The organism is Bacteroides sp. 1_1_14 (genome assembly GCF_000162515.1).
Lineage (GTDB): Bacteria > Bacteroidota > Bacteroidia > Bacteroidales > Bacteroidaceae > Bacteroides > Bacteroides thetaiotaomicron.
In genome coordinates this window covers 109,366-167,036 of sequence record NZ_GG774710.1, presented here as the reverse complement: position 1 = coordinate 167,036, position 57,671 = coordinate 109,366, and the positions used below count along the sequence as shown (strand labels likewise).

The following is a 57,671-nucleotide window of genomic DNA, read 5'->3' as shown; positions in this document are numbered from 1 at the left end:
AAAGAAGGCGAACTACCCATTGAGGTATTGAACGGACATCCCGGTTACATCAATCTGCTGGATGCATTCAACAGTTGGCAGTTAGTAAAAGAACTGAAAGAAGCTACCGGACTTCCGGCTGCCGCATCATTCAAACACGTCAGCCCGGCAGGTGCTGCTGTTGCTGTAGAAATGAGTGACACACTGAAGAAAATCTATTTTGTGGATGATGTAAAACTGTCTCCACTGGCAACAGCCTATGCACGCGCACGCGGTGCCGACCGTATGTCTTCTTACGGAGACTTCATCGCATTGTCCGATACTTGTGATGAAGAGACTGCACGCATTATCAACCGTGAAGTATCCGATGGTGTGATTGCACCGGATTACACTCCCGAAGCTCTGGAAATCCTGAAAAATAAAAGAAAAGGAACTTACAATGTGATCAAGATAGATCCGGCTTACCGCCCGGCTCCTATCGAACACAAAGATGTTTTCGGAGTGACTTTTGAGCAAGGCAGAAACGAACTGAAAATAGACGAAAGTCTTTTGAAAGAGTTACCTACACAAAACAAGGAAATTCCGGCTGAAGCCAAACGTGACCTAATCATTTCTTTAATCACCTTAAAATATACACAATCCAATTCCGTATGTTATGCAAAGGACGGACAGGCGATTGGTATCGGTGCAGGACAGCAGTCACGTATTCACTGCACGCGCCTTGCAGGAAATAAAGCAGATATCTGGTATCTCCGCCAACATCCGAAAGTAATGAATCTGCCCTGGATTGAAAAAATCCGCCGTGCAGATCGTGATAATACTATCGACGTTTATATTTCAGAAGATCATGATGACGTATTGGCAGACGGTGTTTGGCAACAGTTTTTTACAGAAAAGCCGGAAGTACTGACCCGCGAAGAGAAACGTGCATGGCTGGATACAATGACTGGCGTAGCTTTGGGCTCTGACGCATTCTTCCCCTTCGGAGACAATATCGAACGTGCACACAAAAGCGGTGTAAGCTATATCGCACAACCGGGAGGTTCAGTACGAGATGATCATGTTATCGGTACATGCGACAAGTACAATATGGCAATGGCATTCACAGGCATTCGCTTGTTCCATCATTAAAACATATCAATCCCCTTTATAATAGAAACTAATCCGTTTCTCCATTATAAAGGGGATTCTTATGTTTTAAGACCTGCTCAGAAAAATAAGGGTATCTTTTAAAGCATCAACTCCACAACCAACAAAAATATTTTAGTATAATTCATCCTCATCTACATTCTCTGAAATAGTGAAATCAAACCAAGACAAGTCCGTCTTATTTATTACCCACTTGCTATAATTCTTATAAGCCTTCACTACTGACGATTTTTCTTTCGGATATCTCCATGCCGGGTCGCTTGCTGAAGTACGAGGAAAATCTAATGCCCAACAAGACATATCTTCCATCCGATAATAAATATTTCGTGATGCATCAGAACAGTCATCCGCAGTTTGAAGCAAGTTTGTATCCATCTTCGAAGTCGGAGCAAAGTCTGTTAAATGAATTTCATGAGAACGGTTGTTCACAAATATAAATGGATTGAATTTCATCATTGAAACATTGTCAACCGGAATAGTCAGCGGAATAGTGATTTCAACTTCCGCTGCTGAAACAAAACTCGTCCCCTTTTCTGTATTTACAAAACCATTTATATTAGGAAAGAGTCTGCTTACATCTTCCCAAATCACAAAAGTCGCCTTTGAATTACCACTTTCGAAAGTCGCTCCCATCACCTTTGCAGCATCAATATAACTTTCTGCCAATGGAAGTTCAATGCCAAAACCGATCTTTGTATAAGCGGCAGCCCCTTTGGCTATTGGTTTAAAACGCAATTTAATGCTTGTAATCTTGTTTTCCGTATTCTTTCCCAAACCGTATGCATAATTTACTACAAAGTCATTCAGGTCATAATCACCGGCATTAGGCCACTGGTCTTCGAAAGCCAATGTACCATGAATAGATTCAGTTACAACTACTTCTTCTTCAACCGGAATATCCTCTCCCGGTTCAATTGCTTTTTCAGGAGTAGCAGTCACTTTCAACATTACATCATTAAAATCATAATCTGATTGATTATCGCCAAAAGGACGGATATCAAATCCGGTCACACAACAATTATAACCATCTAACTGACGAGTTACAGCCTGAGATTTTCCCCATTTATTCAATACCGGAGTAGAGTAATACATTCCAGAGACGTCACCATTAACAACAGGATTCGTTTTATTTTTAAAAGAATACGCATTCTTCGTTGTTACATCCGTACCATCCTTCTTATAACCGGCACGTGCTACAACAAAACCTATCCGTGTCCCTTTTGGGAAAATCTCAGTATACTCCTTTCCATTCCAATAAAGTAACTGAACTTTCAAACCCGACGGACACTGCAGCTGGTTAGTATTAGGCAACAACATAGTCATCCGAAGATGATCAATGTCATTTGGACTATTCAGTTCTTCCTCTTTATAATTATAATACATCAATGAATTATAAACAGTCTGATTAGCGACATAGAAACCACCATCACCGACATAAGTCACCCAAACTCTGGCTCCATTTTCATCAACGACCCGTAAATCCGAGTTTTTATCCAAATCTGCTTTCTGAACATTCTGCCTCTCTGGGTACCAACTATCAATCTGATTAATCAAAGCAGGAGATAGTTGCTCTTTAGAGACCAAAGAACACCCACCCTGCAGCGGAATACCATCCCTACTTATTTCAACATTCTTATAAGGGATATACAATTGATACAGACCACTGATCGGTCCGGAAAATGAAGGAATCTCAATCGAAAAAGCACGCGAGACAGCCATATGAGGAAAACTGACTCCTTGAAAATCCAATGAAACAAAATCCTGAACATCCGCTTCCTTCACCTGACCATAACCAGCAGTGAGAGGAGCCACATAAATTTTGGAAACATTATTTCCTATCACCACTTCAGCTTTCAACTTACCTGAAGCATCCGTATATCCGACAAAGACCGGATCAATAGAAATAACTCCTTCGCCCGTGTAAGGCTGACTCATAAACACACCGAATTTCACACCGGCCTGTGATTTTCCATCACCATCGACAGCAGTAATAAATATACTCCTTTGCGTTTTCAACAAGAAATCCGTAGATAAACCGAGTTGAGTATCCTCAGGCGTTCCTTCATCCGGATTCTACAAATTTTTCTCTTCTACACATGAAGCAAGAACCATGCCGATAACTCCAAAAGAAAAATACTTTAAGCTTCTCATATTCATATAGTATATGTGTCTGTTTTGATCTCTGCAAAGATAATACATTATTTAAAAACAACTTTAATAAAAGTTACATTTCTTGTAGAAAAAAAAGCGAGAGAACATCCCCATTTATAATGAGAATAAAGCAATTATTCCACTATAAATGGGGATTTCCTATTTCTCCGAGACCCTTTATCTTTGCACCATCACATTAAAATAGAATCAAAGATGAATAAAATTGGAGTATTTTACGGTTCCACTACCGGAACAACAGAAGACCTTGCCCGTCGGATTGCAGAGAAACTAGATGTTCCTTCCGCACATATTTATGATGTATCCAAACTCACTGAAGCTTTGGTCGGTGAATATGATGTACTGGTACTAGGCAGTTCCACATGGGGAGCCGGTGAATTACAGGATGACTGGTACGACGGAATTAAAATTTTAAAGAAATGCGATCTGTCTCACAAATATGTAGCCTTGTTCGGTTGTGGTGATTCCGATTCTTACAGCGATACTTTCTGTGATGCTATCGGTATTCTTTTTGAAGAGCTGAAAGATACCCGCTGCAAATTCTGTGGAGTAGTAGACACATCTGGTTATACATTCGATTCTTCTATCGCTGTCGTTAATGGCAAGTTCGTAGGTCTTCCACTCGACGAAGTCAATGAAGACGGTCAGACAGATGAACGTATCAGTGCATGGGTTGAACAAGTAAAACAAGAAATCAGCTAATCTTTATCTCCATATAAAATAACAGTTTACATCATGGCTACCGAAAGAATCATTCCCGGAGAAATCCGGATTTTCCTCAACCACATTTATGAGTTCAAGAAAGGCGTACGCAACATGGTACTCTATACGATGAGCAGAGAGCACGAAGAGTTTGCCATCCGCCGGCTGAAAAATCAGAAGATCAGTTATATGATACAAGAAGTAGGTACTAACAAGATTAATCTGTTTTTCGGTAAACCCGAATGTATGGAAGCCATGCGACATATCATCATTCGCCCTTTGAATCAACTGTCTGCCGAAGAGGACTTCATTTTGGGAGCCATGCTGGGATACGACCTTTGCCAACAATGCAAACGGTATTGTAATAAAAAAGAAGGTATAAAGATAGCCGTCTAAAGAATAACTTTTGCATTGTTAGCTTTGTTTTGTATGTAGTTTGTCTTGAGTAGAATCGTTTCAAAAAAAACAGGTTTTCATAAAAACATTTTCCAGTGGAAACTTGTTCTAATAAGAAACGATTCTCTATAATAACAAACTAACAACAAACAGTATGCTGACACACCAACAAGAACCATCCAAAGCCTACATACTTGCGGGCATTTTCACTCTCTCCTTACGACTGATCGTCGGCTGGACTTATTTCTCAGCTTTTTGGCGCAGACTCGTTCTTGAAAACAAACTCATTCCGGATGGAACCGGATACATTGGAGAAAAATTCAATCATTTTCTTCCCAATTCCATTGGCATCAAACCGATTATTGAATACTTGGTCAGCACACCGGATTTACTGTGGTGGGCAATGGTTATTTTCACATTAGTAGAAGGCATCGTCGGGTTACTCTATATGCTCGGTTTCTTCACACGATTAATGAGTATCGGCGTATTCAGTCTGGCATTCGGCATTCTTTTAGGCTCCGGCTGGCTGGGTACTACCTGCCTCGACGAATGGCAAATCGGCATCTTGGGAGTGTCAGCCGGATTCACCATTTTCCTGTCCGGTGGTGGTAAATATTCTTTGGATTATCTGTTATTGCCTAAACTTTCCAAGAACAAATGGCTCATATGGCTTACTTCCGGCGAACTTCCACTATCCATCAAGCAATTTAGTAAAGTCGCAATAAGCGGTGCTGTACTGCTTTTCATACTTACCTTATATACCAACCAAGTCTTTCATAATGGCGTTTGGGGACCTCTACACAACAAATCGGTCAAACCGAAACTGGAAATTTCCAACGCAAAGATTCAAGAGGATATCCTGACGTTCAAAGTATACCGGATAGAAGGAGCCGACGTGTACGGTTCCTTCCTGATCGGCATAACACTAAAAGACGAGAATGGAAAAACAATACTTCAAAAGAACGGAGAAGAGCTAGCCCGCTTCCCACTTACCCGAATAAAAAATGACTATGTAGCCAAAGTAGCTCCGGGAAAACACAGCCTCATCATTCCTTTAGGAAGTAAAGCAACTCTTACAATCAGAAGTGATGTTTTTATGGACCTGCCCAAAGGTGACTACGAACTAATTCTGACAGATATAAGTGGCATAACCTGGAAAGAGAAAGTAGTCATTAGTTAGATACCATTCTTTTATTATGGGCGAAAAAGATTGATAAGCAATTATACAATCATCCTCGATTCTTTAAAATTATCTCATTCAAAGAATAAAACGAACAATAGAGAACAACCGATTCAAAGATTAATTATCTTTGTCCCAACAAGAACTAAACACGTTAATAACATGAGAAACAAATATCTACTAAGTCTGCTCGCCGCTTTAGGCTTTTCCGGATGTGGCAATAATAACGAGATCTGGGACGAACCTTGTTATTATGGTCCCGGTCCCGACTGGACTCCTGACATTATAATAAGCAGTCAAGTACAAAATGAAGAAAAAGAAACTATTAATGGTATTCGCGTAGTATCCAGTTATATGAATCAAGAAGATTCATTAATTACAGATACTGCCTATACCGAGTCACGTGAAATAGAGCATTATACGGTAGGCGGTATAGCAATCAATACATTTAAATTCGAAGAGTATCCTCCCAAAAAATCTGAAATGTACCTTGAGTATACAGATGTAGACGGCGAAAAGAATGGCGCATACCAGACAAAAAAGATTAGAATACAAGACCTTGGAAAAGAGGGAAAAGTCACTTTATTTAAAGAGGAGAAAAAAGAAGAAGAATGAAACGTATCATCCCCCTTACTCCCCGCCGATGGCTGGCTTTAGAAATATTTCGCCGGATGAAACACGAAAGAGTGGAAGAACATCCGCTCAGACAGCTTTTTTGGGAATGCACCTTACGATGTAATGTACGTTGCCGCCATTGTGGCAGTGACTGCAAGTCCTCTCCCGCTACTCCGGATATGCCTCTGCAGGATTTTCTAAAAGTACTGGACAGTATAGCAACACATACCAATCCGCACGATGTATTCGTCATTATCTCCGGTGGAGAGCCAACCGTACGTGAAGATTTGGAAACTTGCGGTAAAGAAATATCCCGACGGGGATACCCGTGGGGCATGGTATGCAACGGCCTGTGTCTCACACGCGAACGGCTTCACAACCTGATCCGCAGCGGTATGCGTAGTATATCCATCAGCCTGGACGGACTGAAGGATGTACACAACTGGATGCGACGACATCCCGAAAGTTTCGATTGTGCCGTAAATGCCATACGGGAAATCACAGCTATCCCCGAACTGACATTCGACGTCATTACCTGTGTCACCCGCCGTAGCCTGCCACAGTTGTCGGCTATGAAAGAGTTACTTATCAGTCTCGGAGTCAAACGATGGAGAGTATCTACCATCTTTCCGGTAGGACGAGCCGCCGAAGAACCGGAATTCCGTATGAACGGAGAAGAACTGAAACAAGTGCTCGACTTCATCCGTGATACCCGAAAGGAAGGAATTATCCGTGCGAGTTACGGCTGCGAAGGTTTCCTGGGTAACTATGAAGGTGAAGTATGGAATACTCCTTTCTTCTGTAGCGCCGGAATATCAGTCGGCTCCGTTTTGATTGACGGTTCTATCAGTGCCTGTAGCAGCATCCGCTCCAACTACCATCAAGGAAATATCTATCAGGATGATTTTTGGGAAATATGGCAAACGAAATTCCAGCCTTATCGCGACCGTTCATGGATGAAAAAAGACGAGTGCGCCCGATGCAAATACTTCCGTTATTGTCAAGGCAATGGTATGCATTTGAGAGATAATGAAGGAAAACTACTGGTATGTCATCTGAACAGGTTGACAGGAAACTCTGCAAATGTTCCGGAATAAAAGATTCAGACCCACTATATATTGCTAGTAACCCACCCAAGAATACCCATTTCAGGTGATTGCAGGAAATCGTCAAAGCCCCTATCTTTGCAATATCAGAATTGAATTAATTAGTCATAATTAAAAATTACGTAGCCACATTGAAAACATTGGAATCGGCCGAAGTGATTCTCCCGCATTCTCACATTTGGTTGTTAGTTTTAAAAAACCATATAATGTATTCAATATTACAGAATAAGTGTAAATAGCATAAATTCTAGTAAACAAAAGGCCCGGCTTGTGAAAGCCGGACCTTTTCGTTTTATCTCTGATGAGCCGTTTTTATAGTTTCCATCCCGATGTCTGTTCCTGTATATTCCAAAGTTTGGCGTACAGCCCCGGCCGGCTCAAAAGTTCATCATGAGTGCCTTGTTCCGCAATTCGTCCTTCTTCCAGCACAATAATCCGGTCGGCATTTCGGATCGTTTTGAGGCGGTGAGCGATAACGATTACCGTCCGCCCCGCAATCAAGGTATTGATAGCCTGCTGCACTTCCACTTCATTCTCCGGATCGAGAGAGGCGGTAGCCTCATCCAGCAGCACGACCGGAGCTTCTTTCAGCATGGCACGGGCAATGGAGATCCGTTGTTTTTCTCCTCCCGAAAGAGTGCAGCCGCCTTCTCCTACCATCGTATCGTATCCTTTGGGCAGACGCATGATGAATTCGTGACAACAAGCCTTTTTCGCTGCCGCTACAATCTCCTCATCTGTAGCATCTGTCCTGCCGAAACAGATATTATTCTTCAGCGTATCCTGAAACAGATAGACATCCTGAAAAACCATGGAACAATGTTTCATTAATGACTCCGGCTCCAGTTCTTTCATATCCATTCCGTTAAAACGAACCGAGCCTTTACGCGGATCATAGAAGCGTGCGCAAAGTTTCAGCATCGTACTCTTTCCGCTTCCGGAAGGACCGACCAAAGCAGTGAGCGTCCCTTTTCTAAGAGTCACAGAAATATCATGCAGTATTTCCTTTTCCTGATAACCGAAAGATACATGATCAAAAGTAATATCTCCGCTTTCGGGCACATCACGATCTCCCTTCATTTCCGGTTCGTTCATCAACGTAAGGATACGTCCTCCTGCGATGGAGAAGTAGCGAAACTCGGCAAAGTTAGTCAAGGCAGATGTCAGCGGATCGAAAACACGGGAACCGACCACCAGAAACATGACAAACGTGAGCAGTGAAAGTTCGCCTCCTATCAACAGGTACGTACCGCAAAGTATCATGAATGTCAATCCGGCACGGATCAATGTGACCGAGAATAAGATAAATGGACCGAGAAACACCTCCTGCCGGATACAGGCACGACGGAGATCACTAAAAGCCATTTTCAGGCGTTCGAACTTGCCTCCCAGCAAATTATATGCTTTCATCACCCGTATGCCTTGCAGATATTCTTCCAGACGGTTTCCGGCATTAATCTTGGCTTCAATCTGCCGCACACTCAGCTTACGCTGGGCGATATTGCTAAGCAACAGGACAGCAACCGCAAGCGGTAAAGCTACGAACATGGCCACCGCCATGCGCCAGTCAATCCAAAGCAAGCCAAGGAAGGCAAGAACCGGCATTACCAACGCTCCCATCAATTGGGGCAAGTGATGGGATATTCCCGTTTCCGCCATAGTAAAGTCAGTGATCAGCATGGAAGAAAGATCCCCCGGATCTCTGCGGGACAGGAATCCCAAGGATAATTTACGCAGATGCTCGGCTAAATTAATACGCCCTTCGGCACTCATCTCATAAGCACCGCGAAAGTTGGCATGATAGGCGGCGCGTTCGGCAAAAGCCATCACCACCATATACACGACCAATATAGCAAAAATCATCCAAAGACGATTCGTATCCAGCGGTGTACCACTACCGTCGAACGTACGGAAAATCACATTAATGGCTTCGATAGAAAGACAGAACGGAACGATATTCACCAGATTGGCAAGCATCGTGTAACCGACAGGTCTACGCAGACGTTCGGTATGTCCTACCGTAATATTCTTGATTGCATTCATTTTGTTTCCTCCTTTTTGATAGTTAATTGCCAACGGAATGCGCTGGTATAGGCATCCCACATTCTTTTATATACACCATCCGTTTTGCTCAGCACTTCGTGACGTCCGCTTTGTACGAGCTTGCCTTCTTTCAGGACAAGTATCTGCTCGGCTGAAATGATGGACGAAAGTCTGTGAGCAATAATGATGACCGTTTTATTTTTGATAAGTTGCTGAATGGCTTGCTGCATCTTATATTCGTTCTCCGGATCGGCAAAAGCAGTCGCCTCGTCAAGCACCAGAATCGGAGCATTTTTAAGAATGGCTCTTGCCACACAAACCCGTTGGGACTCACCGCCGGACAAATACACTCCTTTGTCACCGATCCGCGTATGATAGCCGTCCGGCAGACTCTCTATAAAATCGTGGCATTGAGCCGCACGGGCAGCTTCGATCACCTGTTCACGGGTAGCAGACGTATTACCGACCCGAATATTCTCATAGAGCGTATCAAAGAAGAGGAAGCTGTCCTGAAAAACAAAGGAAACGAGATTCATCAAATCCTCGGTCACTATCTCTTTTATATTCATTCCGCCAATGCAGATCTCCCCTTCACTGACATCCCAAAAGCGCGGAATCAGGTTGGCTACCGTAGATTTTCCGGAACCTGACGGACCGACCAGCGCAGTAATCGCTCCCTGTGGCGCAGTAAAAGAGATGTCTTTCAGCGCTTCGGTACGGGTAGTTTCCGCCTTGTTTTCGTAGGCAAACGATACGTGACGAAACTCGATATCATAGGAAGCGGGCAAATGCGAAACCGCAGTTTCGGGAAGTACCTGTTCATCAAATATGCGGTCGATTCGTTTCACTCCCTCATCAATCTCGTTCGTACTTGAACCGAGATACATCAGTTTATAGATAGGAGAAGCCACGCCGGGCCCCATAATAATAAAGAAGAGATAAACTGCCGCCAGACCAATATTCTGCGGCTCTCTGCTCAGAAGCAACAGACCTACGGGCAAAATGAAAGTTATCAGCGAATTCAGCAAAACAGTAAAAGCAATCATACCGGGCTGGTAGGTGTCGCAGACTCTTAAAGCATAACTTTTATAGGCCTCTATCTCACTATTAAACTGGCGGAACGAGCGCACACTCTGACCAAATATCTTCACCACGGGCATTCCTCTCACATACTGGACAGCTGAAGCACTCATACGCTCCTGCGTATCATAATAGATTTTCGTAAACTCTTTGGCTTTTTTCCCAAAGAAGTTCATAAACTGCAAACCGATACAACAAACGATGCAGACCACACAAATAGCCGCCATCCACCCGTTCAGGGAGAAGAAGATGATAAACATCAGCACAATGGTTGCCAGCACATTGACCAGATCGGGAATGGTGTGCGCCACAAAATTCTCTATCTTCTCCACATTCTGTTCCATAGTCTTCTTGATCGCTCCGGTGGAAGTACCGTTCAGGTATCCCAGCGAAAGGCGTCCGATATGCCCGGACAGACGAATGCGCAACCCGTAGAGAATACGGAACGCCGCTATATGCGATGCCATCAATGCTCCATACAGCAAAAGCAGTCCTGCCACCAGACCGACAAATGCCACCCATCCCCAGTGTATAAGCACACTGCTATCCAACTCGCTTATCTTGCTGCCATGCAACAAAAGCTCTTTCAGCACTTCATATACCGACCAATAAGGCACCAGCATACACAAGGCACTGACCGCCGAAAGTACCCCGGCAAGCATCAGTAAGCCTTTCTTCTCACCTGCTATCTCAAACAAGCGACTCACACCACTTTTCTTTTTCTGTTTTTCTTTCATACCTTTTCATTTATATATATCTGATTTTTAAAAAAGAACATTCCTCTGAATCGTTCAAAAAAAGAAGGAGCTCATACATTCATGAGCTCCTTCCAACCTGCCGTTTCAAAGGCTATATATTCTGCTATAAATTTCTGCATTTCTTCTTTCTTCACGTGGTGCAGCACCAGTTCTTCGAGCAAGGCAAACAGCCACACCGTATTGAGATGAATAAAGAAATCGGTGATACCTATATTCAGGTGCGGGTACTTCCGCTTCATCCCCTGAAAAAAGACAAAAATAGTACGTGTCATCGCATCGGTATACTCCGAACGGAAGTTTTCCAGGGATGATCCCTGTGCCTGGAAAAGTAACATACGCAACCGGGCACGGTGTTCAGAAACCAAATCGATATATTCCTGCACGGATTCCTGCTGATAGTCCGAATTCGTAAAAACTTCTATGGACATCTGATTGGCATCATGGCTGTATATCTTGGCATACAAATCATTCAGCACGGGTTTCAGAATCGTGCGGAATATCTCATCCTTATTGGTGAAATAATGGTAGATATTGCTGACTGTAATCCCTGTTCGGGAAGCAATTTCGCGCATGGAAGCATCCTTATATCCTTTTTCGGAGAATACTTCTTCGGCTATGTGGAGGATTTTTTCCTGTATGTCTTCTTTCAAATATTGCATAGTGGCGTTTTATTCACTCTGCAAAGTTGAGAAGAACTTTTGATTTGGGAAATACCCATTTATAGGGATATTTCAACAAGAATTACCTACAGAATAAAAACAGCGGATAAAAGTATCCCTACTTCTACCCGCCTTCTATCAAACCTTATCTATATTAATACCTGATAAAAAATCTTCAGGGGATCTATTTATTCATATTTCAGCCATTCTTTCGGAAGCACTTCTTTCTCACCCTTTTCATTGACTAATTCCATCTGCAAAACTCCGCCATTGCAATCGAAGTAGCGTACTTCTATCGGGTGCAGTCCGGCCTTCAAGGCCTTCTGTACTATAATCTCTACCGGCGAGTGTGCTCCGTCATTATCTCCCAGTAATTCACCGTCCAGTTTCAGCGTACTGCCGTCGTCCGAAAGAAGGGCAAATGTATAGATGCCATCGGCAGGTATTTCAAGGTAACCCTTGAGTATCAGGCCGATATCTCCTTTCACCTCTTCGGGGATAGAAACAGATTCTACGATATACTCACCATTCACGGGAGCCGCATCGATATCCGCACAAAGATTACCACAGAATTTATGCCATACCGCTTTCAGTCCGGAATTCAAAGAAGCCGGAGCAGCAGTTGCCTCCGCATAAGGAGCTTTGACGTATCGGGTACGTGCTACGTCCGATGGAGTACCGTCGGGACGGAAGGTACGGAAAGTGAAATCTGTCGTTTCCGTCACTTTCAGATTTCCTTCATAAAGAGTGGATTGCTTAGTCGGCATACTTTCGTCAGTAGTATAACGAACTTCAATGCCCGGCAACGGACAAGTCAGATCAACCGAAGCCTCATCAAGGAAAGCATTCACTTTGTAGAATCCTTCCAGATCGGGTATCCGATAGTTCAATCCAAGGATATCCATCCGCTTGAAATGCGGAACAAGCTGGCGATAGAACTCTTTCAGATCCGGTTTCGCCTCCGGCTGCACCCAAGCTATTTCACTCAACGCCACCATACGGGGAAGTATCAGATATTCGATACGTTTCATGGACGGAATCCATTCTGCCCAAAGATTAGCCTGCACGCCCCAGAAACATTCTTTCTGTTCGGGTGACAAGCGATCGTCTGCATACGGATCGTATGCCAATATCTTCTTCACGGAGTTTTTATCCTGCGCATAATCAAAATAGAAATATTCATTCGGGCAGGCAATCACTCTTTGTCCTTGCGAAGTGGCCATAGGCACCGCCTCTTTCGACCAGCTCCTCCACCAGGTAATAGCAGCATCCGAAGTCAGTCCGTCGGCAACAACTTCATCCCAGCCTATCAACTTCTTTCCATTGGCAAGGAAGAATTTCTCCATATCGCGCACGAACCACGCCTGCAAATCTTCTACCGATTTAAGTCCTTCCGTGCGGATTCGCTTCTGGCAACGGGGGCACTTTTTCCAGTTATTTTTCTCAACTTCGTCACCACCCATGTGTACATATTCATAAGGAAAGAGATCGAAAATCTCTTTAAAGACATCCTGGCAGAATTCCAGCGTCGTATCCTTTCCCGGACAAATAGGAGAAGAGAATGTTTCTCCCCAGCCGATCAGTCCGTCACAAGCGAGATCAGGGTATTGGGTAATAGCAGCCAGGAAATGCCCCGGCATATCTATTTCCGGAATCACATCGATTCCTCTCTGTGCAGCATAATCTACAATTTCTTTGATATCTTCATGCGTATAGTAACCACCATACAGAGTATCTCCTTCTACAATCCGTATTTTGTTTTCCGGAATCAGGAAGTCGGTATTGTCCTCTTCTACCGCACGCTCCATACAACCACGGTCGTGCTTGTTAAATTTCCGCCACGCTCCTTTTTCCGTCAGCAACGGATATTTCTCAATTTCAATCCGCCATCCCTGATCATCTGTCAGATGCCAGTGGAACTTATTCAGTTTATACAAGGACATCAGGTCCAGTATATGTTTCACTTCATCTTTATTCCAGAAGTGACGGGAAGCATCCAGCATAAAGCCACGCCATTCAAAGCGCGGTGAGTCCTCTATTTGCACGGCAGGAATGGAGAAAGTCTGTTTCGTTCCCTGCACTTCTATTCCGGCAGGCAGCAGTTGGTGGAGGCTGGCAATAGCGGAAACGATGCCCGAATAATCTCCGGCTTCAACCTGAACAGACTTGGGGGTAGCCTGAAGTTTGTAAGAGCCGGGCTTTCCATTATCCTGCCCTAGCTGGAGATAGATATCCGCCTTATCGGCTTCGGTCACCTCTACAGAAGTAGACACCACATTCCGAAGAATATCCTGCAAATATCCGGCAGCCGGAAATAAGGACTGATCGGAAACGCCGATTTTCATTCCATCCTTTAAGACGAAGGCACCCGGCTGTTCCGTCAGACTAACGGGGGTAGGTAAAATTGCGATCTCCTGCTTCACCGTAGGCGTGCAAGAGGACAAAATACATGCTGATGCAATCAGTAGAGAAGTACTTAGTTGTTTGAACATAAGGTTAACTGTTTAATAAGTTGATTACTTTGACTTTTATTGACTATCTATATATAATACAACTCAAACAGGCAAACTACTAAAAGGGAAAGAAAAGTTTTTAGTGATTTACTACTAATGATGCTCCATCGCTTCCATCAAACTATAAGGATATTCTTCCACAAAGATTCGGACAATCTCAATAATATTTTTCTATTCCGCCAAATCCGGTTATCATCTTATTCTCTTTCACTTTACAGATAAAGTTGTTTAATCGCTTTTCAAATTCTTCCGGTCGCTTCCTTGCTGCTTCAATGTATGCAATTCGGATACGCTTATATGCGTCGGAAAAATGCCGGTAGTTTTTCCATGCTATTTCATCTTCTTTCAATCTATCCATTATATCATTGGGAAAAATAAAAGGATCAGATAAAACAGTGCGTATTTTATCTTCAAATTCAGGGTGTATCATTTTATTTTCCAATAACCATTTAAGTCTTTCTTTGTTGGCCTGCGAGTATGTACTTTTAGGTTTTCTAGGCGTGAAACGCTGAATTCTATGTTCTTTATCAAGCGGTTTTATCGTACTGTCAATCCATTCGAAACAAAGGGCTTCTTCAACAGCATCGTTGTATGCAATACTTTTTTCACCTGACGATTTAAGAGGAAATACAAACCAAATTTCGTCTTCGGTTTCAAAGTTGTCCATCAGCCACTTTCTCCAGTCTTCCCGATTTTCAAAATACTTTATTTTATTTTCTGTTGCCATAATAGGTCATTCAAACTAATTATTTTACTGCCTTTACATTCGTAATAATGAAGCATTTCGTCCATCTTCTTTTTATCATAACCCGTAATGCAATCTGATAAGACTTTGAATTGCTTACTTACAATCGCCAAAAATACTAAAAATCGGTCAGGCAGACATGATTATCGTTGAAATCATCAATACCAAATCTGTCGCTTATTTATAAAACATCCGGGAAGCAATCGTTTTATCACATTCCCGGATGCATAAAATGTTCTGAAAATAACGGACCGATATCGTATCAATAACTGATCTTCACTCCGGCAAAGAAACTTCTCGGAAGCGAAGGACCATAGATATAGTTGGAATCCCGGTTAGCTCCTCTGTCGAAATCTTTCTGATAGGCTTCAAAGATATTCTGGACACCTCCGCTAAGTTGTAAGTCTACCGTTTTATAGAGTTTGAAGTCATACGCTATCTTCACTCCCATATCGAAGAACCGGGGCGTACGGATGGCTTCCGCTTTTCGCTCGGGCATATCGCCCATTGCTACGTTTTCTGCGCTGATGTCCATACGCTGCACAAGCATACTGCCGGTATATGTACCCGAGAGAGCGATGGACAACGGTTTGACGGGAGTATAAGTAGCCGTAAAATAACCGTAGGTATCGGGAGTACGGAAGATTTTTCTTTCTGCCGGCGCATCATCGTGCCATTTATGCGGTTCATCGTATCGGCTGCGCTGCAATGTCAGTCCTGCCTGTATTTGAAGCAAAGAAAGATAAGCAATCTTTCCTTCCAGAGTCAATCCCATTACTTTGGCTCCCGGACCATTGCTGCGTATTTTCACCAGCACACCGTCACCACGGTCAAAAGGCCCTCCTAACACGAACACATCAGTCAGCCTCGTATAAAATCCTTCTACTAACAGATTAGTCTGAAAAGCACCAAAGCGGTGATACATATCTGCGGATGCACTAAAGCTCTGCGATTTTTCCTCTTTCAAGTCCTTTGCACGCTCGATCATCGCCACTGTTCCACCTACATTTTCGATATGCATATCTTCGTCAAATGCCTGTGGGGCGCGGAAGCCGGAAGAATAGCTCAAACGCAGATTGATATTATCCGTAGGATTGAAACGCAGGTTGGCACGCGGGCTGAAAATAACATCATCCACCATATTGTGCTTATCCAGACGCCCGCCAATCAAAATTCCCCAGTGTTTGTTTTTCCATTCGTTCTGTAGAAAAGCACTGTAAACCTTGACCGTCTGGTCCGTATGGCGGTCGTATCCCCACATATTATCTTTCAGCCGGTCACGGTTATATTCGAGTCCCGCTGTCAGGTCGGAAGGCATGAAAAGACATTTGTCGAATGTGTGCACATATTGCACACCGCCCATAGCGGTGAGGTCGGTCGTCTTTCCGTATGCTTTCAGAGGATCGTTGCCGGGACCATAATAACTGTCACGATCCGTATTGGCTGCCGAGGCAAAAACACTTAAACGATTCTTTTCATTCGGTGAGAAATAATCGTATTTCAGACTTCCGCCATCTATGGAGTGTTGTAACTGCTCGGCAATATGGGCTTCGTGAGGAGGACAATCCAGCATATCTCCACCACGGCGGAATTCCTGCATATGATGGTATTCAAACGTTAGTTTGGAGTAAGTACTCGTTTTCAGATAAGAACGGAAACCGACCGTCTGATTCTTCAGTTTCGGAAGTTCCGTAAATCCGTCTCCGTCATAATCATATCCCGACCGATGACGGTTCTGCCCGAAGATATACAATCCGGCACGATGATCGTCCGTTACAAGGGAAGCATTCAGCGAGGTGTTGTTATCGAATGCGGAACTGCCACCAATGGAAGTGATCGTATGCGATAACTGACCGGAATTTCGCAGAGGCTCCTTCGTGATGATATTGATCGTTCCCGCAATGGCCGAAGAGCCGAACAATGCCGATCCACCCCCGCGCATGACTTCTACACGTTCGATCATGCTGGCAGGAATCTGCTCCAGCCCGTATACCCCGGAAAGGGCACTGAACACGGGACGGGAGTCGATGAGTATCTGTGTATAGGGGCCGTCCAGCCCATTGATCCGGACTTGCTGAAACCCACAATTCTGACAGTTAGTCTCTACACGGACACCAGGCTGAAAATTCAAGCCCTGTGATAATGTAGAAGAATTAGTGGTTTCAAACAGTTTCAAATCTACTACATTGACCAGAGTCGGTGCCAGACGTCGGGTCGTTTCACTACGGTTGGCAGAGACGACTACTCCGTCCAGAGCAATCGCATCTTCTTCCAGTTCAAAGTTCTCTTCCAGCGTTTTACCTTTTTTCAAGGTCACATTACGGGTAACCGTCTTATACCCTACCGAACTGACTTCCATCACAAAGTTTCCTTCCGGCAGATTTTTCAGGAAATAGTGTCCGGTAGCATCGGTGACGGTTCCTATCGTGGTTCCTTTTAACGCTATAGTAATATAAGGCAAATGTTCACTCGTCTTTTTATCCAATACATGACCAATTATATTCGCATCGGATTTTCTCAATTCCGGATACTCCGGATGTTCAGCCAATGCAGGCAACAAGGCACAACATAGGCTGACCAGGACTAAAAGATATTTTTTCATTGTCGTTAGTCTTTTAATGTTTTAAGTCAAAAATAATAAGGATGGGAAGCAACAGCAGTTTCCAAAGAAGACCTGCCTGCTTCTACGTGATGCAGACTAAACGACGGGTGGTGCTCTGAGAGAAATGACGCCCGGACAGGGACGACAATACCGCATACGCTGCGGAGAGGCGAGAAAAATACATAAAAGAGACAGGACAGAAGTAACAAACAAAGGCGTCAGTCCATTATCTGTCACCAATACATGGTTCAAGAAATGAATTAACTGAAACTCTACTGTCGTATGACTATGTTCGCTACCTTTCTTGAAGGGATGTGAATGGACAATCGTAACCCCGTTTACCACATGAGAGTGGGTAAACAAAGTAATCCCTGCCATGTACGAAATAAACAGTACAGGCAGAAACCACTTCATTATATTCAGGTATATTTGTTTCATTCGTCAGTTTTTGTGCAGCGAAGGTAAGGTTTATCTTCTGCGGCAAAGATAGGGATTGTCCGGTTCCGAAACAATCCCCATTTATAAGGATTTATAAGCTAAAAAGATTATTAAACCATTATTAATAGCTAATTTTCACTCCAGCAAAGAAACTTCTCGGCAGTGAAGGGCCATAAATATAGCCCGAATCGCGGTCGGCTCCCTTATCAAAGTCATTCTGATAAGCATTGAAGATATTCTGTATTCCGGCATTCACCTGCAAGTTCATCGACTTATACAGTTTGAAGTCGTATGCCGCCTTCAGAGCGATATCGAAGAAGTCCTCCGTATTGACCGTAATCGGTTTGTCGAGGAATCCGGGAACAGGTTCGTGAGGCACCAGCATCAAACCGGTATATGTACCGGAAAGGGCGATAGACAACGGTTTGACCGGAGTATAAGTAGCTGTAAAATAGCCGTAAGTATTCGGGGTACGCATCATCTTCTTTACTGCCGGAGCTTCTTTGTTCCACACGTGCGGCTCGCTGTAATGGCTCTGCTGCAAAGTAGCCCCTGCCTGAATCTGGAATTTATTCAGATAAGCCATCTTTCCTTCCAGTGTCAGTCCCATCACACGTGCTCCGGGAGCATTATAGCGTGTACGTGTCAGAATTCCGTCTTTTACTTCGCCATCAGTCAATGCAAAGACATCCGACAATTTAGTATAGAACCCTTCCACCAAAAAGTTAATCTGGAATGCACCGAAACGGTGATAAATATCTGCCGAAGCACTTAAGCTCTGTGATCTTTCCTCTTTCAGGTCCTTTGCAAGCTCAACCATTGCCACATTTCCACCTACGTTCTCCACATGCAAATCTTCATCAAAAGCCTGCGGTGCACGGAAACCGGAAGAATAGCTCAAACGCAGGTTGATATTTTGGGTAGGGTTGAAACGCAGGTTAGCACGCGGGCTGAATATAATATGATCAATCAGGTTATGCTTATCCAGACGACCGCCAAGCAAGAATCCCCAATGATCGTTCTTCCATTCATTTTGCAGGAAAGCGCTACCGATATTTACTTTTTGGTCTACCGTGCGATGATATCCCCACATATTGTCTTCCAGCTTATCCTGGTTGAATTCGATTCCGGCAGCCAGGTCCGAAGGCATGAAAATACATTTTCCGAAGCTGTAGACATATTGTGATCCTGCCATCCAGTTCAGGTCGGTAGTGTTTCCATAAGCATTCAGGTCTTGCCCGCCACCATAATAGCTGTCACGATTGATGTGCTGTGCGGATGCAAACACGTTGAAACGGTGCTTCTCATTCGGTGAGAAATAGTCATATTTCAATCCACCGCCATTAATGGAATGTTCTGTCTGTTCGGCCACATTCGCTTCATGAGGGGGACGGTTCAGTAAGTCTCCTCCCCTACGGAATTCTTCCATATGGTGATATTCGAAAGTCAGTTTTGAATAAGTAGTCGTTTTCAGGAAGGAACGGAAACCGATTGTCTGGCCATGTATTTTCGGTATTTCAGAATATCCGTCTCCATCATGGTCGTATGCCGAACGGTGGCGGTTCTGACCAAAGATATATAAACCGGCACGCTGATCGTCCGTTACAAGAGAGGCATTCAAAGCAGTATTATTATCGAAAGCGTCTCCATCTCCAATACCGGTAATGATATGAGACAACATTCCTGAATTGCGAATCGGCTCTTTAGTAATAATATTGATTGTACCGGCAATGGCAGACGACCCGAACAAAGCTGAACCGCCTCCACGCATTACTTCCACACGCTCTATCATGCTGGCAGGAATCTGCTCAATGCCATATACACCCGAAAGTGCACTGAAAATCGGACGGGAATCAAGCAAGATTTGTGTATAAGGACCATCCAAACCGTTAATACGTACTTGCTGGAAACCACAATTCTGACAGTTGGATTCTACGCGTACTCCTGGCTGAAAGCTCAATCCCTGTGCCAGAGTAGTGGAGTTGGTCGTTTCAAACATTTTCATATCGACTACATTCACCAAAGTAGGCGCTAAACGACGGGTGGTCTCGTTACGGTTGGCGGAAACAACTACGCCGTCCAAGGCAACCGCATCTTCTTCTATTTCAAAATCTTCTTCCAGCGTACGGCCTTTCTTCAGTGTTACATTGCGTCTTACGGTTTTATAACCTACTGAGCTGACTTCAAGCACGAAGTTACCTTCGGGGAGGTTCTTCAAAAAGTAGTGTCCGGTAGCATCGGTCACAGTACCGATCGTTGTACCTTTCAATGCCACAGTAATATAAGGCAGGTGTTCTTTGGTGTTTTTATCAAGGATATGACCTACGATGTTTGCATCCGATTTACGTAAATCCGGATATTCGGGATGCTCATGGAGAGCAGCTTGTCCTTCGAGGGCAGGCAACAATGCACAGCACAAGCAGACAAGCGAAAAGATGTATTTCTTCATTTTTCGTTTGTTATTCGTTTTCGTTAAGTGATGATGTGAACAAACAGATGAGGACTTCCCGCTTTACTATAAAGCAGGATACCATCGGTTCAAATGACGGAAAAGCGAATAGCAGGAGGGGCTCTGAGTGCCACCACCCCATGATAGGGAGAATAGTAGTGCGTATGCTGCGTAATACCATGCAACCGCCACAAGAGGAATGGAATAAAAAGAGAGAGAGCAAACACAACAGCCGCACCGTCCGTTGTCAGATGTGACAGGAAATGAACTAATAACAGTTCGACTGTTGAGTGCTTATGTGCCGCCCCTTTCTTGAAAGGATGCGAATGGACGATTGTCACGCCATTGACCACGTGTATGTGAGCAAAGAATGTGATACTTACCAAATACGATACAAACAGTACCGGCAAGAAACAGCGCATGATATTCAATGACAATCGTTTCACCTCATCTTAAATTTTGAGGCGGCAAAGATACAAACTATTATTTTAACAATCAATACCTATATATACTGATTTTCATTAATACACAGCTGAAGATATCACCTGTATAAATAAAATAAGGAATACCATAGCAATCGGATAAACGGTCGCGTATGCCACGCTTGGAATATTACTGTCTACCATCGAATCGGCAGCAGCCAGTCCCGGAGTACTGGTCATACCTCCCGTAATGGTTCCCAGTAGATCAAGTATGTTGATCTTGAATACCAAGCGTCCTACAATTACCGCAACCAGCATCGGTACTACTGTGATAGCTGCACCCACTCCGAACATCAGCAAGCCGCTTTCCTGAAAAGTAGCCACAAGGTTCTTTCCGGCAGAGGTTCCGACTTCGGCAAGGAAAAGCAACAGACCTAACTGCCGCAACAGTTGATTGGCGGGACCGGACATGGACCAAATGATAGGCCCTGTCTTACCAATGGCACTCAAAACCAACGCCACCATCAATACTCCTCCGGTCAATCCAGGTGAAAACGACAGTGTATCGGAGAAAGAAATATTCAGCTTACCAAACAAAACACCCAGCACAATACCCATCGCGATGGGGAAGAAATCAGTATCGGAAAGTTTCTTCGCATTGTTTCCCAGCAGGCGGGCTACACCCTTAAGACCTTCCTTCTCTCCTACCACCATCAGCTTATCACCAAACTTCAAAGCCAAATCCGGCGACGGAGATAAATCAATACCGCTTCGACGAACACGGGTCACCGTACAACCGAAGTTTTTCTGTAAGTTCAGATCACCCAGTTGCTTATTGATCATGTCTTTCTTGGTCAATAGTAAGGACTCTATTTCCTGTGTTTTATCCAAAGGAAGTTCGCCTTCTTCACGTTCACCAATTAATACAGACAGCTGATTCAGTGATTCCTCACTGCCTACTGCCTGAATATAGTCTCCTTCGTGCAATACTGTATGCGCAGTAGGGATGGATATTTCATCTTTATGTTTCAGACGGGAAATAACAGCACCTGTCATTGCCCGTGCATTGATCTGCATCAAACTACGGTTGAATACGCTTGCATTAGTGACACGGTAGATACAAGTGCCCAGCTCCGGAAATTGTCCACGACGCTCTATTTCAAGGCGACGGGCTTCCTGATCCAGATTTACACGCATGATTTTGGGAAGCAGCTTCACAAACAAAATCACTCCGATTACACCAAACGGATAGGCAATACCGTAAGCAATGGATGCCAACGGAGAGTTTGTACTGTCAATTGCTACCGCTAATCCCGGAGTACTGGTCAAAGCTCCTGCAATCAATCCGACTACACTCGGTGTATCTATATCGAACGCATACTTCAAGCCTACTGCCGTGAGGCAGGCAGAACAGATAATGAGCATAGTAATGAGAATCAGCGTTTTTCCCTTACTACGGAAAGAATCGAAGAATCCGGGACCAGCCTGAATACCGATGGTAAAAATAAAAAGTACCAAACCGAAGTTTCCTAATTCTTTAGGAATAATAACACCAAAGTGTCCAAAAAGAAGAGCAATAAAGATCACCGCTGACACATCAAGCGATAGCCCCTTAATCTTAATTCTTCCCAACATAAATCCCAACGCAACGATCAGGAAAAGGGAAAAATAAGAGGAATGCAACAAGTCAGTAAACATAAAAAATAAAGGTTAGTTAGTTTAAGGGCGCAAAGGTACAAAAAAGTCTCCATAAAGCTATTTTATAGAGACTTTTATTATCTTCACTTTAAAAGACAAGCTGCCTTAATAACTGTTCACCATATCTTCAGGAACACAAATATAAAAGTCTGCACGGTCTTTATTTTCTTCATCCAGTTGATGAATGGATTCTTGGCGTACAGAAGTGACTGTCACTACTTTTGTACCGGGACGATAACGAAGTAAATAAGGTATAATTCCACCTTTGAAGTCAGAATGATAGCTTCCGTTGATGTGCAGAAACTTATCTTTCATATTATGAGCAATAAACCATCCCATCGTAGCGTCTTTGACAGCTTGTGCCTGAGCCAGTTTCCGGTTATCTCCGCTCTGCTTTCCTCCCAGCATATTCATCATGCTAAAAGCCGCTTCACTTTCTTTCTCATTATACTCGAAAGGAACAGGCAAAGGTGCAATGTACCTTTTAGCTTCATCTGACAAAGAATCAAGTACTTCGATTCCTTTATTTTTCACACTATTAGCATAACGCCGGGAGATATTAGTTGCAACAAACGGAATGCCATGTTCCTTAGCGAAAAAAACAACCGGATAATAATCCGTATTATAATTATCCCACAGGCGGGCTTCTGCCTCAAAGCGATCGTAAGAAATCTGACGTTGCATATATTCATCCAGAATCAGCTGATTGTCACTCTCCAGCATTTCCGCTCCGAGCATCAGCTTATCTTTATGAATAGCGTACATTGAACGAGTTATCTCAAATTCCAGCCAATGCGTAATCGGACAGTTATGTATTTCTCCCAAGAAGACAATGTCATAACCGGAGAGTTGCTTAACTAACTCTCCGTAAGTAATCTCCTTACCGGTATTATCAAATAATACGTAAGCACGTTTGTTCATATCTTCCTGTGCAGATACCACACCGAGACAGCAGCCACACAAACAGACCAGGCATAGCAACCGTTTAATTATTCTTTGTGTCATTTTTCAGTTTGTTTTTACTTAAATATAGCAGACTATAATTTTCAAGACTCAGATAGCTATTAAACGCCTCACGCAAAGTTGCAGGGGTAATACTCTCAAGACACTGCTCGTATTGCTCGAAATCAGCCAACGACTCTCCATTCTTCAGTAATCCGACTAAGGTAGTACGCCAGTTGGAAGGAGCTTCTTCATTCAACGCTTCGCGTTTAGCTATCAGAAAAGAGCGTTTGATATTTCTTAATTCCTCTTCTCCTATTTCCTGCAACTGCAGTTTATGCAATATCTCTTTCAACAGAATATCTATTTCGGGCATATTACGGTTATCAGCAGACGCATTGATATCAAAGTAGAATGTCCGCCAGGGAATTCCCTCATACATCAACGATATATAAGGCGAATAAACCAATGATTCACGTTCCCTAAGCACGGAAATCAAACGATTACGAATCACATCACGCATCAGTTTCAGTGTTAACGTACTCTTCAGACCCGGTTGATAATATCCGAAGAAAAGATAATCAAATAAGGTCTGTGTCTCATTATCGTTTGGAAAACCTTCTATATGTTTTTCAACCGGAAGTTCAAAATGAGGATAAGAATACTCCGATGGACACAACGAAGCAGGGATTCTCCCGAACACAGATACAAACTGCCGCATGATAGTATCCGTTTCAAAATTGCCACAGATAACATACGTCGTACCTTCGGGACGTGCGTAAAGTTCTTTATAAAAAACAGCGATAGAATCCAGATTCTGACTCTTGATCTGATCAATGGAAAGTTTATTGGATGAACGGGGTATGGCAGCTCCCATCAATTCATCCATACGGGCAGAAAGCAAACGGTCCGGAGCACGCTTCAGCATTTTTTCCAGCATAGTTTCTTTGCCATAATCCTTCAGCAATTCCTGACGAATCTCTTCAAAATCATCATATTTAAGTTCCGGATCAAATATCTTTTCAAAAATCAAATTAAAAAATTCCGGTGCATGGGCAACAGAGGCCATACCTATGAAACCATGCCAGTGATTCTCCATCGCCATCGTGAGCGAAATTTCTTTCTGAGAAAGATAATCCGAAAGCATCTCTCCGTCTACTTTTGCAATGCCTCCCATATCCATATATCCAATACCTTCCAGCAAAGGATACTTTTCATCAGGCAACGAGGAAGTTCCAAAAGGAGCAAAAGAGGTCAGAAGCAAAGCTGTATCTGCTTCCTGTGTAGGCTTCAGTACCAAGCGGATTCCATTTTTTAGTTCCACTTCCCGAATCCGCGTGTGAGGATATTCTACAATACGGGCAATAAAAGTTGAATCAAAAAACTGACGTGACGCAAGACAAGGAGGTGTAGCTATTTCTGTTTCCTCCTTTCTATCCGGACGGACATAAGTGTAAGCAGTACATTCTGTCTGTTCTCCCTGTGCCCATGCAGCAGCTATTTCCTCTTTCGTCAACGGAGCACCTAATCCGGTGTGGCTGCTACATCCTACCAACAGAGTTTCTTTATAATAAGAAAGCCATTCTTTCAACAAAGCCTGTAAAGAGCTACCTTCCACTTTTCTTATGTCGGTTTTGAGTTGTTCCTGCCGGGTTATATCCGTAAGATACCGGTCGCCTGATATCACATAATCCACAAAGTCATCACACCATGCAGAAGAGGAACGTGATAAATTGCCAGTACCCGACTGCATCTGACGACAAAAATCATCTTTTATATCTTCCAATTCTTCCTCTTGCCATCCATGACAAATCAACTCATTCAATTCGGCTACGGTAGCAGAAATCGCCGCCAATAACTCACTCCTGTTTTGTCCTTCCACTGTTAAGACCAAATGATTCTTGTCACTTAGATACCACTGATCTGAAACACTGGTCTTCAATTTTCGTCCTTGAAAACGGGAAGAAACTGCTCTGACAAGCAATCTTCCCATCTGTTTCATTACTGCATCTTCCATAGTACGTTCTACCACACAAGGATGCGGAATCATTAGTTCGACTTTCGTTTTAGTCTGCAACGAATCACGGATTTCCGATAAATGGATACCTTTAGTATATTCCAGCGGATAGGTCCGGAAACCATTCACCGGACGCTTTTGCAATGAAGAAAAACCTTCCTTAATTTTAATTTCTATGTCTTGAGGAGAAATATCTCCGACAACTATTAAAGTGGCTAAAGAAGGTACATACCATTTCTGATAATATCCCTCCAATATCTGTGGTGTTACTTTCCGGATATCTTCCACTGTACCTAACGGCATACGGTGGCTGAATATCCCCTGTCCTATCTTTAACGAATAAAGATTATCTCCCAAATCATAACCACGCAGTTCCTCCAGTATAATTCCTTTTTCATTCTCCACTTTCTCTGAACTCATGGAAATGCCATCCAGCCAATCACGCATGATAAGTAACGAACGATCAATGACTTCTTCTTTCTGATGATCTGCTGGAACAGCAAACATATAAATGGTACGGTCAAAACCGGTAAAGGCATTGATGTCTTGTCCATACTTCATTCCCAAAGACTCCAGGTATTCCACCAACGAACGTTTAGGAAAATGAGTCGTACCGCCAAAAGCTACGTGTTCCAAAAAATGGGCACATCCTTTCTCCTGTTCGGTCTCTTGTACAGAGCCCACCTGCATCACCAGACGAAATTCGATCCGGGAGGCAGGGGAAGAATTCCGCAAAATCAGATAACGCAATCCATTGGGCAAGCGACCTTCCAGCGTTCCTGCCGGAAGCGGAATGGAGTCTGTCTGTGCATAAACAATAAGGGGAGATATGGAGACTATGAAAATAGCCGCCATTAAAATTGATCTTAATTTACTTCTTTGCATATTCCACTTGTACACGAGTATATCCTCCTGCTAAAGAATGATCCATTACAAATTGAAATATCATCTTGCCACCTGCATTAAAATTGATATTTCCTCTAGGCTCTATAAAATTTGCCTCATCCCCAAACTCATCATTTGTTGCGGAAGTACGCAGGAGATAATAATCAGGATTCGCCGTTCCATCCTGTGCTTCCAGGTCTATAGCATCAGGATTGCCTTCTTTAATCTTTTGTTTCTGTAACTCCCAGGGAGTAAACACAAATTCAAAAGGAACAACAGGAACAGACTCTCCATATACATTAGTCTTTATCCCTATAAACTCAACATCAGCTGTCCCATCTGACAGTTCTTTTAATCTGAGGTTATCCAGAGACATTGTCAGAGTTCCCGGATTCTCCCTGTTCCAGTCCAGCAAATTCATGATCATTGCATAGCTGGGACTGGCATATTCCCCATACCAGAATTCCGTATTCTCGACCGTTTCTTTGCGCAGTACCCAAGCCAGATATTCCGTCAATCCCATTGGATCATCCACCATTTTTAGCACCGGTATTTCTGCTGTAGCCTGTTCACTCAATGTGATAATCGTTTTTCTATCATATTCTTTGGTAAAAGCTGCAGCAAAAGCTTCCGAATAACCGTCTGCCGGACTATGTACGGTAGTGTGACAAGAAACAACTCCCAGCCATTCGTTTAAGTCGATCCCATACTTCGTCTTATAACCCTCAACCAACGCCTTCTGGGCTTCCGTCAATTGGGGAATCTGTGGATTCGGCTTTACACGTACCTTCAACACAGCACTCAATTCCATATTCCACGAAGGCAGTTCGGATATACCAATATCAAAGTAGGTATCTTCCACAAGCAATTCTTTCTGATTGGATACCACTTGGAAAGTAGCAGATTTGCTTCCCGCCGGAATAACTACAGGATTATTTTCCAACTTCAAGATGCCATCTTCATCATTCAGGATTTTGAAGTTAAAAGACATATCCTGCTCACAAGCCGAAGTCAAATCCACACTAACGGTCAGTGGTGTATCTTCCATCTCTTCTATCACCGGATCCTGCGCCGACAGATAAATTTTGTTCACACCTTCATATTTAGTCTCATTTTTATCGTCCCCGCACGAAGCCAGGAAAGGAAGAATAATTCCTCCCATAGCATAAATAAAAACTTTCTTCATTTTCTTCTCATTTAAATTTATTGTTATACTATTAGTTATTTTCAATTTTAGTCCACCCCTCATTCTGTGATACATTTTCATTATACAAATATTCCGCTTTCGGTATTGGAAAAGTCCAACGGTAATCATCCTTTTCCACTCGTTTATCTTTCATATTACTGTTCCATCCGGTAAGGATGCTTTTCCGATAGCGCTTCAAATCAAAATAGCGTTCTCCTTCGCCTGCAAATTCTTTCCATTTCTCTTGCAGAATAGCTTTCAACAACTGGTCACCAGTAAGCTGTATATCCAGTAAGGTAGCCCGACGCTGTGCAAGATAATTATTCATCACTTCTATCGCCTGTGCATCATGTCCCTTTCCATCCTGACAATACGCCTCCGCCAAGATAAAACAAGCTCCGGCTACCCTATATTTATGGATGTATTGTATTTCTTTCATTTCCCAATTCATTTTGTTATATTTTCCCAGGCAGTTTGCTATAACCACCCCACCCGTTTCTCCTGCCATCTCCAACGGATACACAGTCCTTTCATAACGAATATCCCCTTCGGAATAAAGATTCAACAAAGCTGAATTCAAAGTCAAGTGATCACCTTTGTCACGATCATAATTGATATCCTTATAATATGAATTGGTAGTGAACAAAGAAAAAATCCTCTCTTCACACGCCTCATTTCCCCAAAACTTACTATAGACTGATTCTCCAAGCACATCATATCCTCCTTTCGCCTCCATCACCTTTCCGGCATAAATGATCGCCTGATCGTAGTTTCGGGAATATAATTCCAGCATAGCCCATAAATAATAACCACTTATCTGAGAAAACCAGTAAATTTCCGCAGGATTATTATCCACTTCCGTAGCTTCGGTCAGCATAGTACGGATAGCCTTCACGCACTCTTCAATACTCGAACGTTTCAGGAATCCCAGTTTAAACTGGTCTTTCAATATAATTCCGTCTTTCTCCGCACCATCTCCATAGTCCGGGGCAAACAACCGTAATAAATTGAAATAACAATATGCTTTCAGTATCTTCCCTTCGCTAATGATACATTGTAATTGTAGTTTTTCTCTTTCTGTAGTCACTGATATGCCATCTACCCGCTCTAATACGGCATTGACAATAGCTATCGTCGCATAATAATCTTTCCACAAAGACAGGGACAAATCTTCGATCGGTTGTGGCTGCCACTTATAAAGATTATTCAGATTAGCATTTCTGTTAATCAAATAGGTCGGAACAAAATCATCGCCCAATACAGCCAACTCAAAATCCGGATTTGGCAGGGAATTATAAGCAGTTGCCAGCAATTCACGGGCAGTATGCGGTGTAGTAATGGCATCCGGATCGGAAAATTGATTTTCATAGGGAATATCGAGCGAACAAGCCGTACTGCAAAATACCGACAAAAAATAACAAATAACGGTCTTCATCCGACCTTGCATTCTATTTCTCTTTATTATAGTCATATTTCCATCTGTTAGAAAGTCAAACTTAAATTAATAGTTAACACAGGCTGCATTGTTCCCGCCAATGAGCCGGTTTCCGGATCGGATTCTTTATAAGGAGTAATCATAAATAAGTTAGAAGCTTGAAAAGCGATATTAGCATACTTGATAAATTTACAATTCTTCTCCAGAAATGCGTGCGGAACACGGTAACGTAATGACACCATCGATAGCTTCAGGTAATCGCTTTTACCAACCGTTTCCGTATTGGCATAATCAGTCAATGAAGCAAGAGCAGATGAGCTAAAGAAAGGAGAATAATAAATTTTCCCTTCATCCCCTTTTTGAAACCACATATTCTGCAACTGTCCTTTAATTGCATTTTTATTGGCATTATCGTCATCGCGAACATATGAATAATTATATTTCTGATACCCTCCGAACACATAATAGAAATCCATATCCAAATCAAACTCACGGTAAGAAAAGCTCAAGTTCAGTGTACCGCTATATGGGGGTGTAGAATGTCCCAATGCTACTATATTCTCTTTTTTCGGATTTTCGGTAGCGGGAACTTCGCTGCCATCTGCTCCCAGAAATACAGGAAGCCCAGTTATCGGATTAATACCCAACGATTTTAGTCCGTAAATCATATCATAAGATTTCCCCACCTCATAGTCGGGGACAATAGCCTCTTCACTTGCATATAAACGATCTGCATGATATAAATCGACCACTTTATTACGATTGTAAGCCAACGAACCGCGTAAAGACAAACGCCAGTCCGTAGTATCGAATAACTTCACCAAGGCACTTAATTCGAAACCTTCATTACAGAGTATTCCAATATTACGCTTCATTGTACTGAACCCATTGGACAGAGGGACAGGAACATCGAGCAACGCATCCGTCGTTTCACGTCTATAGATATTAGCATCCAGTGTCAGACGCTTTAAAAATTCAACGGAAAGGCTAAAATCTGTAGTAATAGTCTGTTCCGGCTTCAGGTCGGTATTATAAAGTTCGGCCAATTGTAAAAGGCGGGCATTGCCGTAATAACTGGTAGAATAGGAAAAAGTACCTATCGTTGAAGAAGCTGATACACCCGCCAGGTTTGCCATTTGCCCGTAGGAAGCTTTCAGATTCAGGCGTGTAATGAATTTATTGTCTTTGAGAAAAGGATACTGACTGACCGTCCATCCCAGTCCGACTGCCCATGCGGCATTCCAACGTTTATCTTTAGGAAGAACAGAAGAAGCATCGGCTTTGTAAGTGGCAAAAAAGTCATAAGTGGTCGCAAAGCTATACCCCGCCACCAGACCTACCCCCAATTGAGCAGTCTTTTCTTTATGCGAACCCACTGATGGTTTTCGGTTTCCAGTGATAGATTGATTGATAAGTGCCGGAGACATTTGGGTACCGACTCCATAACCGGTAATAGAAACATTATCAACATCAGTCATATAATAGTCCATGTTACCACCAAAGGTCAGATCATGCTTGTCCGCAATTTCCTTATTATAGGTAATACGGACATTTGAAGATACATTTGTTGTTACATTCTTTCCCTTCGTCAACTTTCCCCGTTCCTCTTCCCGTACTCCTCCAACACGTTCTGATAAAGCGGTAGAAGGTACCAAGGTAAGCATTTCGTTCAACAACACATCAATACCTGCCACCGCATCGATATTCAATCCCTTGACTGGCTCTAAGTTTAAACTTCCACTTACTCCACCGCGTTTATCTGTCGATTTACTATTATACTGTCTGACCAGATCATTATAAGTATAATCAGACGATGCATTTGAATAAGATACTAATTTTCCAGTTGTCGTTTCGTAAGGATTGAGTTGATATACAAGATCGGTAGGCGAATAAGAACTGCCATTCGGTGTATCTGTCTCCGAATATCCTGCATCAGTACTCAGAGAGAGATATCCCCATCGTCCCAATTTCTGATCAAGACTCATACGAGCGGTGAAACGATGCGTATCATTCCCCGGTACCCGTCCTCCTTGTTGGGCATAATTGGCAGATATATAATAAGAGGTGTTCTCCGTCCCTCCCCTGACACTAAGGTTATGTCGCTGATAAATACTGCGATGTATTAATTCATCAAACCAATCGGTATGAATATTCCTCAAGGAATCAAGCACTCCCTGTCCCTCGGCAATCATACTATTCAAATCCGGACTGTTCGGAAAATATTTCCGGTAATAATCTTCACTATACCGATAGCCGGGAGTAGAGGCATTCTGTAAACGCCGTTCCAGTTCCAGTTTTTCATCGGTATCCATCATTTCCACTCCCCGCCGTCCCCGAGTAGTGATACCCATATTAAAACTGTAATTGGTTGTCAGCCTTCCATCGGGATTGCCACGCAAAGAAGTGATTTCAATAACTCCATTGGCAGCCTTTATACCGTATAAGGCACAAGCTACAGCATCTTTCAGAACTTTTATCTCTTTAAGGTCTGACGGATTAAGTGTCATAAATGCATCTGACGATATAACCTTACCATCCATTACGTACAATGGTTCATTAGCAGTATCTCCTTCACGGAAAGAAGAGTTTCCCCGGATACGTATTTTAGGTTTTGAACCAAGGTCCCCTGTATTGGTCACAATCAAACCGGGCACCGTTCCTTGTAAAGCCAAGGACATATCAATCATTGGTTTACTATTCAATCGTTCCATGTCTACCCGCTGCACAACTCCGGATTTTGCACGAATATCCATTTCATTGATATTAGGACGGGCAACTACTACCACCTCTTCTAATGATTGGGTATCCTGCTGCATAGCAGCATCCTGTACCTTTTGTCCAACATACTTCACACGGACATTCTTCATTCCGATAAAAGAAAAGATAACTATATCTCCTTCTTCCCATCGGCCACGTAACAAATATCGTCCATCTGCATCCGTTACTGTACCAAACTGGGTATTCCGAACGCGAATGGTAACACCTGGCAAGGGCTCTCCCTGATGGTCAGTAACGGTACCAGTTAATACAATATCTCTTTGTTGGGCACAGATTGTTTGAGAATAAATAGCTGAAAAAATAATTATAATCAAAGAAAAAATAAATGACCTCATTGTAGTATTTGTTATATAGAATAATCAAGACTGCAAAAATAGATACTCTTTACAGCCTGGACAATCACAACATATAACTATATTATATGCTACAAATACCTAACAACAGTTATTTTCTGTTTCACACGAAACGCCTATACATTCGAATTCTAAGGTAGCATGATGAATGCCTGCTTCATCTAATCGGCTCTTGATCAAGTGTTTTATTTCTTCCATTTTTTCCATATTATCGATGACAACGTGTGCAGTCAAAGCCGTTTCCGTAGTACTGATAGCCCAAATATGCAGATGATGACAGCTTTCTACCCCCGGCTGTTCCACTATCAGTTGCTGAATCTGCTGAGTATCGATTCCCACCGGAACCCCATCCAGCGATAATCGAAGACTGTCATGAAGTAATCCCCAGGTAGAAACAATAATAATCACAGCAATGCCCAATCCGATAATCGGATCGATGATGCTCCATCCCGTATACATGATAATAATACCGGAAACAACTACCCCGACAGAGACCAGTGCGTCAGCTGCCATGTGCAGGTAGGCTCCTTTTACATTCAGGTCTTTATCCTTATCCTTCATAAAAAGCCAGGCAGTAAGTGCGTTGATCACCACTCCTACTCCGGCAGTCCAGGCAATGGCGGAACCGTCAACAGATACCGGATGAAACAGCTTGTCTATGCTTTCAGCGATAATTATCCCGACAGCAACCAATAATATGACTGCATTTAGTAAAGAAACGAGGATGGTACTTTTCTTATATCCGTAGGTATAACGACTATTCGGGTGTACTTTCTCCAACCGGAAAGCCAACATAGCAAGAATCAGGCTTGCCACATCTCCCAAATTATGTCCGGCATCAGAGAGCAGTCCCAAAGAATCGTAATAAAAACCAACACCGAACTCGACCATAACGAAAGAGATATTCAGAACGATGCCTATTATAAAGGCTTTATTAAGAGACGTTATCCGATGATTATGTTCGTGATGATGAGGTTCCATATTATAAATAGTTTTTATATCATATATCTAGAAAACAGTTATCTAAGAAATTAGTTCATACCTTTCTCTGATACTATGATATAGCAACTTTCCTGTTCGTCATCCTGTGTAATGACCTGTAACTGAAGATCAATTCAAAGAAAGATCATGCATTAAAACCTCCTCCGTAAATCCTCCTTCGCAAGGGGCTTGCAACAGAACCAGTCTTTTAAGTTCTTCCAGCTCGGAAGCACAAACACAGAAATAAACATTCTCAGCCGGTAAACGCAGGAATATCTTCCGGGTACACGTCATCCGCCTGTTGCGATGCTCGTAATAAGCCCCATCGATAGAAACGACATAGTTACGAAAATAATCGAAGGAGGATTCGGAGAGACGGAAGAACAGGTTTCCAAATTCGAGTTGATAGACTTTACAATGCCCACAATATGCAATCAGTCCGTTACGGGTTCTACTTATTATTTCCATTTTTTCTTGTATTTTAAATGATGGAACAAAAGTAGCGCTCTCCTCATTGTCTATCAATACCCATTAATATGGATTCTTCCTGTATGCTCTCCTTATTTATAATTATTCTTCATTTTGCTTGCGGCTGTTCTTCTTTTGGGTAGACTGATAAAACAAGAAAGCCAGAAGAACGAAAAAAGCCAGAAGTATGGTGATCATCTCGGTCTTGTAAGCCATCGGTTCCACCCATATTTCATGAAAAAGATCCCAGCGTCCAAGTACTTCCACAAATGTCCAGAACACAACGACAGTCGCAATAGAAAAACGGATGGCATATCCCCACTGGCTGATTTTCAACAGACGCCGGAACATAAAGAATGCACCGACCAGACAGCCGAATGCAACAATAGCGGTGACAGGACTGTGCTCACCAATAAAGTTCTCATCATAACAAAACAATAAAACCAGATAGCTGGTCCACATGATAAGATTCAATTCCATGAAAGTTACGATAGAAGTATGCCGCGTCATTGGCTTCACTATGATGGTGGCAGTGCTTTTACGGAAAAAGACCTTCTGAAGATAGGTAAAGAAGTCACATCCGCTCTTTATACTGAACAGATAAATCAACATGAACATCACCCAAAAGCCGAATGAGGAAGGCATAATCAGATACTCCGGTTTCGTAACCACTTCCCCTGCAGCATTCAGCAACGGTTGTACCTCATAACGATGTGCATAGTAAACATATATAAACTCCACCCAACCGGTCCAGAAGAGCAGTCCCCCGAAAAGTCCCCATAACGTCTGCCGGGTATCTCCTTTTGCAAATACTCCGACAATCACCATCACCAATCCCACAGCTCCCATTGAGAAAGCCGCATAATGAAGCGCTGCAGACGAAAGTACGTGCTCCATAAAAATCATCAATGCATGCCCCAAAGGCATAGTAAACAATACAATCAGGAAAGAAGTAATCCCTGTCAATACACTTTTTCTACTGTAGCCACCTTTCATTTTCTTTTCAATTTTGTGTTTTTAATATTTAATTTGTAAATGACTGCAAAAATAAGGACTTATCCCTCCCTATTCAATACCTACATATAATTAAACGCCTGTTTTTTTTCATTTCTTTTAGGTATTGCCCCTGCTTATATATCCCTGTAACTTTGCAAACGAAAAATAAATTAATCATTATCTATCAAAATTAAGTATGAAAATATTAAACTTATGGATGGTTGCTCTTATGGCACTATCATTCTCATTTACTTTTGTATCTTGCAGTGACGATGACGACGATACCGACAATACTGAGCAAGCAAAAGCCATTGCCGGCACTTATAAGGGTTATTCTATTGGCGAAAGCAGAATGTTCTCTGATTATCTGATGGGCGGCGATGCCAGCGCAACAATTACCGCCAATACAGATGGTACCGTCAATTTGGTTTATAAATCAGGGTCCGGAGATTTTATCCTGAATAACCTGAAAGTTTCTTCCAAATCATTTAAAGGCGAAGGTGAAGTTACCCTGGCTATGGACGGAAGTGAACCTGCCAATTACGAATATACACTGGAAGGTAGTGTCAGCGATGCTAAAGTACTAACCCTGAAAGCCAATGTTCCTGTACCAATGGGTGGCATCGATATTGACTTCATTCAGGCAGAAACACCGATTGCTTATTACGTAGCCGCTACTTATAAGTATAACACTAATCTTGCTATCAGCGTTATGGGAAGTTCATATGGTTCTACCGAAGATTGTAAAGCAGTCGTTAAACGTGCATCCGAAACGACAGTAGACATTACCCTTAACGGTTTTGGTAATTTGACCGGAGGCGGTAATATGAATTTGGGAGACTTCACGATTAGCGGAGTAAACGTTGAAAAAGCAGATGGCGGCTATACACTCAGTTTAGGCGCATTTGAATCTGATGCCGAATCCGCAAGCGGTACTACTCCAATTACAGGTGAAAGTCTGGAAGGTACAGTTACGGCAGATGGTAAAGCCGAAATTACGGTAGCCTTCAAACCGGGAAGCATGCCTATGGCAATCACCGCAGTATTCACCGGAAACGTCAATGAAACTAGTGCACAATAAATAACTAAAAGAGGAAATGAGAAGAAGCAGTAACGCTATTTTCAAAAATATCATGATACTGGGAGCGGCTATGTCGCTCTCAGCTTGTAATGGAATGTTTGAAGGGATTTATGACGATCCCATTGAAGCAGAAATGGAGATTAAAGAAAGTAGCTTTTCACAAATCAATGCTACCGAGTACACTAACTGGGTCTATATCAACCTATCCGAACGTAAAGCAACGACTGTTGAAATCGGAGAGGAACATAAGAGCGAGATACCGGCAGAATGGGACCTTGCCATCCACCGCTACGACATCAAAACCAATGAAGGTGCAGCCTTCCAGACAACTTATACAAGTATTGATGACCTGAAGGCCAGTGGAAAACTTCCTGCCGAAGAGAATTTTGTAAAAGACGAATGGACGACGGATAAAATTGCAATCGATATGTCCGGTATGATGGAAGGAAACATTAAATATACAGAAGACTATCGTAATGATATCTTATCCGGCTGGTTAAACGTAGACACTTCAAGTATGCCTCCTATTTACACCATGTCCAATCAAGTCTATCTGATACGATTGAAGGATAATACCTATGCAGCCATTCGTTTTACCAACTATACCAATGCCAGAGGCATAAAAGGATATATCGACTTCGATTTCCTATATCCGCTTGATTTCGAAGAAAACAACTAAGAAACCAATTACAAAGAATGAAACCTACATTTATAGTATCCATCTTGATTTTCTCCTTTATAGTAACCTGTTCCACATTCGCACAACAATCGACTGAGCACATCAGCGGACGTGTTACTGATACCAATGGTGAACCCCTCCCAGGTGCGACCATTTCCATAAAAGGAGGAGAAACAGGAGCCGTCACCGGTGTTGACGGAACCTACACATTACAGTTGCCGGGAATCGGTTCATATATCATTACTGCATCTTACATAGGTTATCAAACCGAACAAAAAAAAATAACCACTGAGAAAGGAAAGAAAGTTAACTTCAGTTTATCCGAAGATCAGTTCGACCTCGGGACAGTCGTTGTAACCGGTACCCGTACTCCCAAATTGCTGAAGGACGCTCCCATCATCACCCGGGTCATCACCTCAGACGATATTAAGAAAGTTAACGCCAACAACGTTGCCGACCTGCTGAAAACAGAGTTGCCCGGTATCGAATTTTCCTTCTCCATGGATCAGCAAACCGCTATTAATATGCAAGGCTTCGGCGGTAATTCCGTACTGTTTCTGGTAGATGGCGAACGGCTGGCAGGGGAAACACTGAATAATGTAGACTACGAACGTCTGAATCTCGACAATGTAGAACGCATAGAGATAGTGAAAGGTGCTGCATCTACCCTTTACGGTTCCAGTGCTATCGGAGGAGTAATTAACATCATCACCCGCGAATCGGACGATCCATGGAACTTAAATCTTAATTCACGTTTCTCCGAACACAACGACCAGCGGTATGGTGGCACTGCAGGATTTAATGCAGGTAAATTCAACAGCCTGACCAACGTGCAATATAATAATGTAGACACTTATGCCGTAGATAATCCGGGAGATTTCTCTACTGTATTCGGAAGCCGGGTGTGGAACTTCAAAGAACGATTAATCTATCGTCCGCTGGAAACGCTCAAACTGACGGGAAGAGCCGGCTATTATTTCCGTGAACGCAATAAACCGGGGGATACCCAGGACAGATACCGGGGATTCAGCGGTGGAATGAAAGCTAACTACACCTTCAATATAATGAGTAACCTTGAAGTCGGTTACACTTTCGACCAGTATGATAAGAGTGATTATCAGTCTCTTTATAAAAATGACGTGCGTGATTACAGTAATGTACAGCACAATGTGCATGCACTCTATAATTATACCTTCAACGGAAAGCATACGCTGACTGTCGGTGCCGACTACCTGCGCGATTATCTGATGTCTTACCAGTTCACTGATAACGCAGACCACACCATGCATACGGCAGACGCGTTCGGTCAGTTCGACTGGAACCCCACAGAAAGACTGAATGTAATAGCCGGATTACGGTTCGACTATTTCTCCGACTCAAATGTACGCCATCTGTCTCCACATTTGGGAATGATGTATAAGATAGGCAACTGTTCATTAAGAGGATCGTATTCGCAAGGATTCCGCTCTCCTACCTTGAAGGAGATGTATATGGTGTTCAATATGGCAAATATGATGATGATTTATGGTAATCCGGACCTTAAGTCGGAAACAAGCCATAATTTCTCTGTATCTGCCGAATATACCAAGAGTCGTTATAACTTCTCCATTACAGGATATTATAACCTGGTACACAATCGTATCAATACTGTTTACAGCGAAGACCCCAAAGGACAAATCTATACCAATACCGACAAAATGGATATTGCAGGAATTGACGCCAACGTTTCCGCCAAGTATCCTTGCGGACTCGGCTATCGCCTGTCATACACCTATATTCATGAATTCATGCGCGACGGTCAAAAGAAATTCACGGATACACGCCCCCATACGGCAACTGTAAGAATCGACTGGGGTAAGACTCTGAACAAAGTCGATTTCAACTATTCACTCAACGGACGTTTGCTGTCAAAAGTTAAAACAAACATCTACAACGATAGTTTCAACAATCCGTCTGCCGGAAGCCAGGCAGTAGAGTACCCGGGATATATGATATGGGATTTTACTTTCTCGTTGGGAATTATAAAAGGAATCAATATGAATCTGGCTGTAAACAACCTGTTCGACTATGTGCCGGATTATTATTATTTCAACTCTCCTACCACAACGGGAACCAACCTGACATTAGGACTATCACTGGATATAGACAGGCTCTTCAAAAAATAAACGGCAACAATAGAACTACATACAAAGCTAAAAATAAGAGAAATGAAAAAGAAAAGTAAAATCATTTTAGGTGGATGCATCGTTGTAGCAGTCCTGATAGGTCTATCCGTATGGAATACCTGGTTCAGCGCTACCAAAATAGCTTTCGTCAACTTCCAGACCATACAGCAGGGAAGCATCTCGAAAGCCAACGACAATTCATTCATCAAACTCAGCGAAGTGTCTCTTGACAACCTCGATCGTCTGACCAGTTATGACATGGTATTCATTAATGGCATGGGACTGCGCATTGTCGAAGAACAACGTCAGCAAATACAGCAGGCAGCAGATAAGGGTATCCCCGTATACACTTCTATGGCTACCAACCCTGCCAACAACATCTGCAATCTCGACAGTATTCAGCAGAATCTCATACGCGGCTATCTGAGCAACGGCGGAAAGACCAACTACCGCAATATGCTGAACTATATTCGTAAAGCCATTGACGGAAAGGCTTCCGCTGTACCCGAAGTGGAAGATCCGGCAGAAAGACCAAGCGATATGCTTTATCATGCCGGAATCAGTAATCCGGATGATGAACAGGAATTCCTCACCGTTGCCGATTATGAGAAATTCATGCAAGAGAATAACCTTTATAAAGAAGGGGCACGAAAAATCATGATTACCGGACAAATGGCAGATGCCACCGATCTGATAAAAGCACTGGAAAATGCGGGATATAATGTTTATCCCGTTCAATCCATGACAAGATTCATGTCATTCATAGAGGAAGTGCAGCCCGATGCCGTCATCAATATGGCACACGGACGTATGGGAGATAAAATGGTGGATTATCTGAAAGCCAGGAATATCCTTTTGTTCGCTCCGCTCACAATCAACAGTCTTGTGGATGAATGGGAAAATGATCCGATGGGAATGTCGGGAGGCTTTATGTCACAGAGCATCGTAACACCGGAAATAGACGGAGCTATCCGCCCTTTCGCCCTTTTCGCACAATATGAAGATAAAGAAGGATTGCGCCATTCGTATGCCGTCCCCGAACGTCTGAAGACTTTTGTATCTACAATAGATAACTACCTGAATCTGAAAACAAAACCTAATTTTGAGAAGAAAGTAGCTATCTATTATTACAAAGGTCCCGGTCAGAACGCATTGACCGCTGCCGGCATGGAAGTAGTACCTTCCCTTTACAATCTTCTGCTTCGTATGAAACAGGAGGGATACAATATATCCGGTCTGCCTGTCAACGCTCAGGAACTGGGAAAAATGATACAAGCCCAAGGGGCGGTATTCAACGCTTATGCAGAAGGAGCTTTCAACGACTTCATGCAAAACGGACATCCCGAACTGATCACCAAAGAACAGTATGAAAGCTGGGTGAAAGAATCGCTTCGTCCCGAAAAGTATCAGGAGGTGGTAGATGCTTTCGGAGAATTTCCCGGCAACTATATGGTGACTCCTGACGGCAAATTAGGTATTGCCCGTTTACAGTTCGGTAACGTTGTGCTATTGCCACAAAACGCTGCCGGAAGCGGTGACAACTCCTTCCAGGTGGTGCACGGCACCGACATGGCTCCGCCACACACCTACATTGCCTCATACCTGTGGATGCAACATGGCTTCAAAGCCGATGCACTGATTCACTTCGGTACACACGGCAGTCTCGAATTCACTCCGAGAAAACAAGTCGCATTATGCAGCAATGACTGGCCGGACCGTTTGGTAGGAGCCGTTCCCCACTACTACCTCTACTCTATCGGAAACGTCGGAGAAGGTATGATGGCCAAACGCCGTTCTTATGCTACCTTGCAATCATATCTCACTCCTCCTTTCCTTGAAAGCAGCGTACGCGGCATTTACCGGGAATTAATGGAAAAGATCAAAATCTATAATAACTCCCAGAAGGCAAACAAAGATCAGGAGTCGCTGGCTGTGAAAACCTTGACTGTGAAGATGGGAATCCATCGTGATTTAGGACTGAACAGTATGGCTAATAAACCGTATACGGAAGATGAAATCGCCCGTGTAGAAAACTTTGCCGAAGAACTGGCTACAGAGAAAATCACGGGGCAGCTTTACACAATGGGAGTTCCTTACGAACCGGAAAGAATAACTTCTTCTGTCTACGCGATGGCAACAGAACCAATTGCCTATAGTCTTTTTGCTCTTGACAAACAACGCGGCAAAGCTACAGAATCTGCCGGAAAATACCGAAGTGTCTTTACCCAGCAATATCTCATGCCTGCCCGCCTTCTCGTAGAGAGACTGATGGCTAACCCTTCACTGGCAACCGACGAACTGATTTGCCACACAGCCGGAATCACTCCGCAAGAGTTGGCAAAAGCGAGACAGATAGAAGCCGAGCGCAATGCCCCCAAAGGCATGATGGCAATGATGATGGCTGCCGCAGCCAAAAAGGATCAGGCTGATAATGAGCCGTCGGGCAATGGTCATCCGGCTTCGGCAAAAATGGAAAAAAGGACCTCATGGTAAAAATGCCTGCAGGCATGAAAGAAGCCATGAAGAAAATGGGTGCTAACATGGACCCGGAAAAAGCGATGGAAATGGCCAAATCAATGGGTGCCAGTCCGGAAGCTTTAAAGAAAATGGAAGCCAGCATGAAGGCTAATAAGGATACATCCACAGACGCTTCGGGCAAACCGGCAATGGCAGGAAAGACTGAAAAGCCGCAGGGTATGTCAGCAATGATGGCAGCTATGGGAAAGGCTCCGAAAGAATACAGCAAAGAAGAGGTGGAATTTGCGCTTGTAGTAGCTGAAGTAGAACGTACCATCAAGAATGTAAGCAATTATAAAAATGCACTTCTGACAAGTCCGGAAGAGGAACTGAGCAGTCTGATGAATGCCTTGAAAGGCGGATACACAGCTCCCACACCCGGTGGTGACCCGATCGCTAATCCGAACACGCTACCTACCGGACGTAATATGTATGCCATTAATGCCGAAGCGACTCCGACAGAGTCTGCCTGGGAAAAAGGTATTGCTTTGGCCAAGCAGACAATTGATAGGTACAAGCAACGTCACAACGACTCCATACCACGCAAGGTCAGTTATACACTATGGTCATCCGAGTTTATTGAAACCGGAGGGGCAACCATCGCACAGGTACTTTATATGTTAGGTGTTGAGCCTGTCCGTGATGCTTTCGGTCGTGTCAGCGATTTAAAACTGATTCCTTCAACCGAATTAGGACGTCCGCGCATCGACGTGGTAGTCCAGACTTCCGGACAACTTCGTGATCTTGCCGCCTCCCGTCTCTTCCTCATCAACCGTGCAGTAGAAATGGCTGCCGCCGCCAAAGACGACAAATATGAAAATCAGGTTGCCTCCAGCGTAATAGAAGCCGAACGGGTGCTGACCGAAAAAGGATTAAGCCCGAAAGATGCCCGCGAAATTTCAACATTCCGGGTATTCGGAGGAGCCAACGGTATGTATGGAACCGGTATTCAGGAAATGGTAGAATCCGGCGACCGCTGGGAGAATGAATCGGAAATCGCCGATACTTATCTCAATAATATGGGCGCGTATTACGGCAGCGAAAAGAATTGGGAAGTATTCCAAAAGTTCGCTTTCGAGGCTGCACTGACCCGGACGGATGTTGTCGTACAACCACGGCAAAGTAATACCTGGGGAGCTTTAAGCCTTGACCATGTATACGAATTTATGGGAGGTATGAATCTCGCCGTACGCAATGTGACCGGCAAAGATCCGGATGCCTACCTCAGTGATTATCGCAACCGGAACCATATGAAGATGCAGGAACTGAAAGAGGCTGTCGGCGTAGAAAGTCGCACCACTATCCTGAACCCAACTTACATCAAAGAGAAAATGAAAGGCGGGGCTTCTTCGGCAAGTGAATTTGCAGAAGTGATCACCAATACCTATGGATGGAATGTGATGAAACCGGCTGCAATCGACAAAGAGCTTTGGGATAATATATATAATGTATATGTGAAGGATGAACTGAACTTGGGAGTCAAACAATATTTCGAACAACAGAATCCTGCCGCTTTGGAAGAGATGACTGCCGTCATGCTCGAAAGCGCCCGTAAGGGATTGTGGCAAGCAAGTGAAGAACAGGTAGCGGAACTTAGCAAACTTCATACGGAGATTGTCAATACTTACCGCCCGTCTTGTTCCGGATTTGTTTGTGACAATGCCAAGCTCCGTGACTTCATTGCATCGAAAGCAGACGCACAAACCGCTACACAGTACAAAGAAAATATCTCTAAAATCCGTGAAGCAAAAGCAAGCGGCAGCAACAAGGGAGTGGTGATGAAAAAAGAAGAGATGAATCAGACAGCCGAAAATCAGACAAATACATTAAGCAATGTAGCCGTAGGCATCGCTGTCATTATCGTTATTCTTGCTCTGATACTCTTTGTACGCAAGCGCCGCAAAAGCAGTCAGATGTAACCCACGTCCTGTGAATTATCAATCGTAACTTGTAAATTGTAAAATCATATAATGGATACAGTTGTTCTTGTACTTATGCTTCTTACAGCATTTAACTTTCTGTTGAAGCAAACGTTCTGGAAATTAATAGCGGTCGGTATTATCGCCGCTATCTGCGCTGTCTTCGCCGGATTGATGTGGCCGTATGCTATCGAGCAATCGAAGACTCAGATAGCCAATTGGCTAAGCAATCAGCCCTTGATGCTAGATACTTCCGTACTCCTCAGTGTGGAAGTCTGCATACAAATGGCTTATGCCATGCTTGCCGTCCACGTAGCCAATGACTATCCGGTCAAGCCGCGCATGATACTCATGTACCGTTTTCTCCGCTGGTTTCCGGGATTATTGATTTTCCCGGTTTTATTCAGCGGGCTGGTATATCTCATCTTTGCTTTTCCGGGTACTTCATTTCAAACGATAGCATGGAGCTATGCAGCCTTTATCCTGGCAGCCATCCCTTGCGGCAGATTTATACTGCTCTATTTGTTGCCGGAAAAAGAACTGCGCCTCGAACTATTTTTCCTAACCAATGCCCTGGTAGCCGTTTTGGGAATTGTTGCCACAGTCAACGGAAAGACTTCCGCAGCAGGTGTCAGTGAAATAGACTGGAAAGCATTGACAGGCGTCATAGTCATCGCACTGGCTGGCGGAATTCTCGGACTTCTCTGGTGGAACATCCGAAACAGAAACAAAGAAAAAAGTGTGAAACAATAATAGAATAAATAACTCTTCAAATTATCAATAACAATGAACTTTATATCAGATATTTTATACTGGATTTCAACAGGCTTGCTCGTTCCTGTCATCGTTTTATTAATCATCCTCTTTTGCCGCGCGATTTTACTTGCCGGTAGTTTCTATGGTCAATATCTGTCCATTCGTAAAACGGAAACCCTGCTCCGCAACGAGCTGAGCAAGCTGACTCCGGACACGGTAGAAGAACTGAGTTCCAAACTTCCGGAAAATTCTAGATCACTTGTCATTACCTATATGCGTCAGGTATTGGACGCCCGTGATACTCCGGCACAGGTACAACGTTTATTGGCTAATTTTGAAATCGCAGCGGACAAAGACTTAGCCATCTCCAAGACCCTGACCAAACTGGGACCGATCTTAGGTCTGATGGGAACATTAATTCCAATGGGACCCGCCCTCGCAGGACTGGCCAGCGGAGATATTGCTTCCATGGCTTACAATATGCAGATCGCTTTCGCCACCACTGTAGTCGGACTGGTAGCCGGTGCCGTAGGCTTCCTTACACAGCAAGTGAAACAACGCTGGTACCTGCAGGATATGACCAACCTTGAATTCATATCCGAATTGCTCAATGACAAACGTTCCATTCATAAAACCTCAGAGAAATGAAACATAACCTATTGCGAAAAGAGGAAGACTCCGACCCGATCAGCGTAGTATCCAATCTGTTCGACATTGCGATGGTTTTTGCCGTTGCATTGATGGTAGCACTTGTCAGCCGGTATGACATAACAGAGGTTTTCTCGCAGGAAGACTATACGATGGTAAAGAATCCGGGTAAAGAGAATATGGAAATCATTACCAAGGAAGGCAATAAAATCAACCGGTATACCCCGTCCGAAGATCAGGACAAGAAAGAAGGTAAACGTGGGAAAAAGGTAGGCATTGCCTATGAACTGGATAACGGTGAAATCATTTATGTACCTGAATAACTAATTAAGGCATCTTTGTCGTCCGAACAATTAACATCGTGAAGAATCTCCTCTTTGTATGTACAGAAGAAGAGATTCTTCTTTAGCACAACACACATACAACTTTTATCATTGGTATGGCGTTGCACAACAGCGATAACCCCGATTGCATGTGCCTTGTCTGCCTGTATAATTGATCTACATCAAATCATTTGAAAAGAATATGCTTCTCATGCTCCATCGTTTACTTTTTTAGTTACCTTTGCGCCGATTTTAAGAATCCCTTTGAACTAAACTATAAGTACTGTGTTGAAACCATAACAGGAATTTACGTATAACTTAAAAGGGTAAGAAAGATGTCTACAGAAATATTAGTGGATACTGTAACCACAACTACAGATAGCTGCCAGATGGTAGCAACAGAAACAACACTGCAAGTAACAGCAGCCACCAAGTCTGACAATCAGACTACAGCCAACGAGGCTTATACCGCTGTACCTCCACGCCGCACTTTCAATGAACAGAAACCGTTTGTATTTTCAATCGTAGGCTTTGCCGTGGTGTACATTGCAGCGCTCGTTATCGGACGGATTATCAAAATGCGAATGCCACATCATTCTTAAAAGAAGCGCTTACGACCAACAAAAAAAACAAGTCACCGAAATGATCACTCATTCCGATGACTTATCCCCTTTAAACACCTTTAAACAAAATGGAAAATATGCCTCATTACTAACTAAACTAACTAACCCTTTGAGGCATATTTTGAAGAGGCTGACGCATCAGCCTCTTTTTTATTTATAGATAGCTTTCGCTCTCTAATCTTATTTTTTGCGAGCCTCGGCAATATAGCTAAGAGCTTCTTCGCATTTTGCAGTTACATAAGCCCAGTCTTCTGCTGCTACCTTGTCTTTCGGGAACAGTTTTGATCCCATACCGACACAGAATACACCTGCTTTAATCCATGCAGTCAGGTTTTCCTTGGAAGGCTCTACCCCACCAGTCACCATCAGCTTAGACCATGGCATCGGAGCCATCAAACCTTTCACAAAGTTAGTTCCATATACATCACCCGGAAACACTTTGCAAAGATCACAACCTACTTCCTGCGCAAAACCTACTTCAGATACAGAACCACAACCCGGAGTATAAGCTACCAGACGACGGTTACATATCTTAGCGATTTCCGGATTAAATAACGGACCTACCACAAAGTTAGCTCCTAACTGAAGATACATAGCAGCAGTAGCCGGATCAACGATTGAACCGATACCGATAGCCATTTCAGGACATTCTTTTGCTGCATATTTCACGATTTCAGCAAATACTTCCTGTGCAAAGTCACCACGGTTGGTGAATTCGAAAGCACGAACACCACCGTCATAACAAGCCTTTACTACTTTCTTTGCCACTTCCGCATCTTTGTGATAGAATACAGGAACCATACCTGTAGAGCCGATTTTATTCAATACGGCTATTTTATCGAATTTTGCCATTTTAATTTCTTATTTTAAATGAATTGATTTTTCAAACTCTCAACTCTCCATTCTCAACTCTCAACTATCGCTGTACGCGACCGCTTGCGTCACCACCAGCCAATGCTTCCACTTCTTCTACAGAAACAAGGTTAAAGTCACCATTGATTGTGTGTTTCAAAGCAGATGCAGCAACAGCGAATTCAAGAGCTGCACCCTGGTTAGGCTTAGTCATCAAACCGTGGATAATACCGCCGGAGAAAGAGTCACCACCACCTACACGGTCGATAATCGGATCGATATCATAACGTTTGGAAGTATAGAATTCTTCGCCATTGTATATCATAGCTTTCCAGCCATTGTGAGTAGCAGAGAAAGATTCGCGCAATGTAGAAACCACATACTTGAATCCGAATTCTTTCATCATCTGCTGGAAGATACCTTTGTAGCCTTCAGCATCTGTGTGGCCTGCTTCAACGTCAGCATCCGGTTTGAAGCCCAGACACAGTTCCGCATCCTCTTCATTACCGATACATACGTCCACATACTTCATCAACGGTTTCATGATAGACTGTGCTTTTTCTTTAGTCCACAGTTTCTTACGGAAATTCAAGTCAACCGATACAGTTACGCCATGACGCTTGGCTGCTTCGCAAGCCAGACGAGTCAGTTCGGCAGCTTTGTCAGAAATAGCCGGAGTGATACCGGACCAGTGGAACCAGTCAGCACCTTCCATAATAGCATCAAAATCGAAGTCGGCAGCATCAGCTTCAGCGATAGCAGAATGAGCACGGTCATAGATAACCTTGCTGGGACGCATAGAAGCGCCTGTTTCCAGATAGTAGATACCTACGCGGTCGCCACCACGAGCAATAAAGTCTGTCTTTACACCATATTTACGCAATGCGTTTACAGCAGACTGTCCGATTTCATGTTTCGGCAATTTGGTTACGAAATAGGCTTCATGTCCGTAGTTGGCACAGCTTACTGCAACGTTCGCTTCTCCACCACCATATACTACATCAAAAGAGTCAGACTGAACAAAGCGGGTATTGCCCGGAGTTGACAATCTAAGCATGATTTCGCCTAATGTAACGACTTTCTTTCCCATAATCTTATGTTTTAAATTCTAAGTTATTAATATTATGAAGTTTCAATTTATCATTTTTACCCTATTTTAGAGGTTAAACTACTGATTACATGAGTATTAATATATAAACAGAGTTACATTACACACCTTTCGTGTGCGGGCACAAAGATACAACAATTTTCGTAATTACAAAAATTGTTATATATTTGTATCGAAAATATTAAGATTATTATTGTGTGCGAGCACATAAACCTATATAAATAAGGTGATCGTATGAATAAATTGCCCGAAAGAATCAGAATCAAAGACATCGCCCGTTTAGCAGACGTGTCTGTAGGAACAGTAGACCGCGTCATTCACGGACGCAGCGGAGTATCAGAAGCAAGCAAAAAACGGGTGGAAGAAATTCTGAAGCAGCTTGACTATCAACCTAACATGTATGCCAGTGCCCTGGCTTCCAACAAGAAGTACACATTCATCTGTCTTCTGCCTCAACACCTGGAAGGCGAATACTGGACAGCAGTAGAACTGGGTATCCACGAAGCTATCGCGACCTACTCGGACTTCAATACCTCGGTAAAGATCAACTATTACGATCCATACGACTATCATTCGTTTGTAGACGCCAGCGAAGCTATCCTGACTCAGCAACCGGACGGAGTGATGGTGGCCCCTACGGCTCCGCAATATACGAAAGGCTTTACTGATCAGTTGCAAACGTTGGATATACCTTATATATATATAGACTCAAATATCAAAGACGTGCCTCCCCTCGCCTTCTTCGGTCAGAACTCACGCCAAAGCGGATACTTTGCCGCCCGTATGCTAATGCTGCTTGCCAGAGACGAAAAGGAAATCGTTATTTTCCGTAAGATACATGAAGGAATTGTCGGTTCTAACCAGCAAGAGAACAGGGAAATCGGATTCAGGCAGTACATGGAGGAACATCATCCGTCTTGTACTATACTGGAGCTTGACTTGCATGCCGAACGCAATGATGAAGATAACGAAATGCTGGATGAATTCTTCCGTTCTCACCCGAACGTAAAGAATGGAATCACTTTCAATTCAAAAGTCTACATTATCGGCGAATACCTGCAAAGTCGCGGAAAGAAAGATTTCAATCTGATAGGCTACGACCTTCTGGAACGGAATGTCACTTGCCTGAAAGAAGGAAGCGTTTCCTTCCTCATCGCCCAGCAACCGGAACTGCAAGGCCTCAACGGCATCAAGGCGCTTTGCGATCACCTCATTTTCAAGAAAGACGTGACTTGCATCAACTATATGCCGATTGACTTGTTGACTGTAGAAACAATAGACTATTACCATAGCAAATAACAACAAAATCCAACTAAACAAGTACATGGAAACAAAGTATTTAAGAATTAATCCTGCCGACAACGTTGCCGTTGCCATTGTTAACCTCCCGGCAGGAGAGCATCTATCCGTAGATGGAATAGAGATTACACTAAACGAAGACATTCCTGCTGGACATAAGTTTGCATTAAAAGATTTTGCAGAAGGCGAGAACGTAATCAAGTACGGCTACCCTATCGGTCATGCCCGTATGGCAAAAAAACAGGGAGACTGGATGAATGAAACGAATATCAAGACTAATCTTGCCGGACTGTTGGAGTATACCTACCATCCGACTCAGGTTACTCTGGATATCCCTCATAAAAACCTCACTTTTAAAGGCTACCGCCGTAAAAATGGTGATGTCGGCGTAAGAAATGAAATCTGGATTATCCCGACTGTAGGTTGCGTTAACGGCATCATCGGACAACTGGCCGAAGGCCTGCGCCGTGAAACGGAAGGAAAAGGGGTAGATGCCATCGTGGCTTTCCCGCACAACTACGGTTGCTCACAGCTTGGCGACGATCACGAAAACACGAAAAAGATTCTTCGCGATATGGTACTTCACCCGAATGCAGGCGCAGTACTGATAGTAGGCTTGGGCTGCGAAAACAACCAGCCGGACGTATTCCGTGAATTCTTAGGAGACTATGACCAGGACCGTGTGAAATTCATGGTAACCCAGAAAGTTGGTGACGAATACGAAGAAGGAATGGATATTCTGCGCGATTTATATGCCAAAGCATCCAAAGATGAACGTACGGAAGTACCTTTGTCAGAACTTCGTGTCGGACTGAAATGTGGTGGTTCCGACGGTTTCTCAGGTATCACTGCCAATCCGTTGCTGGGCATGTTCTCAGACTTCCTGATTGCACAAGGCGGTACAAGCGTGCTGACTGAAGTTCCGGAAATGTTTGGTGCGGAAACAATTCTGATGAACCGTTGCGAGAACAAAGACCTGTTCGAACAGACCGTACACTTGATCAATGACTTCAAAGAATATTTCCTGTCCCATGGCGAGCCTGTGGGTGAAAATCCATCTCCGGGAAATAAAGCCGGCGGCATCTCCACTCTGGAAGAAAAAGCACTGGGATGTACACAGAAATGTGGTAAAAGCTATGTATCCGGCGTGATGCCTTACGGAGAACGTCTGCAAAAGAAAGGACTGAACCTGCTTTCCGCCCCTGGCAATGACCTGGTAGCTGCTACTACCCTTGCCGCAAGCGGATGCCATATGGTACTCTTTACCACCGGACGTGGTACTCCTTTCGGCACTTTCGTTCCGACGATGAAGATTTCCACCAATTCTACTTTGGCTAAAAACAAACCGGGATGGATTGATTTCAATGCCGGAGTCATCGTTGAGAACGAACCGATGGAAAAGACTTGCGAACGCTTTATCGAGTATGTGATTAAAGTAGCAAGCGGTGAGTTCGTTAATAACGAGAAGAAAGGTTATCGTGAAATTGCCATCTTTAAAACAGGAGTTACATTATAAGCGTTTCACCATCAAAGGAAATATTACAGTTATGGGGAGGGTGTATTAAAACACCCTCCTTTTTATATCACTCGTTAAACATGCCAATAGCCCCATCCGCAGAAATCATTTCAGCCGTTATTTTTAACCTGCGGCAACGACTGTTGTTATAGAACCTCACCTGAGCATTCCCTGCTTCATCCGGCATCACTTCCGGGTTCCAGTATAATGTGCGGCGATAGTCCTCTTCTTTGGGAAGAACAGAATAATCGGGATGATAAAACTCTACAGGTTCGCTATAGCCATCCAACCAAGTTTTTCTGACTCCCCTGCCTCCTTTTACGGGAATCTCTCCTTCCGGATAGGTTTCAATAAAAACAGCACAACCATATATTTCATCTACATCCATCGGAGACATACGGATGTCAGCATAACGACATCTTGCCGATAATTCCTCGTTGATATAAATAGACTTGATAGCCACCAGGCGAAGTGTCCGGTATCGGGTCTGATCTATTTCAGTAGCCTCCGTTCGTTTATAGTTTATCACATACAAGGGAGAGCGACCTTTATACTGCAACCATTCCTCACCACCACTATACCTGCGTATGAAATTGGGATTCATACGGACAAGTAGCTCGTGGATATCTTCACCGATATAACCTCCCTTATCCAAAATATCATCCATCTCCGAAGGTACATCGTAGTAAGCAACCGACTTCGAACGATTTTCATAAATATCCTTCTCACGACTCCATTTCTTAGCCTTCACCACCACTTCACCCAAACGGTGATTTTTCTCTCTCATACCCCGTTTTGACAGGGAATCTTCATAAGCATCCATAAAACGATTATAATCGATATCATCACCAATCACAGTATCTGTCTGTAGTTCCTGTTCTGCTCCCGGTTTATCTCTGCCGGACAGGCTTATCTGCATTTCTCCCAGCGGATATTGTGTAGGTTGAGGGCTGAAGACTCTGTCTAATACAATCCGGTGGTCTTTCCGCTTACCTTTCTCCATCACAGAAAGAATCAGATTCCACTTGCCAATAATATCGGTAATAAAAGCAAAACGTCCCACACTGTCTGTTTCAAACAGGTTAAGAGAAAGCGCTCCCGGCGAAGTTTCCTCATCTCCCCGCTTCGCCAGAAAAGAAGAGACTTGTATATTTGGTTTAGGCTTACCTTTAACAAATGAAACAACTTGTCCATGCACTTCAATCCCTTGTTCGGGCATGTACTTCAATTCAAACGGTTCCACCCCCGACTCGTATTTCCATGCATAACGCCGCCATCCCTGCACCAACAACAAGTGATCCAAAGCTGTTCTGTGCTCTTTATCATCCGCTTCGAAATAATAGAGCGGACGATGAACGTAGCCTTTAATCTCAGACATTAACAATAAGTCCGCTAACATAGAATGCCGGCTTTCCACTTCTTCCCATCCGTCACGCACAGATACTGATATCGGAGCGGACACAGGCTTACCCGCCGTGTCACGTACTGAAAAGTCCAATAAGACACGATCAAACGGCTGATAATCCTCTTTGTTTTTCCGGACACTGATTGTCAATGGCTCCGGTTTTCTCATAAAGATAAGGCGGTCGGCAATAATCTGTCCTGCTGTATCAAACAATACGATCTGTGCCACCCCTGCCTTCCATTCCGTCTTGTCAAGTTTGAAAGAGACAGGTGTATTTTTCCGGATGTTCAACAGACAATAATTAAGCAGTTTCCCATGACCAAGCACAGCTAAGCCTAAGACAGACTCCGGTGTATGCGGATTCTTTTGTACACTGACTGCTATACTGTCTTCCGAAGAAAGATTATCAACTTGCAAGACATATCCCTGCAACCGGGCTTCCGGCAAATCAAAACGGTACTTTTTGCCATTCAACTCCACCTCAGCCTTATGATTCTCTCCGTTCGTAGGAGTATACACAAAGGTGCCACGTCCTTCGTGTACAGTGGCAAAGGAGGCGATTTCTTTCTTTTCCCGGTTGATAACCGTTCCGGACAGTGCGATCGGATTTCCATAGGCATCCGTTGCCTCAAAAGCAATGCGAGAAGGAATGCCTTCAACCGAATTTCCTCCTTCAGGAAAAAACTTCAGATTGACTTTTTTCTCCTTAGCCGTTTTTTTCCGTACCTGCGGATATTTATAAACAGCATATCTCTGTATGTTCTTTTCTTTAAAATCACCAGCTGCCCGAGGCTTATCAAATACCGGAAGAACCCGGGAGAAAATAACCTCCTCTCCAAAATTCAACATATATTTCGTGTAGGCACGAACCTCATAAAAACCGGAATAAAAAGGTAATTGTGTTAATTCGAAACTACCGTGGCAACGGCCGTTCCTAACAGGCAATACACGTTTCGCTATGACTTCCCCACCCGGATTCAACAATTCGACATAAAGGGTTTTACTCAAATCCGACGGGCGGTTCAGTTCAGATGTCACAACATAACACTGAAACCAAACAGGGTCTCCCTGATAATAACTGGTATTGTCGAAATGTAAATAGACTTTTTCCTGTGGCAGCATTTCTCCAAAATTCTGCACTGCTTCAATATAGCCCGATAATTTACGAACGATACTGTCCGGCATCTGGGCTTGCAAAGAAAATGGCAGTGCCGACAAGAGGAATAGTAAGACGAGGATAGCCCTGTTCATCATAATTCATCTATTTCAAATTCGTGTTTAAGATTAGATCTGTCCTACTCCGGAGAGAATCTGTTCTCCAGTGATTACCAGCCAAATATAGGAAAAAGAATTGAAAAATTGGGATGATTTACTCATTTTTATATGCTATACCATATCATCTCCCGTCTTGGCAAATGTAACACGAATCGTCTTATGAAACGGAATGAAACGCGAGATAACAGCTATTATGACCGATATCACCAACAGATAACCTAATATTTCTTTCAGTGCAAGCAACAGACTCTGCTCCTGCAAAGTTCCATAAAGAGAATGGGTAGCTATCTGTACCGCTTCATCATATCTATGTCCTTGTGCAAGCGCATTATTCAGAGATTGAGTATAACGGGACGCAGCCAGCGGGTCGGCAGTCGTGATAGTCTCCGACAAAGAATATATATATTTCTGTTGCAGACGATACAGCATATTGCTGTAAAAAGAAGTAGCCATGATAGGTGCCAGTACCGAACGGAAGATTATCAGAAAGAAAGCATTCGACAACAAAAACTTCGGGTTCAAATCTTCTACGGCAAACAGGGCAAAGGCTATAATCAAAGTCAACATACCCAATCCGCGGAAAAAGATGGGCAGATATAACATTTCATACGTACTGTTCGGCGCAATGCCAAAATATAGAATACCAAAGAAAATAACAAAACAACTCATTCCGCCCGCTATCAGAAACCGGAAACGCCAACGCTGCCAACGAAACCACCAGAAACAGATAAAAGCTCCGATTACATACCCCGGGAGCAAAAAGATATAAAGAGAATAGGTATGCGTGTTGTCTACTTTCAGGATGATGCTCAGGTAATTGGTCAATAATGTGGTGGATGTACTGAAAAACATAACAAGCATCATATAGAAATATCCGATGATTGCTTTAGGCTGAAACAGAGGGGCAAGACTTACATAGGGATTCTTCGAATGGTGCTGAATCCAGATAAATAATGCGATCAGTATAGGAGAAATTACAATATAAGCACAAAGTTTGGCAGAAGCCATCCAATCCAGAACTTTCCCATAATTGATGACGTAAATCAGCATCAGCAGCCCTACCGAAATGATAAACATCTCCCGAATATGCAAATCGGATAACGGCACCGATTTAATCGGGCGGTTATGCCGGAAACAGATGATAACAAACAGAACAGAAACCAGAATCAAAAGCATCATGAAGTAATACATATACTTCCAGTTATAGTGATATGCCAATTGCGCAGTGACCAACATGGAGGCCTGTCCGCCCCCATACACCAATGGATAAAAATAGGAATAGAACTCGCTGCGGATATTCTTCGCACTGAAAATCTTCTGTGCATAACGAATAAACCATAACATCAGAAAACCTTTCAGAAAGCCGATAGCAAAACTGCAGGCAATCAGAATATCGGCATTCTGCGAACGGGCGCAAATCCAACTCAAAAAGAACTGCAGGAGCAAGTCTATCAGCAAGAGAAACTTGACCGAAACGGCTGCCAGCACTTTAGGAATAATAGGATAAGCAATGGCCATGCCTGCCGAAGCCGCATAATATCCCATCGTTATATCTTCCGAATTGGTTCCAAGCGTATTCGATACTTCGAGCATGCTTCCAGTATACGAACCATTCAGCATGGTAACCGGAAGAATAACAATGAAAATGCAACAGAACCCCAACCAATCGGGCACCCAGGAACGAACGGGTACTCCCAACTCTTTCATTGTTATCATTTGCGCAAAGCTTCTGTTTCAACCATCATACCCGCTCTTAATTGTGCCATTTCTTCTGAAGAGATATTCTCCAGTTCTATCCGTACCGGGATACGCTGTTGTACTTTTACAAAGTTTCCTGCGGAATTGTCTGTGGGAACCAAAGAATATTTCGACCCGGTTGCCTCCGAGATAGCAGTGACTTCCCCGTTAAAAATCTTCCCGGGCAACGCATCTACTTTAACACGTACCTGCTGACCAATATAGATATTGGCAATCTGTGTTTCCTTATAATTAGCAGTAATCCATTTATCCTTGTTGCGTACCAGATAAGAGATGGTTTGTCCCGTCTGGACATACTGTCCGGGTTCTAAGGTACGCCTGCCCATATATCCATCGTATGGAGCAGTGAGTACCGTATAAGACAAGTTCAATTTAGCCAGATCCAAATCCGCTTCTTTACGCAAGATACCGGCTTGAACTCCGGTTGTCTTTTTACTCGTTTCCGCATATTGCGACAAAGCAGCCTGTTTTTGTGCGACTAATGCCTGATAGCGTGCCTCAGCTGCTTCATACGCGGCTTTGGTCTGCTCGTACTGTTGTTCCGGCACCGATTCTTCTTTCAGCAAACGTTCAAAGCGATGATAGTCCTGTTCCAGTTGCCAGAGCTTCGCCTTCGCTTCGGCTATATTGGCATCCTGCACGGCTATATTAGTATGGGAAGTTTCGATACCTGAGTGAAGAACATCCTGCAAACCGTGCGCATCCAGCAGAGCTGCTTCGGCTTCCTTCACTTTAATTTGATATTCACGGTTATCGAGCACTAACAAGGTATCTCCCTGACGCACATATTGATGTTCCTTGAAACGGATATCCTTGATATATCCCGAAGCACGTATATTTAACGGAGCAACGTATTGGTCTACAAAAGCATCATTGGTCACTTCGTAGTTAATGTAACGCCAAAAATAAGTAATAGTCCACCAGAGCCCGGAGACAGCCAAACATACACACACCATATTTAATATGATGTTGCGAGCTCTCATCTTTTTAAGTTTCCGTTTTTTTCCTTTAATGTTGCCATAACCCTAATATATTATAGACGACCACAAGCCTTCTGAAGTTGATAATAAGTATAAATCACACGAGTGCGGGCAGTGACCAGCTGCAACTCTACATTCAAACGGACAGAGTTGGCATCCAGCAAGTCAGTCAGAATAGCCAACTGATTCAGATAACGGTTCTGCATAATACGATAGTTCTCCTGCGCCTGCCGGACAGACAACTGTAAGGCTTCTACCCGTTGCAAAGCTTCCTGATGCCGCAGAAAAGCAGTGCGCACATCCATACGGATTCTCTGCATCTTCTGCTCTTCATCATTCTTACGCAAAGACACCATCAGTTTGCTTTCCTTTATTTTATGACTTGTTTTTGTAGATTGAGGATAAAGGATAAGAAACCGACAGTCCTACATTCCAGTTATTGTTGTACATATCCGTCAATGTACGCGAAACAGGGCGTGCCAGTGTATTTGAGGCATACAGCGATATGCTGGGAAGAGACAACGACTGAGCCAACCGGATCTCGTTCCGGGCAAGTTCCGTTTGTTTTCTGAGCAATTTCATTGCCGGATCATTTGTGTAAGCAAGGGTGATATAGTCGTCATACGCTTCCAGAGCAACTGCCTGATGCAGTAGGGTCGTATCCGGTTTCAGTAACAGGTTCTCATCCTGTCCCAATAAAATATCCAGCTGCTGCGACACGAGTACGATGCTATTTTCCGTTTCCTGCAAAGACAAACGGTCGTTCGTCAACTGCATCTCGCTGCGCAATACATCATTATTCGTTATCACCCCCTCCTTTTTCATCCGGCGAATATCCCGCAGGCGTAATTCGGATTCCTCAATGTTCCGCATCAATATCTCATGCTGCTTGAAAAGGCTGAACAGATTCATGTATTGGTTCAGCAAACCAAGTTTGATTTCCGCCTGGTCTGTTAATGTCTGCAACTCGGCAACTTGTTTTTCCATCTCTGCCTTATGGATAGTCCTCCGAATCTTGCCACCTTGATACAGTGGTTGGGAAAAGTCGATGGCGTAATTCTGTGACCAGTCCGGAATATCCGGATATGTCGGGCCGGACAATCCCCGTTCCCAAACGACCGGCTGTCCCACAAAACCTCCTTTCAATCCCACTTGCAGATCGGGCAGTGATGATGTGCGTGCCGTCCGTGTCCGTTCTTGCGCCATGGCTTCTTTGAGCGCATCCGCCTGAAGCTGCAAACTATGCTGCACCCCCGTTCGAAAGCTGGTCTACGGAAAGAAATAAAGAATCCGTCTGCGCCTTTGCCGGCTGACCGGCGAACATCAGGCAGAGCAGTCCTATCAGATATACCCTATACGTTTTCAAGAACATCGTATACTCCCTTTAATTCCGATAACATGAGTTCAATGCTTTCTATGCCAATCACCTGTTCCGCGTATACATAAACCTGATCCAGTATGGGACGAATCTGTTCCTTAAACTCCTCTCCTTCCGGAGTCAGATAAACCAGTTTGTTGCGGCGGTCTGCCGGATCTTCCTTCCGGTGGACATACCCTTTCTTCTCCAGATTGTTCATCAGATTGGTCAGACATGCTTTGTCTTTTGCGATACGTTCAGCCAATATTTGCTGGCTAATGCCTTGTTCATGCCATAAACAGCTCAGTACCTGAAGCATTTCGAATGTGATACCTGCGTTGTTCTTTCTCAGTGTCCGCTGCATCGACCTACGAAAAGCCATGCGGGTACGGAAAACCTGTAGCATGAGTTCTCTAAACTCTGCTCCTTCTCTTATCATAAAAGTACTTTTTACCTTTTTCGGGCGCAAAGGTATGTATTTCTACCGGATTAGTCAAACGTTTGACTAATTTCATATAAAACGACTATATAAATTGTTCCATTCACCCACACTAATCTCTAATTTTCAAAATAAATGAGCAGAATCTTTGTTCATCTGAAATCTTTTATTTTACTTTGCACCACAAAGTACTTTTTATATGAATAAAGATAAAGCATTAGAATCAG

Annotated in this window: 40 protein-coding genes and 2 pseudogenes (1 of these 42 running past the window's edge); 16 read left to right on the top strand and 26 right to left on the bottom strand. The window is 43.4% G+C overall.

Annotated elements, in window-relative coordinates:
- Positions 1-1,110, top strand: the 3' portion of a protein-coding gene (locus tag HMPREF9007_RS04750; protein WP_008763081.1) for a phosphoribosylaminoimidazolecarboxamide formyltransferase. 66 nt of this gene lie to the left of the window's left edge; 1,110 of the gene's 1,176 nt are visible here — the last part of the coding sequence; its start codon lies off the left edge, out of view; its stop codon occupies positions 1,108-1,110.
- A 132-nt stretch (positions 1,111-1,242) separates the two neighbouring features.
- Here HMPREF9007_RS04750 and HMPREF9007_RS04755 read toward each other — a convergent pair whose 3' ends face one another.
- Positions 1,243-3,144 (bottom strand): LruC domain-containing protein, encoded by a 1,902-nt coding sequence (locus HMPREF9007_RS04755; RefSeq protein WP_225651458.1) that lies wholly within the window; start codon positions 3,142-3,144, stop codon positions 1,243-1,245.
- A 348-nt stretch (positions 3,145-3,492) separates the two neighbouring features.
- Between HMPREF9007_RS04755 and fldA the strand changes: the two genes are divergently transcribed.
- The 5 genes from fldA to HMPREF9007_RS04780 all read left to right on the top strand — a co-directional run bounded on the left by fldA (position 3,493) and on the right by HMPREF9007_RS04780 (position 7,287).
- Positions 3,493-3,999: a flavodoxin FldA gene (gene fldA, locus HMPREF9007_RS04760; RefSeq protein WP_032850668.1), complete on the top strand. Its 507-nt coding sequence runs from the start codon at positions 3,493-3,495 to the stop codon at positions 3,997-3,999.
- Between the two features lie 33 nt (positions 4,000-4,032).
- Entirely contained in the window at positions 4,033-4,395 is a 363-nt protein-coding gene (locus tag HMPREF9007_RS04765) for a DUF2023 family protein (protein WP_008763079.1), read from the top strand.
- Positions 4,396-4,549: 154 nt separating this feature from the next.
- Complete coding sequence (locus HMPREF9007_RS04770; protein WP_008763078.1) at positions 4,550-5,575, top strand: TQO small subunit DoxD; 1,026 nt, start codon at positions 4,550-4,552, stop codon at positions 5,573-5,575.
- A 162-nt stretch (positions 5,576-5,737) separates the two neighbouring features.
- A complete protein-coding gene (locus HMPREF9007_RS04775) occupies positions 5,738-6,190 on the top strand; it encodes a radical SAM-associated putative lipoprotein (RefSeq protein WP_008763077.1) in 453 nt (150 codons plus the stop codon).
- Complete coding sequence (locus HMPREF9007_RS04780) at positions 6,187-7,287, top strand: TIGR04133 family radical SAM/SPASM protein (RefSeq protein WP_008763076.1); 1,101 nt, start codon at positions 6,187-6,189, stop codon at positions 7,285-7,287. Before HMPREF9007_RS04775 ends, HMPREF9007_RS04780 begins: the two co-directional genes overlap by 4 nt.
- Before the next feature lie 321 nt (positions 7,288-7,608).
- On the opposite strand, the gene HMPREF9007_RS04785 is transcribed toward HMPREF9007_RS04780, so the two are convergent.
- The 18 genes from HMPREF9007_RS04785 to HMPREF9007_RS04870 all read right to left on the bottom strand — a co-directional run bounded on the left by HMPREF9007_RS04785 (position 7,609) and on the right by HMPREF9007_RS04870 (position 34,744).
- Positions 7,609-9,339, bottom strand: coding sequence for an ABC transporter ATP-binding protein (locus tag HMPREF9007_RS04785; protein ID WP_008763075.1), 1,731 nt, complete (start codon positions 9,337-9,339; stop codon positions 7,609-7,611).
- Positions 9,336-11,156, bottom strand: coding sequence for an ABC transporter ATP-binding protein (locus HMPREF9007_RS04790; protein ID WP_008763074.1), 1,821 nt, complete (start codon positions 11,154-11,156; stop codon positions 9,336-9,338). The genes HMPREF9007_RS04785 and HMPREF9007_RS04790 overlap by 4 nt, the downstream gene beginning before the upstream one ends.
- Before the next feature lie 71 nt (positions 11,157-11,227).
- A complete protein-coding gene (locus HMPREF9007_RS04795) occupies positions 11,228-11,836 on the bottom strand; it encodes a TetR/AcrR family transcriptional regulator (protein ID WP_008763073.1) in 609 nt (202 codons plus the stop codon).
- A gap of 188 nt (positions 11,837-12,024) precedes the next feature.
- The gene (locus HMPREF9007_RS04800; protein ID WP_008763072.1) at positions 12,025-14,328 is read right to left on the bottom strand and encodes a family 20 glycosylhydrolase; all 2,304 of its coding nucleotides are present in this window, start codon (positions 14,326-14,328) and stop codon (positions 12,025-12,027) included.
- Between the two features lie 178 nt (positions 14,329-14,506).
- Complete coding sequence (locus HMPREF9007_RS04805; protein WP_008763071.1) at positions 14,507-15,076, bottom strand: YdeI/OmpD-associated family protein; 570 nt, start codon at positions 15,074-15,076, stop codon at positions 14,507-14,509.
- Positions 15,077-15,356: 280 nt separating this feature from the next.
- The gene (locus HMPREF9007_RS04810) at positions 15,357-17,696 is read right to left on the bottom strand and encodes a TonB-dependent receptor (RefSeq protein WP_008763070.1); all 2,340 of its coding nucleotides are present in this window, start codon (positions 17,694-17,696) and stop codon (positions 15,357-15,359) included.
- A gap of 96 nt (positions 17,697-17,792) precedes the next feature.
- Positions 17,793-18,134: a hypothetical protein gene (locus HMPREF9007_RS04815; RefSeq protein ID WP_008763069.1), complete on the bottom strand. Its 342-nt coding sequence runs from the start codon at positions 18,132-18,134 to the stop codon at positions 17,793-17,795.
- Positions 18,135-18,255: 121 nt separating this feature from the next.
- Complete coding sequence (locus tag HMPREF9007_RS04820) at positions 18,256-20,583, bottom strand: TonB-dependent receptor (protein ID WP_008763068.1); 2,328 nt, start codon at positions 20,581-20,583, stop codon at positions 18,256-18,258.
- Between the two features lie 89 nt (positions 20,584-20,672).
- Positions 20,673-21,029, bottom strand: a complete 357-nt coding sequence (locus tag HMPREF9007_RS04825; RefSeq protein ID WP_008763067.1) for a hypothetical protein — start codon at positions 21,027-21,029, stop codon at positions 20,673-20,675.
- A 75-nt stretch (positions 21,030-21,104) separates the two neighbouring features.
- A complete protein-coding gene (locus tag HMPREF9007_RS04830; RefSeq protein ID WP_008763066.1) occupies positions 21,105-22,703 on the bottom strand; it encodes a TrkA C-terminal domain-containing protein in 1,599 nt (532 codons plus the stop codon).
- A 105-nt stretch (positions 22,704-22,808) separates the two neighbouring features.
- On the bottom strand, positions 22,809-23,708 hold the full coding sequence (locus HMPREF9007_RS04835) for a ChaN family lipoprotein (RefSeq protein ID WP_008763065.1): 900 nt from the start codon (positions 23,706-23,708) through the stop codon (positions 22,809-22,811).
- The gene (locus HMPREF9007_RS04840; protein ID WP_008763064.1) at positions 23,689-26,547 is read right to left on the bottom strand and encodes a M16 family metallopeptidase; all 2,859 of its coding nucleotides are present in this window, start codon (positions 26,545-26,547) and stop codon (positions 23,689-23,691) included. Before HMPREF9007_RS04840 ends, HMPREF9007_RS04835 begins: the two co-directional genes overlap by 20 nt.
- On the bottom strand, positions 26,534-27,733 hold the full coding sequence (locus HMPREF9007_RS04845) for a DUF4929 family protein (RefSeq protein ID WP_008763063.1): 1,200 nt from the start codon (positions 27,731-27,733) through the stop codon (positions 26,534-26,536). The genes HMPREF9007_RS04840 and HMPREF9007_RS04845 overlap by 14 nt, the downstream gene beginning before the upstream one ends.
- A gap of 31 nt (positions 27,734-27,764) precedes the next feature.
- Positions 27,765-29,180 (bottom strand): RagB/SusD family nutrient uptake outer membrane protein, encoded by a 1,416-nt coding sequence (locus HMPREF9007_RS04850; RefSeq protein ID WP_225651420.1) that lies wholly within the window; start codon positions 29,178-29,180, stop codon positions 27,765-27,767.
- Between the two features lie 35 nt (positions 29,181-29,215).
- Positions 29,216-32,269, bottom strand: coding sequence for a SusC/RagA family TonB-linked outer membrane protein (locus HMPREF9007_RS04855; RefSeq protein ID WP_090615840.1), 3,054 nt, complete (start codon positions 32,267-32,269; stop codon positions 29,216-29,218).
- Positions 32,270-32,380: 111 nt separating this feature from the next.
- On the bottom strand, positions 32,381-33,280 hold the full coding sequence (locus tag HMPREF9007_RS04860; protein ID WP_008763060.1) for a cation diffusion facilitator family transporter: 900 nt from the start codon (positions 33,278-33,280) through the stop codon (positions 32,381-32,383).
- 129 nt (positions 33,281-33,409) lie between these two features.
- Positions 33,410-33,748 (bottom strand): DUF6686 family protein, encoded by a 339-nt coding sequence (locus HMPREF9007_RS04865; protein WP_032850664.1) that lies wholly within the window; start codon positions 33,746-33,748, stop codon positions 33,410-33,412.
- Between the two features lie 102 nt (positions 33,749-33,850).
- Positions 33,851-34,744 carry a hypothetical protein gene (locus tag HMPREF9007_RS04870; RefSeq protein WP_008763058.1) on the bottom strand — a complete coding sequence of 298 codons (894 nt, stop codon included), beginning with the start codon at positions 34,742-34,744 and terminating at the stop codon, positions 33,851-33,853.
- A gap of 196 nt (positions 34,745-34,940) precedes the next feature.
- Between HMPREF9007_RS04870 and HMPREF9007_RS04875 the strand changes: the two genes are divergently transcribed.
- The 8 genes and pseudogenes from HMPREF9007_RS04875 to HMPREF9007_RS04910 all read left to right on the top strand — a co-directional run bounded on the left by HMPREF9007_RS04875 (position 34,941) and on the right by HMPREF9007_RS04910 (position 45,434).
- Positions 34,941-35,825: a calycin-like domain-containing protein gene (locus HMPREF9007_RS04875; RefSeq protein ID WP_008763057.1), complete on the top strand. Its 885-nt coding sequence runs from the start codon at positions 34,941-34,943 to the stop codon at positions 35,823-35,825.
- Positions 35,826-35,841: 16 nt separating this feature from the next.
- Positions 35,842-36,504 carry an HmuY family protein gene (locus HMPREF9007_RS04880; RefSeq protein ID WP_008763056.1) on the top strand — a complete coding sequence of 221 codons (663 nt, stop codon included), beginning with the start codon at positions 35,842-35,844 and terminating at the stop codon, positions 36,502-36,504.
- Between the two features lie 17 nt (positions 36,505-36,521).
- Positions 36,522-38,669, top strand: a complete 2,148-nt coding sequence (locus HMPREF9007_RS04885) for a TonB-dependent receptor (protein ID WP_008763055.1) — start codon at positions 36,522-36,524, stop codon at positions 38,667-38,669.
- A 42-nt stretch (positions 38,670-38,711) separates the two neighbouring features.
- Positions 38,712-43,105: pseudogene (locus HMPREF9007_RS04890) on the top strand (cobaltochelatase subunit CobN).
- A 51-nt stretch (positions 43,106-43,156) separates the two neighbouring features.
- On the top strand, positions 43,157-43,858 hold the full coding sequence (locus tag HMPREF9007_RS04895) for a hypothetical protein (protein WP_008763054.1): 702 nt from the start codon (positions 43,157-43,159) through the stop codon (positions 43,856-43,858).
- 33 nt (positions 43,859-43,891) lie between these two features.
- The gene (locus HMPREF9007_RS04900) at positions 43,892-44,509 is read left to right on the top strand and encodes a MotA/TolQ/ExbB proton channel family protein (RefSeq protein ID WP_008763053.1); all 618 of its coding nucleotides are present in this window, start codon (positions 43,892-43,894) and stop codon (positions 44,507-44,509) included.
- Complete coding sequence (locus HMPREF9007_RS04905; protein ID WP_008763052.1) at positions 44,506-44,832, top strand: DUF2149 domain-containing protein; 327 nt, start codon at positions 44,506-44,508, stop codon at positions 44,830-44,832. The genes HMPREF9007_RS04900 and HMPREF9007_RS04905 overlap by 4 nt, the downstream gene beginning before the upstream one ends.
- 335 nt (positions 44,833-45,167) lie before the next feature.
- Positions 45,168-45,434, top strand: coding sequence for a hypothetical protein (locus tag HMPREF9007_RS04910; protein ID WP_008763051.1), 267 nt, complete (start codon positions 45,168-45,170; stop codon positions 45,432-45,434).
- A 201-nt stretch (positions 45,435-45,635) separates the two neighbouring features.
- Here the strand turns inward: HMPREF9007_RS04910 and HMPREF9007_RS04915 are convergent, their stop codons facing one another.
- Together HMPREF9007_RS04915 and HMPREF9007_RS04920 are read right to left on the bottom strand one after the other, a co-directional pair.
- Positions 45,636-46,307 carry a bifunctional 4-hydroxy-2-oxoglutarate aldolase/2-dehydro-3-deoxy-phosphogluconate aldolase gene (locus tag HMPREF9007_RS04915; protein WP_008763050.1) on the bottom strand — a complete coding sequence of 224 codons (672 nt, stop codon included), beginning with the start codon at positions 46,305-46,307 and terminating at the stop codon, positions 45,636-45,638.
- Positions 46,308-46,371: 64 nt separating this feature from the next.
- Positions 46,372-47,397, bottom strand: coding sequence for a sugar kinase (locus HMPREF9007_RS04920; RefSeq protein ID WP_008763049.1), 1,026 nt, complete (start codon positions 47,395-47,397; stop codon positions 46,372-46,374).
- A gap of 252 nt (positions 47,398-47,649) precedes the next feature.
- Between HMPREF9007_RS04920 and HMPREF9007_RS04925 the strand changes: the two genes are divergently transcribed.
- Positions 47,650-48,714, top strand: coding sequence for a LacI family DNA-binding transcriptional regulator (locus tag HMPREF9007_RS04925; protein WP_008763048.1), 1,065 nt, complete (start codon positions 47,650-47,652; stop codon positions 48,712-48,714).
- 25 nt (positions 48,715-48,739) lie between these two features.
- On the top strand, positions 48,740-50,230 hold the full coding sequence (locus HMPREF9007_RS04930; RefSeq protein ID WP_008763047.1) for an altronate dehydratase family protein: 1,491 nt from the start codon (positions 48,740-48,742) through the stop codon (positions 50,228-50,230).
- A 67-nt stretch (positions 50,231-50,297) separates the two neighbouring features.
- Here HMPREF9007_RS04930 and HMPREF9007_RS04935 read toward each other — a convergent pair whose 3' ends face one another.
- The 5 genes and pseudogenes from HMPREF9007_RS04935 to HMPREF9007_RS04955 all read right to left on the bottom strand — a co-directional run bounded on the left by HMPREF9007_RS04935 (position 50,298) and on the right by HMPREF9007_RS04955 (position 57,441).
- The gene (locus tag HMPREF9007_RS04935; protein ID WP_008763046.1) at positions 50,298-52,889 is read right to left on the bottom strand and encodes a hypothetical protein; all 2,592 of its coding nucleotides are present in this window, start codon (positions 52,887-52,889) and stop codon (positions 50,298-50,300) included.
- 132 nt (positions 52,890-53,021) lie between these two features.
- A complete protein-coding gene (locus HMPREF9007_RS04940; RefSeq protein ID WP_008763045.1) occupies positions 53,022-54,626 on the bottom strand; it encodes an MFS transporter in 1,605 nt (534 codons plus the stop codon).
- Positions 54,623-55,651 (bottom strand): HlyD family secretion protein, encoded by a 1,029-nt coding sequence (locus tag HMPREF9007_RS04945; protein WP_008763044.1) that lies wholly within the window; start codon positions 55,649-55,651, stop codon positions 54,623-54,625. The genes HMPREF9007_RS04940 and HMPREF9007_RS04945 overlap by 4 nt, the downstream gene beginning before the upstream one ends.
- Before the next feature lie 50 nt (positions 55,652-55,701).
- Positions 55,702-57,020 (bottom strand): annotated as a pseudogene (locus HMPREF9007_RS04950) (TolC family protein).
- Positions 57,001-57,441, bottom strand: coding sequence for a MarR family transcriptional regulator (locus HMPREF9007_RS04955; RefSeq protein WP_032813752.1), 441 nt, complete (start codon positions 57,439-57,441; stop codon positions 57,001-57,003). The pseudogene HMPREF9007_RS04950 and the gene HMPREF9007_RS04955 overlap by 20 nt, the downstream one beginning before the upstream one ends.
- Positions 57,442-57,671 lie beyond the last annotated feature (230 nt).

What these genes read in the sequence shown, in the direction of transcription:
- HMPREF9007_RS04930 (WP_008763047.1), top strand. Translation starts at nt 48,740, where the DNA reads ATGGAAACAAAGTATTTAAGAATTAATCCTGCCGACAACGTTGCCGTT.
- HMPREF9007_RS04780 (WP_008763076.1), top strand. Translation starts at nt 6,187, where the DNA reads ATGAAACGTATCATCCCCCTTACTCCCCGCCGATGGCTGGCTTTAGAA.
- HMPREF9007_RS04940 (WP_008763045.1), bottom strand. Translation starts at nt 54,626, where the DNA reads ATGATAACAATGAAAGAGTTGGGAGTACCCGTTCGTTCCTGGGTGCCC.
- HMPREF9007_RS04775 (WP_008763077.1), top strand. Translation starts at nt 5,738, where the DNA reads ATGAGAAACAAATATCTACTAAGTCTGCTCGCCGCTTTAGGCTTTTCC.
- HMPREF9007_RS04770 (WP_008763078.1), top strand. Translation starts at nt 4,550, where the DNA reads ATGCTGACACACCAACAAGAACCATCCAAAGCCTACATACTTGCGGGC.
- HMPREF9007_RS04820 (WP_008763068.1), bottom strand. Translation starts at nt 20,583, where the DNA reads ATGAAGAAATACATCTTTTCGCTTGTCTGCTTGTGCTGTGCATTGTTG.
- HMPREF9007_RS04805 (WP_008763071.1), bottom strand. Translation starts at nt 15,076, where the DNA reads ATGGCAACAGAAAATAAAATAAAGTATTTTGAAAATCGGGAAGACTGG.
- HMPREF9007_RS04850 (WP_225651420.1), bottom strand. Translation starts at nt 29,180, where the DNA reads ATGCAAGGTCGGATGAAGACCGTTATTTGTTATTTTTTGTCGGTATTT.
- HMPREF9007_RS04870 (WP_008763058.1), bottom strand. Translation starts at nt 34,744, where the DNA reads ATGAAAGGTGGCTACAGTAGAAAAAGTGTATTGACAGGGATTACTTCT.
- HMPREF9007_RS04920 (WP_008763049.1), bottom strand. Translation starts at nt 47,397, where the DNA reads ATGGGAAAGAAAGTCGTTACATTAGGCGAAATCATGCTTAGATTGTCA.
- HMPREF9007_RS04835 (WP_008763065.1), bottom strand. Translation starts at nt 23,708, where the DNA reads ATGACACAAAGAATAATTAAACGGTTGCTATGCCTGGTCTGTTTGTGT.
- HMPREF9007_RS04845 (WP_008763063.1), bottom strand. Translation starts at nt 27,733, where the DNA reads ATGAAGAAAGTTTTTATTTATGCTATGGGAGGAATTATTCTTCCTTTC.
- HMPREF9007_RS04795 (WP_008763073.1), bottom strand. Translation starts at nt 11,836, where the DNA reads ATGCAATATTTGAAAGAAGACATACAGGAAAAAATCCTCCACATAGCC.
- HMPREF9007_RS04915 (WP_008763050.1), bottom strand. Translation starts at nt 46,307, where the DNA reads ATGGCAAAATTCGATAAAATAGCCGTATTGAATAAAATCGGCTCTACA.
- HMPREF9007_RS04935 (WP_008763046.1), bottom strand. Translation starts at nt 52,889, where the DNA reads ATGATGAACAGGGCTATCCTCGTCTTACTATTCCTCTTGTCGGCACTG.
- HMPREF9007_RS04785 (WP_008763075.1), bottom strand. Translation starts at nt 9,339, where the DNA reads ATGAATGCAATCAAGAATATTACGGTAGGACATACCGAACGTCTGCGT.
- HMPREF9007_RS04925 (WP_008763048.1), top strand. Translation starts at nt 47,650, where the DNA reads ATGAATAAATTGCCCGAAAGAATCAGAATCAAAGACATCGCCCGTTTA.
- HMPREF9007_RS04815 (WP_008763069.1), bottom strand. Translation starts at nt 18,134, where the DNA reads ATGAAACAAATATACCTGAATATAATGAAGTGGTTTCTGCCTGTACTG.
- HMPREF9007_RS04880 (WP_008763056.1), top strand. Translation starts at nt 35,842, where the DNA reads ATGAGAAGAAGCAGTAACGCTATTTTCAAAAATATCATGATACTGGGA.
- HMPREF9007_RS04875 (WP_008763057.1), top strand. Translation starts at nt 34,941, where the DNA reads ATGAAAATATTAAACTTATGGATGGTTGCTCTTATGGCACTATCATTC.
- HMPREF9007_RS04865 (WP_032850664.1), bottom strand. Translation starts at nt 33,748, where the DNA reads ATGGAAATAATAAGTAGAACCCGTAACGGACTGATTGCATATTGTGGG.
- HMPREF9007_RS04885 (WP_008763055.1), top strand. Translation starts at nt 36,522, where the DNA reads ATGAAACCTACATTTATAGTATCCATCTTGATTTTCTCCTTTATAGTA.
- HMPREF9007_RS04945 (WP_008763044.1), bottom strand. Translation starts at nt 55,651, where the DNA reads ATGAGAGCTCGCAACATCATATTAAATATGGTGTGTGTATGTTTGGCT.
- HMPREF9007_RS04765 (WP_008763079.1), top strand. Translation starts at nt 4,033, where the DNA reads ATGGCTACCGAAAGAATCATTCCCGGAGAAATCCGGATTTTCCTCAAC.
- HMPREF9007_RS04860 (WP_008763060.1), bottom strand. Translation starts at nt 33,280, where the DNA reads ATGGAACCTCATCATCACGAACATAATCATCGGATAACGTCTCTTAAT.
- fldA (WP_032850668.1), top strand. Translation starts at nt 3,493, where the DNA reads ATGAATAAAATTGGAGTATTTTACGGTTCCACTACCGGAACAACAGAA.
- HMPREF9007_RS04800 (WP_008763072.1), bottom strand. Translation starts at nt 14,328, where the DNA reads ATGTTCAAACAACTAAGTACTTCTCTACTGATTGCATCAGCATGTATT.
- HMPREF9007_RS04790 (WP_008763074.1), bottom strand. Translation starts at nt 11,156, where the DNA reads ATGAAAGAAAAACAGAAAAAGAAAAGTGGTGTGAGTCGCTTGTTTGAG.
- HMPREF9007_RS04910 (WP_008763051.1), top strand. Translation starts at nt 45,168, where the DNA reads ATGTCTACAGAAATATTAGTGGATACTGTAACCACAACTACAGATAGC.
- HMPREF9007_RS04810 (WP_008763070.1), bottom strand. Translation starts at nt 17,696, where the DNA reads ATGAAAAAATATCTTTTAGTCCTGGTCAGCCTATGTTGTGCCTTGTTG.
- HMPREF9007_RS04830 (WP_008763066.1), bottom strand. Translation starts at nt 22,703, where the DNA reads ATGTTTACTGACTTGTTGCATTCCTCTTATTTTTCCCTTTTCCTGATC.
- HMPREF9007_RS04840 (WP_008763064.1), bottom strand. Translation starts at nt 26,547, where the DNA reads ATGCAAAGAAGTAAATTAAGATCAATTTTAATGGCGGCTATTTTCATA.
- HMPREF9007_RS04900 (WP_008763053.1), top strand. Translation starts at nt 43,892, where the DNA reads ATGAACTTTATATCAGATATTTTATACTGGATTTCAACAGGCTTGCTC.
- HMPREF9007_RS04895 (WP_008763054.1), top strand. Translation starts at nt 43,157, where the DNA reads ATGGATACAGTTGTTCTTGTACTTATGCTTCTTACAGCATTTAACTTT.
- HMPREF9007_RS04905 (WP_008763052.1), top strand. Translation starts at nt 44,506, where the DNA reads ATGAAACATAACCTATTGCGAAAAGAGGAAGACTCCGACCCGATCAGC.